The organism is Streptomyces misionensis, assembly GCF_007896895.1.
Taxonomy (GTDB): Bacteria; Actinomycetota; Actinomycetes; order Streptomycetales; family Streptomycetaceae; genus Streptomyces; species Streptomyces misionensis_A.
Window position 1 is genome coordinate 1 of sequence record NZ_VOGW01000188.1, and the last position, 44,464, is coordinate 44,464.

At 72.1% G+C, this 44,464-nt stretch carries 40 protein-coding genes and 2 pseudogenes; 27 read left to right on the forward strand and 15 right to left on the reverse strand.

Annotation, left to right across the window (positions count from 1 at the left end; all coding sequences use genetic code 11):
- From FRZ03_RS33665 to FRZ03_RS33680, 4 genes and pseudogenes are all read right to left on the reverse strand, one after another.
- Positions 1–532, reverse strand: a pseudogene (locus FRZ03_RS33665) (hypothetical protein); the annotation flags it as partial.
- Positions 525–1,253, reverse strand: coding sequence for a T4 family baseplate hub assembly chaperone (locus FRZ03_RS33670; protein ID WP_146468863.1), 729 nt, complete (start codon positions 1,251–1,253; stop codon positions 525–527). The pseudogene FRZ03_RS33665 and the gene FRZ03_RS33670, both read right to left, overlap by 8 nt.
- Positions 1,254–1,292: 39 nt before the next feature.
- Entirely contained in the window at positions 1,293–1,817 is a 525-nt protein-coding gene (locus tag FRZ03_RS33675; RefSeq protein ID WP_146468864.1) for a phage tail protein, read from the reverse strand.
- Positions 1,818–1,851: 34 nt separating this feature from the next.
- A complete protein-coding gene (locus FRZ03_RS33680) occupies positions 1,852–3,717 on the reverse strand; it encodes a phage tail sheath family protein (protein ID WP_146468865.1) in 1,866 nt (621 codons plus the stop codon).
- Positions 3,718–4,004: 287 nt separating this feature from the next.
- Here FRZ03_RS33680 and FRZ03_RS33685 point away from each other — a divergent pair, with 287 nt between their 5' ends.
- Positions 4,005–4,454 (forward strand): hypothetical protein, encoded by a 450-nt coding sequence (locus FRZ03_RS33685; RefSeq protein ID WP_146468866.1) that lies wholly within the window; start codon positions 4,005–4,007, stop codon positions 4,452–4,454.
- A 112-nt stretch (positions 4,455–4,566) separates the two neighbouring features.
- Here FRZ03_RS33685 and FRZ03_RS33690 read toward each other — a convergent pair whose 3' ends face one another.
- The 3 genes from FRZ03_RS33690 to FRZ03_RS33700 all read right to left on the reverse strand — a co-directional run bounded on the left by FRZ03_RS33690 (position 4,567) and on the right by FRZ03_RS33700 (position 6,250).
- On the reverse strand, positions 4,567–4,884 hold the full coding sequence (locus FRZ03_RS33690) for a hypothetical protein (RefSeq protein WP_186785769.1): 318 nt from the start codon (positions 4,882–4,884) through the stop codon (positions 4,567–4,569).
- A gap of 216 nt (positions 4,885–5,100) precedes the next feature.
- On the reverse strand, positions 5,101–5,298 hold the full coding sequence (locus tag FRZ03_RS33695) for a hypothetical protein (RefSeq protein WP_146468867.1): 198 nt from the start codon (positions 5,296–5,298) through the stop codon (positions 5,101–5,103).
- Between the two features lie 73 nt (positions 5,299–5,371).
- The gene (locus tag FRZ03_RS33700) at positions 5,372–6,250 is read right to left on the reverse strand and encodes an NADP-dependent oxidoreductase (RefSeq protein ID WP_146468868.1); all 879 of its coding nucleotides are present in this window, start codon (positions 6,248–6,250) and stop codon (positions 5,372–5,374) included.
- 116 nt (positions 6,251–6,366) lie between these two features.
- Between FRZ03_RS33700 and FRZ03_RS33705 the strand changes: the two genes are divergently transcribed.
- Both FRZ03_RS33705 and FRZ03_RS40790 read left to right on the forward strand, forming a co-directional pair.
- A complete protein-coding gene (locus FRZ03_RS33705) occupies positions 6,367–6,768 on the forward strand; it encodes a MerR family transcriptional regulator (protein ID WP_146468869.1) in 402 nt (133 codons plus the stop codon).
- Between the two features lie 113 nt (positions 6,769–6,881).
- Positions 6,882–7,218, forward strand: a pseudogene (locus FRZ03_RS40790) (MarR family winged helix-turn-helix transcriptional regulator); the annotation flags it as partial.
- Between the two features lie 109 nt (positions 7,219–7,327).
- Here the strand turns inward: FRZ03_RS40790 and FRZ03_RS33715 are convergent.
- Positions 7,328–8,545 carry a TetR/AcrR family transcriptional regulator gene (locus FRZ03_RS33715; RefSeq protein WP_146468870.1) on the reverse strand — a complete coding sequence of 406 codons (1,218 nt, stop codon included), beginning with the start codon at positions 8,543–8,545 and terminating at the stop codon, positions 7,328–7,330.
- A 208-nt stretch (positions 8,546–8,753) separates the two neighbouring features.
- Positions 8,754–9,902: an acyl-CoA dehydrogenase family protein gene (locus FRZ03_RS33720; RefSeq protein ID WP_146468871.1), complete on the reverse strand. Its 1,149-nt coding sequence runs from the start codon at positions 9,900–9,902 to the stop codon at positions 8,754–8,756.
- A 282-nt stretch (positions 9,903–10,184) separates the two neighbouring features.
- Here FRZ03_RS33720 and icmF point away from each other — a divergent pair, with 282 nt between their 5' ends.
- Positions 10,185–13,415: a fused isobutyryl-CoA mutase/GTPase IcmF gene (gene icmF, locus FRZ03_RS33725; protein ID WP_146468872.1), complete on the forward strand. Its 3,231-nt coding sequence runs from the start codon at positions 10,185–10,187 to the stop codon at positions 13,413–13,415.
- A gap of 53 nt (positions 13,416–13,468) precedes the next feature.
- Here icmF and FRZ03_RS33730 read toward each other — a convergent pair whose 3' ends face one another.
- Complete coding sequence (locus FRZ03_RS33730) at positions 13,469–15,088, reverse strand: multicopper oxidase family protein (RefSeq protein ID WP_146468873.1); 1,620 nt, start codon at positions 15,086–15,088, stop codon at positions 13,469–13,471.
- Positions 15,089–15,169: 81 nt separating this feature from the next.
- The gene (locus tag FRZ03_RS33735) at positions 15,170–15,718 is read right to left on the reverse strand and encodes a hypothetical protein (protein ID WP_146468874.1); all 549 of its coding nucleotides are present in this window, start codon (positions 15,716–15,718) and stop codon (positions 15,170–15,172) included.
- 200 nt (positions 15,719–15,918) lie between these two features.
- Here FRZ03_RS33735 and FRZ03_RS33740 point away from each other — a divergent pair, with 200 nt between their 5' ends.
- The 16 genes from FRZ03_RS33740 (at position 15,919) to FRZ03_RS33815 (ending at position 32,988) form a co-directional block, all read left to right on the forward strand.
- Positions 15,919–16,212, forward strand: coding sequence for a heavy-metal-associated domain-containing protein (locus FRZ03_RS33740; RefSeq protein ID WP_146468875.1), 294 nt, complete (start codon positions 15,919–15,921; stop codon positions 16,210–16,212).
- A 197-nt stretch (positions 16,213–16,409) separates the two neighbouring features.
- Positions 16,410–17,846 (forward strand): MFS transporter, encoded by a 1,437-nt coding sequence (locus tag FRZ03_RS33745; protein ID WP_146468876.1) that lies wholly within the window; start codon positions 16,410–16,412, stop codon positions 17,844–17,846.
- 155 nt (positions 17,847–18,001) lie between these two features.
- Positions 18,002–19,174 (forward strand): trans-sulfuration enzyme family protein, encoded by a 1,173-nt coding sequence (locus FRZ03_RS33750; protein WP_146468877.1) that lies wholly within the window; start codon positions 18,002–18,004, stop codon positions 19,172–19,174.
- Positions 19,175–19,256: 82 nt separating this feature from the next.
- Positions 19,257–19,772 carry a MaoC family dehydratase gene (locus FRZ03_RS33755; RefSeq protein ID WP_146468878.1) on the forward strand — a complete coding sequence of 172 codons (516 nt, stop codon included), beginning with the start codon at positions 19,257–19,259 and terminating at the stop codon, positions 19,770–19,772.
- Between the two features lie 62 nt (positions 19,773–19,834).
- Positions 19,835–20,665, forward strand: a complete 831-nt coding sequence (locus tag FRZ03_RS33760) for a class I SAM-dependent methyltransferase (protein WP_146468879.1) — start codon at positions 19,835–19,837, stop codon at positions 20,663–20,665.
- Positions 20,662–21,735 (forward strand): methyltransferase, encoded by a 1,074-nt coding sequence (locus FRZ03_RS33765; protein WP_146468880.1) that lies wholly within the window; start codon positions 20,662–20,664, stop codon positions 21,733–21,735. Before FRZ03_RS33760 ends, FRZ03_RS33765 begins: the two co-directional genes overlap by 4 nt.
- 30 nt (positions 21,736–21,765) lie before the next feature.
- Positions 21,766–22,656 carry a diiron oxygenase gene (locus FRZ03_RS33770; RefSeq protein WP_146468881.1) on the forward strand — a complete coding sequence of 297 codons (891 nt, stop codon included), beginning with the start codon at positions 21,766–21,768 and terminating at the stop codon, positions 22,654–22,656.
- Positions 22,657–22,738: 82 nt separating this feature from the next.
- Positions 22,739–23,617 carry a class-II aminoacyl-tRNA synthetase family protein gene (locus FRZ03_RS33775; RefSeq protein WP_261399462.1) on the forward strand — a complete coding sequence of 293 codons (879 nt, stop codon included), beginning with the start codon at positions 22,739–22,741 and terminating at the stop codon, positions 23,615–23,617.
- Position 23,618: 1 nt separating this feature from the next.
- On the forward strand, positions 23,619–24,053 hold the full coding sequence (acpS, locus tag FRZ03_RS33780) for a holo-ACP synthase (protein WP_070021862.1): 435 nt from the start codon (positions 23,619–23,621) through the stop codon (positions 24,051–24,053).
- A 50-nt stretch (positions 24,054–24,103) separates the two neighbouring features.
- A complete protein-coding gene (locus tag FRZ03_RS33785; protein ID WP_146468882.1) occupies positions 24,104–24,346 on the forward strand; it encodes an acyl carrier protein in 243 nt (80 codons plus the stop codon).
- A gap of 1 nt (position 24,347) precedes the next feature.
- A complete protein-coding gene (metK, locus tag FRZ03_RS33790) occupies positions 24,348–25,556 on the forward strand; it encodes a methionine adenosyltransferase (protein ID WP_146468883.1) in 1,209 nt (402 codons plus the stop codon).
- Between the two features lies 1 nt (position 25,557).
- A complete protein-coding gene (locus FRZ03_RS33795; RefSeq protein WP_146468884.1) occupies positions 25,558–26,553 on the forward strand; it encodes a carbohydrate kinase family protein in 996 nt (331 codons plus the stop codon).
- Positions 26,550–30,014: a methionine synthase gene (gene metH / locus FRZ03_RS33800; RefSeq protein WP_146468885.1), complete on the forward strand. Its 3,465-nt coding sequence runs from the start codon at positions 26,550–26,552 to the stop codon at positions 30,012–30,014. The genes FRZ03_RS33795 and metH overlap by 4 nt, the downstream gene beginning before the upstream one ends.
- Positions 30,011–30,868: a methylenetetrahydrofolate reductase [NAD(P)H] gene (gene metF, locus FRZ03_RS33805; protein WP_146468886.1), complete on the forward strand. Its 858-nt coding sequence runs from the start codon at positions 30,011–30,013 to the stop codon at positions 30,866–30,868. The genes metH and metF overlap by 4 nt, the downstream gene beginning before the upstream one ends.
- Positions 30,858–32,288 (forward strand): adenosylhomocysteinase, encoded by a 1,431-nt coding sequence (gene ahcY / locus FRZ03_RS33810; RefSeq protein ID WP_146468887.1) that lies wholly within the window; start codon positions 30,858–30,860, stop codon positions 32,286–32,288. Before metF ends, ahcY begins: the two co-directional genes overlap by 11 nt.
- A gap of 19 nt (positions 32,289–32,307) precedes the next feature.
- A complete protein-coding gene (locus tag FRZ03_RS33815; RefSeq protein WP_146468888.1) occupies positions 32,308–32,988 on the forward strand; it encodes a maleylpyruvate isomerase family mycothiol-dependent enzyme in 681 nt (226 codons plus the stop codon).
- Between the two features lie 10 nt (positions 32,989–32,998).
- Here FRZ03_RS33815 and FRZ03_RS33820 read toward each other — a convergent pair whose 3' ends face one another.
- Positions 32,999–33,739 carry a PIG-L deacetylase family protein gene (locus FRZ03_RS33820; protein ID WP_146468889.1) on the reverse strand — a complete coding sequence of 247 codons (741 nt, stop codon included), beginning with the start codon at positions 33,737–33,739 and terminating at the stop codon, positions 32,999–33,001.
- A gap of 180 nt (positions 33,740–33,919) precedes the next feature.
- Between FRZ03_RS33820 and asnB the strand changes: the two genes are divergently transcribed.
- The 6 genes from asnB to FRZ03_RS33850 all read left to right on the forward strand — a co-directional run bounded on the left by asnB (position 33,920) and on the right by FRZ03_RS33850 (position 41,247).
- Complete coding sequence (asnB, locus tag FRZ03_RS33825) at positions 33,920–35,710, forward strand: asparagine synthase (glutamine-hydrolyzing) (protein ID WP_146468890.1); 1,791 nt, start codon at positions 33,920–33,922, stop codon at positions 35,708–35,710.
- Positions 35,707–36,672, forward strand: coding sequence for a PrpF domain-containing protein (locus tag FRZ03_RS33830; protein ID WP_186785770.1), 966 nt, complete (start codon positions 35,707–35,709; stop codon positions 36,670–36,672). Before asnB ends, FRZ03_RS33830 begins: the two co-directional genes overlap by 4 nt.
- Before the next feature lie 127 nt (positions 36,673–36,799).
- Positions 36,800–37,537 carry an SDR family oxidoreductase gene (locus tag FRZ03_RS33835; RefSeq protein WP_146468892.1) on the forward strand — a complete coding sequence of 246 codons (738 nt, stop codon included), beginning with the start codon at positions 36,800–36,802 and terminating at the stop codon, positions 37,535–37,537.
- Between the two features lie 46 nt (positions 37,538–37,583).
- On the forward strand, positions 37,584–39,164 hold the full coding sequence (locus FRZ03_RS33840) for a class I tRNA ligase family protein (RefSeq protein WP_146468893.1): 1,581 nt from the start codon (positions 37,584–37,586) through the stop codon (positions 39,162–39,164).
- 105 nt (positions 39,165–39,269) lie between these two features.
- Positions 39,270–40,589 (forward strand): D-inositol-3-phosphate glycosyltransferase, encoded by a 1,320-nt coding sequence (mshA, locus tag FRZ03_RS33845; RefSeq protein WP_398661765.1) that lies wholly within the window; start codon positions 39,270–39,272, stop codon positions 40,587–40,589.
- A 268-nt stretch (positions 40,590–40,857) separates the two neighbouring features.
- On the forward strand, positions 40,858–41,247 hold the full coding sequence (locus FRZ03_RS33850; protein ID WP_146468894.1) for a hypothetical protein: 390 nt from the start codon (positions 40,858–40,860) through the stop codon (positions 41,245–41,247).
- 56 nt (positions 41,248–41,303) lie between these two features.
- Here the strand turns inward: FRZ03_RS33850 and FRZ03_RS33855 are convergent, their stop codons facing one another.
- From FRZ03_RS33855 to FRZ03_RS40795, 3 genes are all read right to left on the reverse strand, one after another.
- On the reverse strand, positions 41,304–41,747 hold the full coding sequence (locus FRZ03_RS33855; protein WP_146468895.1) for a Fur family transcriptional regulator: 444 nt from the start codon (positions 41,745–41,747) through the stop codon (positions 41,304–41,306).
- Positions 41,748–41,852: 105 nt separating this feature from the next.
- The gene (locus FRZ03_RS33860) at positions 41,853–42,794 is read right to left on the reverse strand and encodes a helix-turn-helix transcriptional regulator (protein WP_261399463.1); all 942 of its coding nucleotides are present in this window, start codon (positions 42,792–42,794) and stop codon (positions 41,853–41,855) included.
- A 210-nt stretch (positions 42,795–43,004) separates the two neighbouring features.
- On the reverse strand, positions 43,005–43,865 hold the full coding sequence (locus FRZ03_RS40795; protein ID WP_146468897.1) for a class I SAM-dependent methyltransferase: 861 nt from the start codon (positions 43,863–43,865) through the stop codon (positions 43,005–43,007).
- Positions 43,866–43,875: 10 nt separating this feature from the next.
- Here FRZ03_RS40795 and FRZ03_RS33870 point away from each other — a divergent pair.
- Positions 43,876–44,464 (forward strand): FAD-dependent oxidoreductase (locus FRZ03_RS33870; RefSeq protein ID WP_261399464.1); only part of this gene is annotated, 589 nt, incomplete at its 3' end.

A 44,464-nucleotide genomic window follows, 5' to 3' on the forward strand; every position in this document is an offset into this window, starting at 1 on the left:
CACCGGACACGGTCCGGGTACGGCCGCGGCTGCCCGGCCCGTTCGAACGCGTCGAGGCGGTCAGGGCGCGCGGTGCCGAGCCGGACACCGGCGAGGTCACGGCCCGGCCGCCCGCCGCCACGGCCGCCACCGACCGGGACGCCCCGCGGCGGCCCGCCAAAGAGATCCACCACCACACGCGGCGCGAGCGGACCGTCGTCCGCACCGAACCGCACCTCGCCGGCTCCGCCTCGGCGAGGTGCGGTTCGGTGCGGACGACGGTCCGCTCGCGCCGCGTGTGGTGGTGGATCTCTTTGGCGGGCCGCCGCGGGGCGTCCCGGTCGGTGGCGGCCGTGGCGGCGGGCGGCCGGGCCGTGACCTCGCCGGTGTCCGGCTCGGCACCGCGCGCCCTGACCGCCTCGACGCGTTCGAACGGGCCGGGCAGCCGCGGCCGTACCCGGACCGTGTCCGGTGCGGTGGCGGCGTGCCGGGCGATCAGCCGGTCGAGGAAGTCGGGCGCCCGGGAGGCGTCGGTCACGGAGGGGTCAGACATCCGCACACAGCTCCAGGTAGTAGCGGCGGCGCAGCGGGCTCAGCGCCAGGATCTCCGGCTCGCTCCAGCCGTAGGCGGTGGCGAGCAGATGGACGTCGAGGAGCATGTCCCGTGCCCAGGCGTCGAGTTCGGTCCACAGGTAGGAGGCGATGTCCAGCTCGGCCCGGGTGGCGGCGGCGCACTCGGGGCAGCCGACGTCGAGCGTCACGTCGGCGCCGGGGTCGGCGGCCTCCACGGCCTCGGCGATCCGCCGCCGTACCGGCTCCGGGAGGGAGTCGGCGGTGCGGGGCGTCCCGTCGTGGGCGGCCGAGACCAGGCAGCGGGCGAGCAGCGCGGTGCGCGGGTCGGCGGCGCGGGCCGCGGCCGTGAGGTCGGCCGCGGCGGGCAGCCGGAAGGCGATGTCCCAGCCGTCCTCCGCCAGCCGCACGACCTGCCGCGCGGGCCGGTCGAGGGACCGGGCGAACTCCCCCGCGTCCAGCTCGAACTCCATGTCCGCGCCGCACGTGTGGCAGTCCAGCCGCACCTGCATCCGCTCCCCGAACAGGGCGCGGCGCAGGGCGAGCAGGTCGCCCTCGCGCTCGCCGAGCGGTACGGCGGGCAGGGCCGTGGCGTCGAGGTCCGGGCGCGCCGTACCGTGCAGCAGCAGGGCGCGCCCGGCGGGCGCCTCGGCGAGGCCCGCCTCCCAGGTGGCCAGCAGCGCGGCCGCCCCGGTGTTCGCCATCCGTTCCCTCCGGTTCCTCTCACCTCACCGCGCGTCGTCTCAGGCCGGGTTGAGGAAGGAGGGCTCCTCGGGCTCGGGCACCTCGTAGTCCCGTTCCCAGCCCTCGCATTCGAGCTTCAGCGACTGGATGGCCACCGCGTTGGCGTTGGCGTCGAGTTCGCCGAGGACCTGGTACTCGCTGGGCCAGGTCCGGTACAGCTTGTGCGAGACGGCGACCTGGCCGGCCTCGTTGAGGACCTGGATGACGATGTCCTTGCGGAAGTCCGCGAGGGAGACCTCCGCGCCCAGGCCCGCGCCGACCTGCCAGACCTTGTTGGCCCAGCGGTCGAACTCGGGGTCGTGGGTGACGCCGCGCTCCAGCGTGATCCCGTCGAACTCGGAACGCCCCGGAGACTTACGCGGGGAACTGGGGTCGCCGCCGTGGCGGTGCTTGACGACCTCGGTGGTGCGCTTGAGCGGGCTGATCTTGCTGATGCCGGCGACCGTGCGACCGTCCCACAGGACCAGGAACTTGAAGTTCTTGTAGGGGTCGAAACGACGGGCGTTGACGGTGAACTCTGCCATCGGATTCCTTCGGCTCTCCAGAATGCCCGCGGGACTACAGCTCGAACTGGCCGGACGTCTGCTGGATCTTCACGATCACGAACTCGGCGGGGCGCACCGGTGCGATGCCGACCAGGACGTTCACGATGCCGTTCGCGATGTCCTCGTCGGTGGTGGTGTCGCTGTCGCACTTGACGAAGTACGCCTCGCGCGGGGTGCCGCCCTTGAAGGCGCCCTGCCGGAAGAGGGTGTGCAGGTACGAGGAGGCGGCGAGCCGGATCTGCTGCCACAGGTTCTCGTCGTTGGGCTCGAACACCACCCATTGCAGGCCGCGTCGCAGGCTCTCCTCGACGTGCAGGGCGAGCCGCCGCACGGGTACGTACTTCCACTCGCCGTCCAGCGCGTCGGTGCCTTCCAGGGTGCGGGCGCCCCAGACGGTCGGGCCGGTCAGCGGAAAGGTCCGCAGGCAGTTGACGCCGAGCGGGTTGAGCAGTCCGGTCTCCCGGTCGGTCAGGTCGACGGTGAGGGAGTGCACGCCCGCGAGCCGTGCCTCGGTGCCGGCCGGCGCCTTCCACACGCCGCGTTCGGCGTCGGTGCGCGCGATGACGCCGGCGACCGCGCCGCAGGGCGGGAAGGCGCGCAGCCGTCCGGTGAGCGGGTCGGTGAGCTGGAGGTGCGGGAAGTACAGGCCGGCGTGGTTGCCGCGGACCGCGTCGAAGGCGGCGATGCCGGCGCGTGCCGTGTCGACGCCGACCCAGGTGGCGGGGGCGTCGACGAGCAGGAAGATCCGGCGCTCCTCGCACAGCCGCTGGGCGGTCGAGACGACCGTGACGGCGTCCTCGGTCCTCTCGTACGCGGCGAGTTCGGGCAGTGCGAGGAGGTTGACGTCGGCGACCTGGCGCAGCGCCTGGATGCCCGTCTTGGCGGCCTCGGAGCCGATCAGGTCGCGGGGGCCGGGTGCCGCGCCGTCCTCGCCGCCGGCCAGCGGAAAGACGGGCGGGTTGACGGAGGCCTCCAGGCCGAGGTCGTTGGCGCACTCGCCGACGAAGCGGACGACGTCCTCGGGGTCGGTGGAGCCCGCGACGACCTGGAGGCGGCGGCCGAGGACGGTGACCTCGGTGCCGGCGAAGGCGTGCTTGCCGGGTGCGTCGGGCAGGGCGCGCAGCTTGCGTTCGAGCAGCAGCGCCAGCTCGGCGACCGAGCACGGTGCCTCGCCGTCGCTGTCGGGGTCGTAGAGGGTGAACTCGCGCGCCACGTCGCCGATCTTGACGGTGAGGTCGACGGCGAGGTCGGGCAGCCGGTGGCCGAACGGCTTGGAGACGGTGCCGGACGGGTCGGGGCGGCCCTCGCCGACCGCCTCGACGCGGATCAGCCGGGAGCCGGCGTTGACGACGGTGGGGGCGTGGCGGCCACTGGCCGGGTCCATGGACAGGCCGGTGAAGCTCTCGCGGGCCGCGCCCCGGGCGTCGTGGACGCGCAGGTTGAAGGTGTCGTCGGGGCAGGAGGTGTCGTGGTCGACGGCCACGCGCAGGCCGTTGCCCCATACGCCGGGCTCCTTGGCGTGCACCTCCAGGACGTCGCTGTCGCTGTGTCCCTCGGTGGACTTCAGGGTGACGCAGGCGGCCTTTCCGCTGCCGGCCTTGGTGACACGGACGACGACGGCGACGGTGCCGCCGTTGCCGAAGAACTGGTGGACCGCGTAGCCGACCGCGCTGCGCGCGCCGAGGCCGCCGAAGCGGCGCTCGAACTCCGCGAAGCTGGTGACGCGCACCGGCTCGTTGAGCGGACCGCGCCGGGTGTGGCCGACGAAGGCGGTCACCGACGTGGTCAGGGTCGAGATGGTGCGGGTGCTGCTGGGAAGCTCTTCGACGTAGACGCCGGGATACGTCGGCTTGGCGGCGCTCACCGAGCTCATCGGCATTCCCCCTCCTGTCCCTGTCTCGGGCACCGGGCAAGGGCACCAAGAGGCAGGCGGCAAAGGGACAGGTGCCGGTCACGCGCGGCAGACGACCTCACGCAACCGGCCGGTCGACGCTGGACGTGCGCACGCATCAGTTTCCCCCGCCAGTTCCCGGTCGGCGGTCGGCCGACCGGGGCAAGCAATGCTTGTGACTCCTGATGCTCGTAGACGAATCCACCTTCGGGCATGGGGAGTTGGGGCAACAAGGCGCGTTCCAGCCACCCCAAAGAAAAGTTTTGTGAAGGTAAATGCCTGGCATTATCGCATTCCACCCGCATGTCATCGACAATAGAATCAAAAGATCTTCACAGGGAATGTCGGGGCAATATGAAGATCTTATTCCGACGCCGTTTTTGATCGCACGCGGGGGCACGGAATTCGATCTCCCGCATATTCCGTGGTGGCGGGTTCCGGCGTTCACCGGCAAGGCGAGGCGCCCGGCCGCGGACGTCGAGCAGATCCTCGCCGCCGGGCGCCCTCCCGTCACGCCCGGGCGCGCCGCCCCCACTGCCAGCAGGAGCGGATCAACGAGGTCGCAGGCGAGTTCGATGGCTGCTGCTGCCGTGGGTGAACGGAGCGCTCGCCTTCCGGCTGATGTCCGGCCGGGCGCGCTCGCTCCGGGCGACGTGGCGGGTGCCGCGGTGGTGGCGGTCTGCCGGCCGGCGTTCATCGTGTTCTTCGGCCTGACGACCGGCTGACAGCACGCCCGGCAGTTGCGCGCCACCGGGGAAGCGGCCATGGGCGAACACGGCCCGCGTTCCCTCGCGCAGGCCCCGCGACGTCGTCAACGCCACGTCATTCAGGGGGTGTTCACGCTTCTTCCAGAGCTTCCCCGAACTCGCGCAGCACCTTGCCGTGACGACTGCGGGCCAGTTCGTGCCCGACACCGATGGCGAGCGCGATCGGCCATTCGATGAGTTCGAACGCCGTCAGGACGCCGAGGCCCGCGAGGAAGGCGAGCTGGTCCCCGGGCGGCAGTTCGAGTCGCAGGTCGCCCATGCGGACGGTGATCGAATTGCCCGTGACGACGTGCTCGGCTGCGGCACGGGGCCCCTCGGGCCTGGTGGTCGAGACCGGCGCACCGGACGGCGCCGTCTCGGGGTCTGTCCTGCTTGCGTGGACGGTCATGGCTCATCCCGTTTCCTCGGCCGGTGCCGGGCATCCGCTCGACGTCCCCTTTCCACGCTAACGCGGACACGAGGCCGGGGCGCGGAGCCGCCCGCGATCTCCCCGGAGCCCGCCCTCGACCATCGAGGGCCCTTCCGGGATCTGACACACGCCCCGCCGCACCCCATCTCACCAGCGGAAAGGCGTCCCCGAGGGGTTGTCCTTCCGGCCTCGGGCTCACGGCCGCCGGTACGCCGAGGGGTCGACACCTGCCGCCGGCTCCCTGGCGAACGTCACGTACGCGGGGTGCTCGGCGTCGCCTACCTCCATGAGCGCGAAAAGATCAAGGTCATGGTTCGCGAACCTGTGGAGGTACTGGAGGAACAACTCCATCTCCTCGTCCGACAGCGGCTCGCCGTGCCTCTCGTCGCGCATGCGGTAACGATACGAGCCGAAAGACGCGACCGTGGCGCGTGACGCAGGCCGTTGATCCGGCCACCGGTCCGGCTCAGAAGAGCAGGACGACCTTGCCCGCGAGGCCGCCCGCCTCGAAGCGCTCGTGGGCCGCCCGCACCTCGGTGACCGGGTAGTGCGCCGCCACCCGCACCCGCAGCCGCCCGGCGTCGACCAGAGCCGCCAGTTCCGCCAGGTCCTTCCCGCTCTCCTGGACGTAGCTCTTGGCGGCACCGGGCACGTCCGGCAGCGGCTCGTCGGAGATCGAGACGTACCGCCCGCCGTCGGCGAGCGCACAGGACACGTCGACGCCCGCGGTGTCGAGCACCGCGTCGTACACCCCGCGGGGCAGCTCCGCGGCCGAGCACGCCACCTCGCAGGCGCCGAACTCCCGTACCTGCTCGATGTGTTCGGGGCGGGAGACCAGTCCGTCGACCGTCGCCCCGGCCCGCCGGGCCAGCTGGACCGCCAGTCCGCCCACCGCGCCCGCGGCCCCGGTGACCAGCAGGCGGGCGCGGTCCTGCAGGCGCAGCGCGGCGAGCGCCTGCACCGCCGTGGTCCCGGCGAGCGGCAGTGTCGCGGCCTCGGGCAGGGTGAGCGTCGCGGGGGCGTGGGCCAGCAGCCGCTCCGGCAGCCGGACCAGCTCGGCCCAGGTGCCCAGGCCGGTGGCCAGCTGCGCGGACATGGCGATCACCCGGTCGCCGGCCGCGAACCGCGCCGAGTCGCTCGCGACGACGACGCCGGCCAGGTCCCAGCCCAGGGTCGCCGGCAGCGCGGGGCCCACGTCCCAGGCCCGGGTCTTCCAGTCCACCGGATTGAGACTGCTCGCTACCGTCCGCACCAGCACCTCGCCTCCTCCCGGCGCCGGATCGGCGACCTCCCGTACGGTGAGCACCTCGGGACCGCCGTGGACATCGATCCGCACCGCTCGCATGACGACAACTCCTCGTGTTCGGGCCGGTTTTCCGGCCGCGGGGACCAGGCCGACCCCGCCTCGGAGCTCACGCTAAAGTCTGACACCGGTGTGAGAGTCAAGCCGAGGAGGCCGTCATGCGCATCGGCGAGATGGTGCGGCGCACCGGGGTCGGCGAGCGGCTGCTGCGCTACTACGAGGAGCAGGGCCTGCTGGCGCCCGCACGGCTGCCCAGCGGTTACCGCGTCTACGACGAACAGGACGTCGAGACGGTCCGCCGCATCCGCGCGCTGCTCGCCGCCGGGCTCACCACGGACACCATCGCGCGGGTGCTGCCGTGCGTCCGCGACGAGGGCGAACGGCTGGTGCCGGTCTGCGCGGACCTGGTCGCGGAGCTGCGTCGGGAGCGCGAGCGGATCACCCGCGCCATCGACGACCTCCAGGCGTCGCGCGGCATGCTGGACACCGTCATCGAGGCCGGTCCGCGGCCCGCGCCGGCGGCTGCCCCGGCGGCCCCCGCGAGCGGCCGGCCGGGCTGAACCGACGGCCGGGCCGAGCCGCCGCCGCCCCGGCTGCTCGCCCGCGCGATTCGATCCCGGACGATCACGGGCCGTACCCACCCCGGCCCGGACGACGAGCTGCGGGGGCGCCCGTGCCCGGCCGGCGGTCCATCGGCGAGGCGGAAAAGCTCGCGGAGGCGAAGCTCGGCGGCTTCTCCCTGCGCCGGGAGCAGAGGGCCGCCGTGGCCGACATCTGCCGTGCCGCGTCGGCCGTCCGCCGGCACCTGGAGAACTCGGTGCTGCGCGGCTCGGACCCGACCTGGACTCCTTCGTGGTGCCGCGGGTCGTCCGGGTGCGGGACGAGTCCGAGACCCGGCACGTGGCCGAGGAGGCGGGGTCTCCGAGGGCGGGCTGACCGGGGTGTCCCGGACGCTGGAGTCGCGGGGCCTGCGGCGGCGCACCGGCCGGCCCACCGACGGCCGGCTCGTCCGGCCCTCATCGAGGAGGGCGAGGACTTTCGCGGACATCACGCCGGCCGGGAACGTCCCGCGGGTGCGCTCCGACTTCGTCGACGGCATCAAGAAACTGCCGGTGGAGGTCATTGCGGCCTGAGTTCCAGCAGGTCGCAGCCGAGCCGGTGCAGGGCGCGGGCGATGCCCGGCCGGGTGCCGAGCCGGGGCGTGCGGGCCACGTCGTTGACGACGCTCACGACGGCCTGCACCCGCACGCGGGCCTCGGCCGCCGCCATGGCCGGGTGGACCGCGCCCAGCAGCTCCAGCCACTCCGCGAGGTAGTCGCGCTGGAACTGGTGGGTGCGTCGCCGGTCCGCCTCCTGGAGGTGCTCGGTCTCGGTGGCGATCAGCGTCACCAGGTGCCGGGAGGCGAGCGCGTTGCGGGTGTAGCGCCACACCAGCCGGCGCAGCGCCTGCGCGTGGTCCTCGGCCGAGGCCAGCACCTCCGCCAGGTCCAGCCACAGGCGTTCCACGCAGCGGTGCACCGCCGTGGCGAGGATCTCGTGCTTGCTGGCGAAGTGGTGGTAGATGCTCTGCCCGGCGATCCCGACGGCCGCGCCGGTCTCCTCCAGGCTGACCGAGGCGTAGCCGCGCTCGGCGAACAGCTCGGTCGCCGCGGCGAGCAGTGCCTCGCGGCGCGAACGGTGGGCCAACCGCGCCCGCGCCGCGGGCACGCGGGGCTCGCCGATGGCGGGCAGGTCCGCGGTGGCGACGCGGTGCATGAGGCGCGCGACGAGTTCCGGGCCCTCGGGCGCCGGGAGGTCCACGTGCTGGTAGGCGAGGCTGGCCGCCACGCCGAGGGTGCTCCAGGACAGCAGCTCCGCGTGGCCCGGGTCCAGTCCCGGCCGGCCCGCGGTCAGCCGGTCGTCGAGCGCGTGCCGGGCCGCGTGCAGCCGGCGGGCGAGCTGGGCGTGCTGCTCGGCGGGCAGGTGCCGGGCCTCGCGCTGCCACAGCACGCCCAGCTCCCGCCGGGCCAGCGCGGTCGCGGCGAACTCCCTTGTCAGTACGTCGAGTTCGCCGGCGTTCGGAGCGTGCAGACCGGCCAGGCAGGAATCGAGCGCCTCGGCGACGACGGCGTGCAGCAGCTCCTGCTTGCCGCGGAAGTGCCGGTACAGGGCGGAGGGGCCGATGCCCACGGCCGCCGCGATGTCGCTCATCGCCACGTGGGCGTAGCCGTGGCGGGAGAACAGCTCGCGCGCCGCGGTGATGATCAGCTCCCGTCGGTTGCGCGGACGCGTCCGGGCGAGCGGGACGCCCGCCGCCTTCGGCCCGACCCGCGCCGCCGTCTCCGTCCCGGTCCTCACCGTGTCCTCCCGAGCCCGTGTCCCGTCTGGTCCCGGACAGTCTCCCCAGGGCCTCTCGTGCGGATCAGGCCGGGCTCGCGGGGCCCGGGCGGGCGCATCTGCCGCGTTGCCGTCGGTCGCCGATGCTCCGCATCGGCTCCCTCCTCCGCCTCACGTCCGCACGCACCAGGACTCGCTCCCTGATCCGGCCCGATCCGAACGAAAGACCCTAACCGAGCTCGAGCGAACGCCCGATGATCTCCTTCATGATCTCGGTCGTGCCCGCGTAGATCCGGCTGACCCGGCTGTCCTGCCAGGCACGGGCGATCGGGTACTCCAGCATGTAACCGTACCCTCCGTGCAACTGGACGCAGGCGTCCATGACCCGGCCCTGGAGCTCGGTGCACCACCACTTGGCCTTGGCCGCGTCCACCACCGTCAACTCGCCCGAGTTGAGGGCCAGTACGCAGCGGTCCAGGTAGTGCTGGGCCACCTCGATCTCGGTGGACAGCTCGGCGAGCCGGTGCCGGATCACCTGAAGGGAGCCGATCGGCTTGCCGAAGGCCTTGCGCTCGCGGACGTACTCCACGGTCCAGTCGAAGGCGGCCGACGCCTGCGCCAGACCGGCGATGGCGACCGACATCCGCTCCTGCGCGAGGTTCCGCGTCAGCGCGAAGAAGCCCTCGCCCTCCGCGCCGAGCAGGTTGGCCGCCGGCACCCGGGCGCCGTCGAAGACGAGCTCGGCGGTGTCCTGGGCGTGCAGACCGACCTTCTCCAGCTTGCGGCCGCGCTCGAATCCCGGGGTGCCGCGCTCCACCACGATCAGGCTGAGCCCGCGGTGCGGGTGCTCGCCGGTGCGTACGGCGACGACGACCAGGTCGGCGTTGATGCCGTTGGTGATGAACGTCTTGGCGCCGTCGATGACGTAGTGGTCGCCGTCGCGGACGGCCTTGGTGCGGATGCCGGACAGGTCGGAGCCGGTGCCGGGCTCGGTCATGGCGACCGCCGTGATCAGCTCGCCGGAGGCGATGCCGGGCAGCCAGCGGGCCTTCTGCTCGTCGTCCGTCTGGTCCAGGAAGTAGGGCAGGCAGACGTCCGCGTGCAGGGTGGGTCCGAGGATCGCCGGGATGGCCGCCGCCCGGGCGCCCTCCTCGTGCAGGATCGTGTTGTAGCGGAAGTCGTGGATCCCCCCGCCGCCGAACTCCTCGGGCACGGCGATGCCGAGCGCACCGAGCGCGCCGAGGCCGGTGAACAGCTCACGGGGCACGATGCCCGCCTTGTCCCAGTCCGCGTAGTGCGGCACCACGTGCTTGGCGATGAAGGCCCGCACGCTCTCCCGGTAGTCCTCGTGCTCGGCTTCGAAAAGGGTTCGCTTCATGATCAGCTTTCTCAGAGACGTCGAGATCCGGGGTGCTGCCGCCGTATGGCCGAATGCGACAGCGGAGACTACTCGGGATTCACTTGTCGCGGAAGTGGTGAAGTGACGGCGGGTGAGGCCTGATTGGCGGGCACCGCGCACCCGGTCGCACACTGATCGCGATTCACAAGAGACGGCCATCGCTGTGCCCCTGGTCACACCCCCCGCGCCTTCTGCGCTTTACTAGGACGTCCTAGTATTTCTCTGATCCGCGTCCCGTCGACCTGTCTGGGAAGGCCCCCGATGAGCGATCTGCACCAACCCGTGCACCCCGTCCGCCTCGTCACCGCATCGGCTCTGTTCGACGGGCACGACGCGTCGATCAACATCATGCGGCGGATCTTCCAGTCCCAGGGCGCCGAAGTGATCCACCTCGGGCACAACCGCTCGGTGCAGGAGGTCGTGAACGCGGCGCTGGAGGAGGACGCGCACGGCGTGGCCGTCTCCTCCTACCAGGGCGGCCACGTGGAGTACTTCGAGTACCTGGTCGAATCGCTGCGCGAGCGGGGCGCGGAGCACATCCGCGTGGTGGGCGGCGGGGGCGGCGTGATCGTGCCCGAGGAGATCGCCCGGCTGCGCGGCAGCGGGGTGACCATCTTCTCCCCCGAGGACGGGCAGCGGATGGGCCTCACCGGGATGATCAACTCGGTGGTGCGCGACTGCGACTTCGATCTGTGGGAGGGCAAGCCGGCCGATGCCGCGGCCGTGCTGGCCGGCGACCGGTTCGCGATCGCCCGCGCCATCACGGGCGCGGAACTCGGCGCGCTGCCTCCGGAGTTCCTGGAGCGGCTGCGGTCCGCGGCGGCGTCCCGGGTGGTGCCGGTGCTCGGCATCACCGGCACCGGCGGCTCCGGCAAGTCCTCGCTGACCGACGAGCTGGTGCGCCGCTTCCGGGTGGACCAGCAGGACAAGCTGCGCATCGCGGTGATCGCGGTCGACCCGACCCGCCGGCGCGGCGGCGGCGCGCTGCTCGGCGACCGGATCAGGATGAACTCCCTGGACGGCAACCGGGTGTTCTTCCGCAGCCTGGCCACGCGCGGCAGCCATGAGCTGCCGGAGCACCTCTCGGAGGTGATCGACGTGGTCAAGGCCGCCGGGTTCGACCTGGTGATCGTGGAGACGCCGGGCATCGGCCAGGGCGACGCGGCGATCGTGCCGTTCGTCGACACCTCGCTGTACGTGATGACGCCGGAGTTCGGCGCCGCCTCCCAGCTGGAGAAGATCGACATGCTCGACTTCGCCGACGTGGTCGCGGTCAACAAGTTCGAGCGGCGCGGCGCCAAGGACGCGCTGCGCGACGTGAGCCGCCAACTGGTGCGCAACCGCGAGGCGTTCGACAAGAAGCCCGAGGACATGCCGGTGTACGGCACCTCGGCCGCGACGTTCAACGACGACGGGGTCACCGCGCTCTTCCAGCATCTGAAGGCGGCCCTGGGCGAGAAGGGGCTGTCCCTGGACGAGGGCACCCTGGCGCCCGTCGACGTGCGGCACTCCTCCGGCATCCGCCAGGTGGTGCCCGCGGACCGGGTGCGCTACCTGGCCGAGATCACCGAGACGGTCCGCGCCTACCACGCCCGGACGGAGGAGCTCGCCGAGGCGGCCCGCCGGGTGCAGCGGCTGGACGCGGTCAGGGGCGAACTCGCCGCGGCCGGCTCGGACGCCGGCAATGTGGAAGCGCTGCTCAAGGACGCGGTCAAGCGGCTCCCGCACGAGGTCACCGAGCAGATCGAGAACTGGCCCGCGGTCGTGGCCTCGTACTCCGGCGACGAGCAGGTCGTGAAGATCCGCGACCGGGAGATCCACACCAAGCTGACCCGCGAGTCCCTCTCCGGCAACAAGATCCCCCGGGTGGCGCTGCCCCGCTTCACCGACCACGGCGAGCTGGTGCGGTTCTGGCGGCGGGAGAACCTGCCCGGCCACTTCCCGTTCACCGCCGGTGTGTTCCCCTTCAAGCGGGACGGCGAGGACCCGGCGCGGATGTTCGCCGGCGAGGGCGACCCGTTCCGCACCAACCGGCGCTTCAAGCTGCTCTCGGAGGGCCAGCCGGCCACCCGGCTGTCCACCGCCTTCGACTCGGTCACCCTCTACGGCCGCGACCCCGACGAGCGCCCCGACATCTACGGCAAGGTCGGCACCTCCGGCGTCTCGGTCGCGCACCTGGACGACATGAAGGCGCTGTACGACGGCTTCGACCTGATCGCGCCGACCACCTCCGTCTCCATGACGATCAACGGCCCGGCCCCCACCGTGCTGGCGTTCTTCCTGAACACCGCGATCGACCAGCAGATCGAGCGGTTCCGCGAGGCCGAGGGCCGCGAGCCGTCGGCGCAGGAGGCGGCCGAGCTACGCGCGCACGCGCTGGCGAACGTGCGGGGCACGGTGCAGGCCGACATCCTCAAGGAGGACCAGGGCCAGAACACCTGCCTGTTCTCCACCGAGTTCTCGCTGCGCATGATGGCCGACATCCAGGAGTGGTTCATCGCCCACAAGGTCCGCAACTTCTACTCGGTGTCCATCTCCGGTTACCACATCGCCGAGGCGGGCGCGAACCCGATCAGCCAGCTGGCCTTCACCCTGGCCAACGGCTTCACCTACGTCGAGGCCTACCTGGCGCGCGGCATGGACGTGGACGACTTCGCCCCGAACCTGTCGTTCTTCTTCTCCAACGGCATGGACCCCGAGTACTCGGTGCTCGGCCGGGTCGCCCGCCGTATCTGGGCGGTCGCGATGAAGGAGAAGTACGGCGCCAACGAACGTTCCCAGAAGCTCAAGTACCACGTCCAGACCTCGGGCCGCTCGCTGCACGCCCAGGAGATGGACTTCAACGACATCCGCACCACGTTGCAGGCGCTCATCGCCATCTACGACAACTGCAACAGCCTGCACACCAACGCCTACGACGAGGCGGTCACCACCCCCACCGAGGAGTCCGTCCGCCGGGCGCTGGCCATCCAGCTGATCATCAACCGGGAGTGGGGCCTGGCGATGAACGAGAACCCGCTCCAGGGGTCGTTCATCATCGACGAGCTGACCGACCTGGTCGAGGAGGCGGTGCTCCGGGAGTTCGAGCGGATCAGCGAGCGCGGGGGCGTGCTCGGCGCCATGGAGACCGGCTACCAGCGCGGCCGCATCCAGGACGAGTCGATGCTCTACGAGCAGCGCAAGCACGACGGCACGCTGCCCATCATCGGCGTCAACACCTTCCGCAACCCGCACGCGGACGACGCCGAGCCCGGCGCCATCGAGCTGGCCCGCGCCACCGAGGAGGAGAAGCGCTCCCAGCTGACCCGGGTGCGCGACTTCCAGGGCCACCACCGGCAGGAGGCGCACGCCGCCCTGGCCGCGCTCAAGGCGGCGGCGGTCGACGGCGACAACGTCTTCGCCGTGCTGATGGACGCGGCGCGCGTCTGCACGCTCCAGCAGATCACCGAGGCGTTCTTCGAGGTGGGCGGCCAGTACCGGCGCAACGTCTGACGCCTGACAGCGCGGAGGGGGGAGCGGGCCGGCCCGCTCCCCCCTCCGCGCTGTCAGGCCTCGTAGGCCAGCAGCGTCATCATGCCCGCCTCGCCGTGGTAGGCGTTGTGGCAGTGCAGCATCCAGCGGCCGGGGTTGTCCGCGTCGAAGTACACCGACACGGTGCGCCCGGGCAGCACGATGGTGGTGTCCTTGCGGGGGCCGCCGGTGCCGAGCTGGTAGGTGTGGCCGTGCAGATGCATCGGGTGCCACATGTCCGTCTTGTTGACGAAGTCCAGCCGGACCCGCTGGCCCTGCTCGACCGTGAGCGGGTGGGCGGCGGGGTTCTTCATGTCGTACCGCCTGCCGTTGATGCCCCAGTCGTACTTGGCCATGCCGCCGGTGAGTTCGACGCGGTGGACGCGGTCGGCCTTCTTCGAGTCCAGGCGGACCTCGTCGGCCGCCGTCAGCCGGGCGGCGTTCATGATCATGCCGGTCAGTTCCGCCGGGCGGACGGTGGGCTTGGGCGCGGCCCCGGAACCGGTGCGCACCAGCGCCATGCCGCTCGCGTTCTTGCCCTCGGCGAGGGCGACGAGCGGGAAGACGCCGTCGCCGAGCGTGACCAGGACGTCGTACCGCTCCCCCATGCCCACCAGCAGGGCGTCCACCTGCTGGTGGGCGACCGGGTAGCCGTCGGTGTGGGTGATGGTCAGCCTGTGCCCGCCGAGCGCGACGCGGTACGCCGTGTCGCCGCCCGCGTTGACGATGCGCAGTCGGACCCGCTTGCCGGGCTTGCCGGTGTAGACGTCGGGGTCGGCCGGGACCCGGCCGTTGACCAGGTGGTACGGGTACTTGACGTCCCCGGCGTCGCCGCCGAGCAGCTCGCTGCGCGCGCCCATGAGCATGAACTTCATCGACATGCCGTCGGAGCCGCCCCCGTCCGAGGTACCGCTCATGGCCATGTCGCCCATGTCCATCCCGCCCATGTCACCCATGTCCCCCATGTCGTGGCCGGAGGAGCCGCCGTGGCCGGAGCCGCCCGTGTGCATGCCGCCCATGCCCCGGCTCAGTTCGGCGAGGACCTCGTCGGGGGTGCCGGTGACACCGTCGACCCAGTCGTCCAGGACGACCACCCACTCGTCGTCGTAGGACAGCGGTTCCTTCGGGTCCTCGACGATCAGCGGGGCGTGCAGTCCCCGGTCGAGCTGGACGCCGACGTGCGGGTGGAAGAAGTAGGTGCCGGGGGTGTCGGCGACGAAGCGGTAGGTGAAGTTGCGCCCGGCCCGGACGGCGGCCTGGGTGACCGGGGGCACGCCGTCCATGTCGGCGCGCAGGGCGAGGCCGTGCCAGTGGACGGAGGTGGTGGTGCCGCCCGGCAGCTGGTTGGACAGTTCGGCGGCGAGGGTGTCGCCGGCCGTGATCCGCAGCTCCTTGCCGGGGGTGTGGCCGCCGTAGGCCCAGCTCTTCGCCGTCACCTTGCCGCCGAGGTCGAGCACGGCCGGTGCGGCGGTCAGGGTGACGTCGCGCACCGTGCCGGTGGCCTTGCGCCCGCGTTCGGTGGTGGCGACCACCTTGCTGTCGGGGTTCACCAGGGCCGGGGTGCCGCCGGAGCCGCTGCCGCACGCGGCGAGCGCGCCGCCTCCCGCGACGGCGAGCCCGGCCAGCAGGGCGGAACGACGGTTGATGCTGTTCATGTGGATGCCTTCTCTCGGTCTGCCGTCGGTCTGGCGCGTGCGGCATCCGCTCCGGGAGGGGAGCGGGCCGCCCGGGGCGGCCTAGATCAGCAACCGGGAGAGGACGGAGAGGTCGGGCGGCGCGCGGTGCGGATGGCCCGGCAGGCCGAGTCCGGCGAGCACGCCCCGCGCGGGGGCGCCCGGGACGGCGTGGGGGGCGACGGCCGGGGGCGCGAGCAGCTGCGGTGTGCCGACGGCGCCGGAGGTGCAGTGCTGCATTCCGGCGCCGGAACAGGGCCCGTCGGCGTCGTGCCCCAGACCGGAGGTCACGGCCGGGGCGGACGCGCCGTGCCGGACCGTGCCACGCCCGGTCGCGGTGGCCTCGGGCGCGCCGTGCCCGGTCATGGCGTGTCCGGCCATGGGTGCGCCGGCACCGGTGTGTCCGGACCCGTCGGCCGCCTGGGCGGTTCCGCCGTGCGGCGCGGTGCGGGCCATCGGGGGCATCGCGCTCATGACGGCGGTGGCGGGCATGGCCGGGGCGGTGCCCATGTCGTGGTGGACCAGGACGGCGAGCGCGGCGAGCAGCGTCAGCACGGCGGCCCAGGCGCGGCGCGGTACGCCGCCCCCGGTGATGGTCCGCTGACAGGTCACGGCCGCCCTCTCCTTCCCGCATCCGCTGGGTCCGCCAGGGGGCTCACTATACCCCGGAGGGGTACGGCACCCGTACGGCCCCGACCCGCGGGCGATCAGATGACTTAGTACCCCTGGGGGGTATATCGTTCAGGTGTCGGGAGGGCCGGTGCACCGCCCCTCCCACGGACCGAACCATGCTCTCACCCGAGGAAGTAGCCATGACCGAACAGACGAACTCCGGCTCCTGCTGCGGCTCCTGCGGTACCGGGACGGCGACCGACGTCCAGGTCCACGGCAGCGGTGTCACCACCGTGTACAAGGTCTCCGGCATGACCTGCGGCCACTGCGAGTCCGCCATCTCCAAGGAGATCTCCGTCCTGGACGGCGTCACCGCGGTCACGGCCGTCGCCGACAAGGGCGAGGTGACGGTCACCTCCGCCGCCCCGCTCGACGAGGAAGCCGTCCGCGCCGCCGTGGACGAGGCCGGCTACGAGCTCGTCGGCACCGTCTGAGACCGCGCGGCGCCGGGCGCCGCGCTTCCGGGCGAAAACCCCTCCACCCCCTCGGGGACGGAGGGGTTTTCGCCTTTCCGGGGCCTTCCAACTGCCCTACCGAATACGCGAGTCCACTCTCTTACATACCCCCGGTGGGTATGCTACGGTGCACCGCACAGGTACCCCCCAGGGGTATACGTAAGAAGGGTGGAGTCATGTCAGCCGTCAATCCCAGGCGCTGGTGGGCACTGGTCGTGCTCGCCGCCGCGCAGTTCATGGTCATCATGGACACGTCGATCATCGGGGTGGCGCTTCCCGAGATGCAGAAGGACCTCGGCTTCTCGCAGGGCGAGCTGCAGTGGGTCTTCAACGCGTACGTCATCGCGTTCGGCGGTCTGCTGCTGCTCGGCGGCCGCCTGTCCGACCTGCTCGGCGCCCGCAAGGTGTTCGTCACCGGCTGGACGGTGCTGATCGCGGGCTCGGTCGTGGCCGCCGCGGCGCAGAGCGCGTCCGTGGAGGTCGTCGGCCGCGCGGTCCAGGGCGTGGGCGGCGCGCTGATCGCGCCCTCGGCCATGACCCTGCTGATGATGCTGTTCGCCCACGACCCCAAGGAACTGGGCAAGGCCATGGCGCTCTACGGCGCCGCGGCACCCGCGGGCGGCACCGCCGGCGTCTTCATGGGCGGTGTGTTCACCCAGTGGCTGAGCTGGCCGTGGGTGTTCATCATCTACATCCCGATCGGTCTCGCCACGCTCGCGGCCGCCAAGCTGCTGCCCGCCGTCGGCGGCCGGCGCGGCGGGGTGGACGTGCTCGGCGCCGTCTCCGTCACGGCCGGTCTGGCGCTCGCCGTGTTCGCCGTCGTCCGCGCCCCGGAGGTCGGCTGGTCCTCGACCGGCACCGTGCTGGAGCTGGTCGGCGCCGTCGCGCTGCTCGCCCTGTTCTTCGTGATCCAGAAGACGGTGCGCGAGCCGCTGATGCCGCTCGGCATCTGGCGGGTGCCGCGCCTGGGTTCGGCGAACCTGGCGATGGCGCTGCTCGGCGCCGCGTGGATCCCGATGTGGTACTTCCTCAACCTGTACCTCCAGCAGGTCCTGGGCTACGGGGCGTTCGCCTCCGGTGCCGCGCTGCTGCCGATGACCGTGCTGCTCATGATCTTCATGACGGCGATCACCGCGCGGCTGATGGCCAAGTTCGGGGCCAAGCCGTTGATCGGCGGCGGTCTGCTGGTCCTCGCCGCGGGTCTGGTCTGGCTGTCCCAGGTCCAGCCGACGGGCACCTTCGTGGTCGACGTCCTGCCCGCGTCGCTGGTCGCCGCCCTCGGCATGTCGCTCGCCTACATCCCGGCGATGATGGCCGCGATGTCCGGGGCGCCGCAGGAGCAGGCGGGTCTGGCCTCCGGCATCGTGAACACCACGTACCAGGTGGGCTCCGCGCTCGGGCTCGCGGCGCTGACCGCCGTGGCCACCTCCGCGGGCGCCGGCAAGCTCGGCGACCTCCCCGCCCTCACCGACGGCTTCAGCGCGGCCTTCGTGTGGGCCGCGGCGATCGCCGCCGCGGGCGGACTGATCACCCTCCTGTCCATGCGCGGCGAGAAGGCGGCCGCGGCACAGGCCGGCGCGCAGGAGGCGACCGGCGAACGGGCCGCTGCCTGACGGGCATCCATCCGGCGGACCGGCACGGCGGACGCCGCCGGGACCGCCGTCCGTCCGGACGGCCATCCATCTGGACAAACGAACCCCTCGACGGGCCGTTCGGTTTCGGGCAACCGGAACGGACGGCCCCGTCCCGTATACGGAGGAGCACCGCGATGGACATACAGACCCGCGCCGTACAGGTGCACCACGAGCCCCCGGCGACCGGCGGCCGGCCGCTCAGCGTGCCGATCGTGCAGTCCTCGGCCTTCGCCTTCGAGTCCGCGGCCGAGCTGGCGCGGGCCATGGGCGGACCGGACGGGACCTACGTCTACTCCCGACGGGGCAACCCCACCGTGCGGGCCCTGGAACGGACCCTCGCCGCGCTGGAGGGCGGAGCCGCCGCGATCGCGTTCGCCTCCGGTATGGGCGCGATCAGCGGCGTCCTGCTGGCGCTGCTGCGGCCCGGTGACCATGTGATCGCCGGGCAGTGCCTGTACGGCGGCACCTACTCCGTCCTCACGGATCTCGCCCGGCGCTTCGGCGTCGAGGTGGACCACGTCAGCGGCGACGACCCGGCCGACTTCGCCCGGCTGGTCCGGCCCACCACCCGGCTGCTGCACCTGGAGACCATCGCCAACCCCACCGGCGGGGTGCCCGACCTCGGGGGCCTGATGGCCGAGGCGCGACGGCACGGGGTGACCAGCGTGGTGGACAACTCGCTGGCCTCGCCGGTGCTGTGCCGCCCGATCGAGCACGGCGCGGACGTGGTGGTGCACTCCACGACCAAGTACCTGGCCGGGCACTCCGACGTGCTGGGCGGGGTGGCCGTCTTCGCCGACGAGGCGCTGCGGGACCGGGTGTGGCCCAGGACCGTGGAACTGGGCGCGTGCGCGGACCCGTTCGCGGCCTGGCTGACCCTGCGCGGCCTGCCCACGCTGCCGTTGCGCATGCGCCAGCACTGCGCCGGCGCGGAGCTGCTGGCCCACCGCCTCGCCGGGCACGCCCAAGTGGCCGCCGTGCACTGGCCGTTCCTGCCGGACCACCCCTCGTACGACCGCGCGCGCACGTTCCTGGACGGGGGCGGCGGCATGGTCTCGTTCGAGCTCACCGGCGGGCGCGAGGCGGGTGAGGCGTTCATCGAGCGGGTGCGGATCGCCCGGCTGGCGCTGTCGCTGGGCGGCGTGGAGACGCTGGTCACGCACCCGGCGTCGACCTCGCACCGGGAGCTGGACGAGGCGGCGCTGGCGGCCGCCGGCATCGGCGCGGGCACCGTGCGGATGTCGGTCGGCATCGAGCACCCGGAGGACCTGTGGGCGGACATCGCCGAAGCCTTGAAGGGACAGTAGATTTGGGTTGACAAAATAAACGGCCGATTCGTAGATTGAGTGAAGCCCAGAGAACCGGCTCTTCGGCCCAGAGGGGGGCTTCATGCGTTACTTCGAGGACTTCCGCACCGGTGACATCCACGAGCTCGGCACGGTCACCGTCACCGAGGAGGAGGTGCTCGAGTTCGCCCGGCGTTACGACCCGCAGCCCTTCCACATCGATCCGGAGCGGGCGAAGCAGTCGCCGTTCGGGGGGCTGATCGCCAGCGGATTCCACACCTCGGCGCTCTTCATGCGGCGCTATGTCGACGGTCTGCTCGCCTACAGCGCCTGCGCCGGCTCCCCCGGCATCGACGAGGTCCGCTACCTCCGGCCGGTCCGTCCGGGTGACGTCCTCACCGCGCGGGTCGAGATCCTCGGATCGCGCCCCTCGCTGGGCAACCCCGCCACCGGCATCGTCCAGCCCCGCTGCGAGCTGGTGGCCGCCGACGGGACGGTCGTGTTCAGCATGATCCTGCACAGCATCTTCCGGCGGCGTCCCGCCGACCCCTCCGCCGCGACCCCGTCGTCGATGTCCGCGGCGCAGGACCCGGTCGCCTGCTGTGCCCGACAGCGCTGAGCACGGCCGTCCGCACACCCACCGCCTCGCCGACGAGGCGCTGCCCCGAAGGGAGACCTCCCGTGGAGGCCGTATCCCGCACCGCCCAGTGGACCGCCGCCGCGCGGGCCCTGGAGACCGACCGCGAGGACCGGCTGTTCGCCGATCCCCACGCCCGAACAGTCGCCGGCACCACCGGCTTCGAGCTGCTGGAACGCTACGCGGGCGCGGGCACCGTACCGTTCCTCGCCATCCGCACCACCTACCTGGACCGCGCCATCGAGCGCGCGGTACGCGAACGCGGGCTGCGCCAGGTCGTGTTCCTCGCGGCCGGCATGGACACCCGCTACTACCGCCTCGACTGGCCCGACGGCATCACCCTGTACGAGCTCGACCGGCCCGCGCTGCTGGAGGCCAAGGCCGCCCTGCTCGCCGGCGAGCCCGAACCGGTGGGCCGCGAGCGCCGTACCGTCGCCGTCGATCTGCGCGAGGACTGGACCGGCGCCCTCAAGGAGGCGGGCTGGCAGGCGGAGCGGCCCACGCTGTGGGTGGTCGAGGGACTGCTGTTCTTCCTGCCGGAGACCGCCGTGCGCACCCTGCTCGCCACCCTGTGGCAGCACAGCGCGCCCTCCTCCGTGCTGCTCGGCGACGTCATCAGCGAGGCCGCCCTGCGCAACCCGCTGTCCCGGCCCTTCATGAAGGCCCTCGAAGAGGACGGCAACCCCTGGCTGTTCGGCACCGAGGAGCCGGAGGAGCTGCTCGTCTCCTGCGGCTGGACGGTCCAGGAGGTGCGCCAACCCGGAGAGGAGGGCGCCGACTTCGGCCGCTGGCCGTACCCGGTGCCGCCCCGCGAGACCCCCCGCGTGCCCCGTTCCTTCCTGTTCACCGCGACCCGAGACGAGGTCACGTCATGACCCAGCCGACCGGTCCCGGGGCCACCGAGCCCGCGGCCGTCTTCCACCAGCGCGTCATCGACGACGCGGCGGCCGCCGTACGCGGTCTGACCGTCTCCCTCGGCGAGCGGCTCGGGCTGTATCGCGTGCTCGCCGAGCACGGCCCGCTCACCCCCGCCGAACTGGCCGAGCGCGCCGGCATCGCCCCGCGCTACGCCGAGGAGTGGCTGCACGCACAGCTCAGCGCCGGCTATGTGGAGCGCCACCCGTCCTCCGACAAGTACACCCTGCCCGCGGAGCACGCCGCCGTCCTCGCGCAGCCCGCCTCCCCCGCCTACGCGGCCGGCTTCTTCACCGCGCTCAAGGCGCTCTACGCCACCGAGGACCTGCTCCTCGACGCCTACCGCAGCGGCGAGGGCGTCGGCTGGGCCGAGCACGACCCGGCGCTGGACACCGGCATGGGCAGCTTCTTCCAGCCCACCTACCAGCACCGGCTGCTGACCGACTGGATCCCCGCGCTGCACGAGGTGAGCGACAAGCTGGCGGCCGGCGGCACGGCGGCGGACGTCGGCTGCGGCGTGGGCCACACCACCCGGCTCATCGCCCGCGCCTTCCCCGACGCCCGGGTGTACGGCTTCGACTACTCGGAGGAGGCGATCGCCATCGCCCGGCAGCTCGCCGAGGACGAGGGCCTGGGCGACCGCGTCGTCTTCGAGACCGCGTCCGCCGACGACTACCCCGGCGGCAGATACGACCTGGTCACCTTCTTCAACTGCCTGCACGACATGGGCGACCCGGTGGCCGCGGCCCAGCACGTCCACAAGTCCCTGGACCCGGACGGCACATGGATGCTGGTCGAGTCCAACGTCTCCCCCGCCGACATCCACACCGACACCCCGCCGGCGCGCATGTTCATGGCGCTGTCCGCCGTGATGTGCCTGCCTGTCGCCCTCGCGCAGCGCGGCCCGCACGCACTCGGCAACCACTCCGGCGAGAAGGCGTTCCGCGCCATCGCCGAGGAGGCGGGCTTCACCCGCTGGCGGCGGGCTGCCCACACCCCCGTGAACGCCGTCTACGAGGTCCGTCCCTGACCCGGCTCCCGCACTCGGACAGGAGAAACCATGGCCGCCACGGCCCTGCCCGTCAACGACCGTTTCCTGGAGATCCTCGAGAGGCTCAGTGAGAAGTCCATCGAGGACTACTACAACCCGTACCAGCGGTTCGCCTGGCCGCCCACGCTGGACGAGAACCGCATGTGGACGAGCCCCGACCTGCTCACCGTCTACGGCACCGAGCACTACGACCGGCTGGACGAGGACACCCTCAGGCGGCTGTCCAAGTGGGAGTCCATCAACTTCTACAGCCTGAACGTGCACGGCATCCGCGAACTGCTCATCGAGGTCGTGGGCCGCATCCACATGCCGGGCTTCGAGGTGCCCTCCGACTTCTTCCACCACTTCATCGGCGAGGAGAACGAACACATGTGGTTCTTCTCCGAGTTCTGCCGGCGCTACGGCGGCAAGATCTACTCGTCGATGACCATGAGCGCCGACTCCGCCTGGGAGAGCGAGGTCGAGAACTTCCTCGTCTTCGCCCGCATCCTGTTCTTCGAGGAACTGGTCGACCACTACAACACCCGGATGGCGCAGGACGATTCGCTCTGCGACACCATCCGCCAGGTCAACCGCCTGCACCACCAGGACGAGTCCCGGCACATCGCCTTCGGCCGGGAGCTGGTCTCCCTGCTCTTCACCCGCATGCGCGAGGCGGTGAGCGCCGAGCGGCTGCGCGAGGTGGAGAGCTATCTGAAACGCTATGTCGTCTTCAGCGTCAACTCCCTCTACAACCCGCACGTCTACCGCGACGCCGGCATCGCCGACCCGCTGGGGCTGCGCAACGCCCTGCTCGCCGACGAGCGCAGGCGCGTGCAGGAGCGCAAGGCCATCCGCAAACCGCTGGCCTTCTTCCTCAAGACCGGGATCTTCTCCGACGACACTCTGCCGGTCCTCTGATCCGGGACCGGCCGGTCCTTCCGGCCACGCCCGCCGAGGAGCGGGGCGGCCGGTCCAGCGAACCGAGAGGTGGTCCACCACCGTGCCCGACACCATATCCACCGCGCCCCCGCGCCCACCGGCCGCGAACGGCGGCCTGCCCTCCCTCGGAGCGGAGGAGACGGCCCTGCTCCGGCTCCTCGACGACACCTTCGAGAAATGGGGCGTGAGCGCCGGGGCCCGCCCGATGACCATGCCCCCGCTGCTGCCCACCGCCGACCTCAAGCGGCTCGACTACTACGAGAACTTCCCCCACCAGGCCGTCGTCGCCACCGCGATCGACGTCGACCGCCGCGGCGAGTACTGTTCCGAGACGGGCTGCTTCCCGTGCAGCTCGCTCCAGCCCGCCGAACTCGGTCTGCCCTCCGCCTCCTGTTACGCCGTCTACCTCGACCACGAGGGCCGCGAGGTCGCGGCGGACACCCTGGTGACCGTGGTCGGCTGGTGCTTCCGCAAGGAGGAGCGGTACGAGGGGCTGCGCCGCCAACTCGGCTTCCACATGCGGGAGATCGTCGCCCTCGGCAGCCGCGAACACGCGGACGCGCACCTGCGGGACTTCACCGACCGCATCACCGCCTTCGCCCGGGCGCTCGACCTGCCGCTGCGCCGGGAGGCCGCCACCGATCCCTTCTACGACAAGGGCGGCTCGAAGGCGCTGTTGCAGCGGCTGTCCCCGGTCAAGCACGAGTTCCTCTTCGAGGACCTCGCGATCGCCTCCGTCAACACCCACCGCAACTTCTTCGGCGACCGCTGCTCCATCACCCTCGCCGGCACCGGCGAACCGGCCTCCACCAGCTGCGTCGCCTTCGGTCTCGAACGCTGGCTGTCGGCCCTCACCCGGCGGTACGGCACCTGGGCCGCCGCCACCGAAGCCGTGCTCGCGGCAGGCGACCGACTCCAGCCGGCCGGCCCGGGGGTGTGAGGTGCCGGCCCACCCCACCGCCCAAGGCGGCGGCCCGGGCTGGGCGAACCTCGGCATGGACATCGTGTCCGTCAAGCGCGTCCGCAGGCTCCTCGACGACCACGGCGAGGATTTCTTCCAGCGGATGCTGAACCCCGGCGAACTCGACGACTGCCGTACGTCCAGCGGCCTCGATCTGCTCAGCCTGTGCGGACGGATCGCGGCCAAGGAAGCGGCGTTCAAGACCCTGCGGGTCCGGGGCCGGTTCCTGCCCTGGCGCGACATCGTGGTGCGCCGCTCCGACGGCGGCTGGCCGCTGGTCGAACTGCGCCGCACCGCCGCCGAGATGGCAGCCGAGTCCGGCATCCAGGACATCACGGTGAGCATCAGCCACGACGTGGACTACGCGGTGGCCGTGGCCGCCCCCGTCCTCGGCGATCCCCGGCACCGGCCGTGAGACGCCCGCTTTGCCCACATTCCTCCTCGATCACCGTTAGGAGTACCGCCATGACCGACGGCCTGCAGCAGGTGAAGGACTGGATCCTCAAGCGCCACCCGGAGCGCGACGACATCCCGAACGACCTCGACCTGATCGAGAACCGGCTCATCGACTCGCTGTCCTTCGTGGAGTTCGTCTTCCTCCTGGAGCAGCACAGCGGCCGCACCATCGAGATGGAGACCCTGGAGGTCGACTCGCTGCGCACCCTCGACGCCATCGAGGCCGCCTTCTTCCTCGCGGAGGTGAAGTGAGATGAGCCGACGGCTCTTCACCTCCGAGTCCGTCACCGAAGGCCATCCCGACAAGATCGCCGACCGGATCAGCGACACCGTCCTGGACGCCCTCCTCGGCCAGGACCCGGCCGCCCGGGTGGCCGTCGAGACCCTGATCACCACCGGTCAGGTGCACATCGCCGGCGAGGTCACCACCCACGCGTACGCCCCCATCGCCCAGCTGGTGCGCGACACGATCCTCGACATCGGCTACGACTCCTCCGCCAAGGGCTTCGACGGGGCCTCCTGCGGGGTCTCCGTGTCGATCGGCGCCCAGTCGCCGGACATCGCGCAGGGCGTGGACGCCGCCTACGAAGCGCGCGCCGAGGGCAACGACGACGAGCTGTCCCGGCAGGGCGCGGGCGACCAGGGCCTGATGTTCGGCTACGCCTGCGACGACACCCCCGAGCTGATGCCGCTGCCGATCCATCTCGCGCACCGGCTGGCCGAGCGGCTGACCGAGGTCCGCAAGAACGGCGCCTGCCCCTATCTGCGGCCGGACGGCAAGACGCAGGTCACCATCGAGTACGACGGCGACCGCCCGGCGCGCCTGGACACCGTCGTCGTCTCCTCCCAGCACGCCGGGGACATCAGCCTGGAGGGCCTGCTCGCCCCGGACGTCCGGGAGTCGGTGGTGGAGCCGACGCTCAAGGCGCTGGCCGAGCAGGGGGTGAGCCTGGAGAGCGACGGCTACCGGCTGCTGGTGAACCCCACGGGCCGCTTCGAGATCGGCGGCCCGATGGGCGACGCCGGGCTGACCGGCCGCAAGATCATCATCGACACCTACGGCGGGATGGCCCGGCACGGCGGGGGCGCCTTCTCCGGCAAGGACCCCTCCAAGGTGGACCGCAGCGCGGCGTACGCGATGCGCTGGGTGGCGAAGAACGTGGTCGCCGCCGGTCTCGCCCGCCGCTGCGAGGTACAGGTCGCCTACGCCATCGGCAAGGCGGACCCGGTCGGCCTGTTCGTGGAGACGTTCGGCACCGAGTCCGTGCCGGTGGACCGCATCCAGGCCGCGATCACGGAGGTCTTCGACCTGCGTCCGGCGGCGATCGTACGCGACCTGGACCTGCTGCGGCCCGTCTACGCGCGGACCTCCGCCTATGGCCACTTCGGCCGCGAACTGCCGGAGTTCACCTGGGAGTCGACCGGCCGGGCCGGCGCGCTGCGCGACCACGTGGAGGGCTGAGATGCGTATCGCTGTCACGGGCTCCATCGCCACCGACCATCTGATGTCCTTCCCGGGGAGCTTCACCGACCAGCTCCTGGCCGACCGACTGGACCGCGTCTCCCTGTCCTTCCTCGCCGACCGGCTGGAGATCCGCCGTGGCGGCGTGGCAGCGAACATCTCGTTCGGCCTCGGGCTGCTCGGCCTGCGGCCGGTGCTGGTCGGGGCGGTCGGCGACGACTTCGAGCCCTACCGCGTCTGGCTGAAGCAGCACGGGGTCGACACCGACTCCGTGCTGGTCAGCCAGGAGCACCACACCGCCCGTTTCGTCTGTACGACGGACCGCGCGCAGAACCAGATCGCCACCTTCTACGCCGGTGCGATGACGGAGGCCCGCAGGATCGATCTGCGGGCGATCGCCGAGCGCACCGGCCGGCTCGGGCTGGTCATGGTCTCGCCCGACGACCCCGAGGCCATGCTGCGCCACACCCGGGTCTGCCGGGACCTCGGCATCCCGTTCGCCGCCGATCCGTCCCAGCAGCTGGCGCGACTCAGCGGCAAGGAGGTCCGCGAACTCATCGAGGGGGCCCGCTGGTTGTTCACCAACGAGTACGAGACCGCGCTGCTCCAGGAGCGCACCGGGCTCGGCGTGCCGGACGTGCTGCAGCGGGTCGGCCGCTGGGTCACCACGGAGGGCGCCGCGGGCGTCCGCATCCGCCGCGACGGCCGGCCCGACCTCACCGTGCCCGCGGTCGAGGTCCCGGGTGTGGTGGATCCGACCGGCGTCGGCGACGCGTTCCGCGCGGGCTTCCTCGCCGGCACGGCGTGGGGCGTCCCGGAGCGCTGCGCGGCGCAGCTGGGCTGTGTCGTGGCCGCCACCGCGCTGGACTACGTGGGCACCCAGGAGTACCGGCTGTACCGGGACATCGTGCTCGGGCGGCTGCGCACGACCTACGGCGTGGGCTGCGCGGCCCATCTGGCCACCCATCTGGCGGCGCATCTGCGGGGGCTGACATGACGGCCGCCCGGATCGACGCCCTGCGGACGGCGCTCGCCACCCGGGTGGTGGTCGCCGACGGAGCCATGGGCACCATGCTCCAGGCCCAGGAACCCACCCTGGACGACTTCCAGCAGCTCGAAGGCTGCAACGAGATCCTCAACCTGACCCGCCCGGACATCGTCCGCTCGGTCCACGAGGCCTACTTCGCGGTGGGCGTGGACTGTGTGGAGACCAACACCTTCGGGGCCAACCACGCGGCGATGGCGGAGTACGGCATCGCCGGCCGGGTGCACGAGCTGTCCGAGGCCGGTGCCCGGATCGCCCGGGAGGTGGCGGACGAGTTCACCGCCCGGGAGGGGCGGCAGCGCTGGGTGCTGGGGTCGATGGGCCCGGGCACCAAGCTGCCCACCCTGGGCCACATCGGCTACGGCACGATCCGCGACGGCTTCCAGGCGAACGCGGAGGGCCTGCTGGCGGGCGGCGCGGACGCGCTGCTCGTGGAGACCACCCAGGACCTGCTCCAGACCAAGGCCGCCGTGCTCGGCGCCCGCCGTGCCCTGGACGCCCTCGGCCTGGACGTGCCGTTGCTGGTGTCGATGGCCTTCGAGACCACGGGCACCATGCTGCTGGGCTCGGAGATCGGCGCGGCGCTGACGGCCCTGGAGCCGCTGGGCATCGATCTCATCGGCCTCAACTGCTCGACCGGGCCTGCCGAGATGGGCGAACACCTGCGCCATCTCGCGCGCCACGCGCGCATCCCGCTGCTGTGCATGCCCAACGCCGGCCTGCCGGTGCTGACCAAGGACGGCGCGTACTTCCCGCTCGGTCCGGCTGAACTGGCGGATGCGCAGGAGACGTTCGTGCGGGAGTACGGGTTGTCGCTGGTGGGCGGGTGCTGCGGGACGACTCCGGAGCATCTGCGGCAGGTGGTGGAGCGGGTGCGGGATCTGACGCCGCCGGTGCGCAGTCCGCAGCCGGAGCCTGGTGCGGCGTCTTTGTATCAGTCGGTGCCGTTCCGGCAGGACACGGCGTATCTGGCGATCGGTGAGCGGACGAACGCGAACGGGTCGAAGAAGTTCCGTGAGGCGATGCTGGCGGGCCGCTGGGACGACTGTGTGGAGATCGCCCGCGAGCAGATCCGCGAGGGCGCGCACATGCTCGATCTGTGTGTGGACTACGTCGGCCGTGACGGTGTGGCGGACATGGAGGAGCTGGCCGGGCGGCTGGCGACGGCGTCGACGCTGCCGATCGTGCTGGACTCCACCGAGGTGGAGGTGATCCGGGCCGGTCTGGAGAAGCTGGGCGGGCGTGCGGTGATCAACTCGGTGAACTACGAGGACGGGGACGGCCCGGATTCGCGGTTCGCGCGGGTGACGGCGCTGGCGCGGGAGCACGGTGCGGCGCTGATCGCGCTGACCATCGACGAGGAGGGCCAGGCCCGCACCCCGCGGAAGAAGGTGGAGATCGCCGAGCGGCTGATCGCGGATCTGACGGGGAACTGGGGCATCCGTGAGGAGGACATCCTCATCGATGCCCTGACGTTCACGATCTGCACGGGTCAGGAGGAGTCCCGCAAGGACGGTGTGGCGACGATCGAGGCGATCCGGGAGCTGAAGCGGCGTCACCCGGCGGTGCAGACCACGCTCGGGTTGTCGAACATCTCCTTCGGTCTGAACCCGGCCGCGCGGATCCTGCTCAACAGCGTGTTCCTGGACGAGTGTGTGAAGGCGGGTCTGGACTCGGCGATCGTGCACGCCTCGAAGATCCTGCCCATCGCGCGTTTCAGCGAGGAGGAGGTCACCACCGCGCTGGACCTGATCTACGACCGCCGCGTCGAGGGCTATGACCCGCTGCAGAAGCTGATGCGGCTGTTCGAGGGGGCGACGGCGAGGTCGCTGAAGGCGGGCAAGGCCGAGGAACTGGCCGCGCTGCCCCTTGAGGAGCGGCTGAAGCGGCGGATCATCGACGGGGAACGCAACGGCCTGGAGGCGGACCTGGACGCGGCGCTGCTGGAGCGGCCGGCGCTGGACATCGTCAACGAGACGCTGCTGGACGGCATGAAGGTCGTCGGTGAGCTGTTCGGGTCCGGGCAGATGCAGCTGCCGTTCGTGCTGCAGTCCGCCGAGGTGATGAAGGCCGCGGTCGCCCATCTGGAACCGCACATGGAGAAGTCGGACGCCGAGGGCAAGGGCACCATCGTGCTGGCCACCGTGCGCGGGGACGTGCACGACATCGGCAAGAACCTGGTCGACATCATCCTGTCGAACAACGGCTACCACGTGGTCAACCTCGGTATCAAGCAGCCCGTCTCCGCGATCCTGGAAGCCGCCGAGGAACACCGCGCCGACGTGATCGGCATGTCCGGACTCCTCGTCAAATCCACCGTGATCATGAAGGAGAACCTGGAGGAGCTGAACCAGCGCGCCCTGGCGTCGAAGTACCCGGTGATCCTCGGCGGGGCCGCCCTCACCCGCGCCTACGTCGAACAGGACCTCCACGAGCTCTACGAGGGCGAGGTCCGCTACGCCCGCGACGCCTTCGAGGGCCTGCGCCTGATGGACGCCCTCATCGGCGTCAAACGCGGCGTGCCCGGCGCGAAGCTGCCCGAGCTGCGCCCGCGCAGGGTCCGGGCCACGGCCGCCGCGGAGGTGACCGAGCGGCCCGAGGAAGGACACGTCCGCTCCGACGTCGCCACCGACAACCCCGTGCCCACCCCGCCGTTCTGGGGCACCCGCGTCAGCAAGGGCATCCAGCTCAAGGAGTACGCCTCCTGGCTCGACGAAGGCGCCCTCTTCAAGGGCCAATGGGGCCTGACCAAGGAGCTGTTCGAGACCGAGGGAAGGCCCCGGCTGCGCGGCTGGCTCGATCTGCTGCGCACCCGCAACCTGCTGGAAGCGGCCGTGGTCCACGGCTACTTCCCCTGCGTGTCCAAGGACGACGACCTGATCGTCCTCGACGAGCACGGCGCGGAACTCACCCGGTTCACCTTCCCCCGGCAGGACCGCGGCCGACGCCTCTGTCTGGCCGACTTCTTCCGCCCGGAGGAGTCGGGGGAGACCGACGTGGTCGGCTTCCAGGTCGTCACCGTCGGCTCCCGCGTCGGCGAGGAGACCGCCAAGCTCTTCGAGGCGAACGCCTACCGCGACTACCTCGAACTGCACGGCCTGTCCGTCCAGTTGGCCGAAGCCCTCGCCGAGTACTGGCACGCCCGCGTCCGCGCCGAACTCGGCATCGCCGGCGCCGATCCGGACTCGCTGGACGGCATGTTCCGCACCGACTACCAGGGCTGCCGCTACTCCCTCGGCTATCCGGCCTGCCCCGATCTCGCGGACCGCGCCAAGATCGCGGCCCTGCTGGAGCCCGAGCGGATCGGGGTCCGGCTGTCCGAGGAGTTCCAGCTGCACCCCGAGCAGTCCACGGACGCGATCGTCGTCCACCACCCGCAGGCGGGGTACTTCAGTGCCGGGCGGCGCTCATGACCACCTTCTCGTTCGAGTTCTTCCCGCCCTCGACCGCCGCCGGCGAGCGGGCCCTGTGGAACGCGGTGCGCAAAGTGGAGGCGCTGCGGCCGGACTTCGTGTCGGTCACCTACGGGGCGGGAGGGTCCTCCCGCGACCGTACGGTGGCGCTCACCCGGCGCATCGCCGCCGAGACCACCCTGCGTCCGGCCGCCCATCTGACGGCCGTCGGGCACTCGGTGGCCGAGCTGCGCCACATCATCGGCAGCTACGCGGACGCGGGCATCCGCGACGTCCTCGCGCTGCGCGGCGACCCGCCCGGCGACCCGCAAGGGCCCTGGGTGCCGCATCCCGACGGGTTCACCCACGCCTACCAGCTGGTCGAACTGCTCCGTTCGCTGGGCGACTTCACCATCGGCGTGGCGGCCTTCCCGGAGGGGCATCCGCGCTCGCCCGACGCCCGGACCGATCTGCGCCACTTCGTGGCCAAGTGCAAGGCCGGCGCGGACTACGCCATCACGCAGATGTTCTTCCGCGCGGAGGACTACCTCCGGCTGCGGGACCGGGTCGCCGCGGCCGGCTGCGAGACCCCGATCATCCCGGAGATCATGCCGGCCACCGACGTCCGTCAGATCCGCCGGTTCGCCGAGCTGAGCGCGGCGACCTTCCCGGAGGACCTGGCGCACCGGCTGGAGGCGGCCCGGCACGATCCCGCCGTCGCGCACCGCATCGGCGTCGACCACGCCGTCGCCATGGCCGACCGGCTCCTCGCCGAGGGCGCCCCCGGCCTGCACTACATCACCCTGAACCGCTCGACGGCGGCCCTGGACATCCATCGCACCATCCACGCCTCAAGGAGCCTCAGTGTCCGCTGACACCCCCGCCTTCAAGGTCGCCGATCTCTCGCTGGCCGAGTTCGGCCGCAAGGAGATCACCCTCGCCGAGCACGAGATGCCCGGCCTGATGGCGATCCGCAAGGAGTACGCCGAGGCCCAGCCCCTCGCCGGCGCCCGTATCACCGGTTCGCTGCACATGACGGTGCAGACGGCGGTGCTGATCGAGACCCTGGTCGCCCTGGGCGCCAGGGTCCGCTGGGCCTCCTGCAACATCTTCTCCACCCAGGACCACGCGGCCGCCGCCATCGCCGTCGGCCCCGACGGCACGCCGGACAACCCGCGGGGCGTCCCGGTGTTCGCCTGGAAGGGCGAGACCCTGGAGGAGTACTGGTGGTGCACCGAGCAGGCGCTGACCTGGCCGGACAGCCCGACCGGCGGCCCGAACATGATCCTGGACGACGGCGGTGACGCCACCCTCCTCGTCCATCAGGGCGTGGCCCACCAGAAGACCGGCGACCTCCCACCCGCCGACAACGAGGAACTCGCCGTCGTCCGTGCCCTGTTGGAACGCAGCACCCTCGACTGGACCGCCGTGGCCTCCGAGATCCGTGGTGTGACGGAGGAGACCACGACGGGTGTGCACCGTTTGTACGAGATGCAGCGTGACGGTGTGCTGCTGTTCCCCGCGATCAATGTGAACGACGCGGTGACGAAGTCGAAGTTCGACAACAAGTACGGCTGCCGGCATTCGCTGGTGGACGGCATCAACCGGGCGACCGATGTGCTGATCGGTGGCAAGACCGCGGTGGTGTGCGGGTACGGCGATGTCGGCAAGGGCTGTGCGGAGTCGCTGCGGGGCCAGGGTGCGCGGGTGATCGTGACGGAGATCGACCCGATCTGCGCGTTGCAGGCGGCGATGGACGGTTACCAGGTCACGACGCTGGACGAGGTCGTGGACAAGGCCGACATCTTCGTGACGACGACGGGCAACAAGGACATCATCATGGCCTCGGACATGGCCCGGATGAAGCACCAGGCGATCGTCGGGAACATCGGTCACTTCGACAACGAGATCGACATGGCCGGTCTGGCGAGGATCCCGGGCATCGTCAAGGACGAGGTGAAGCCGCAGGTCCACACGTGGACGTTCCCGGACGGCAAGGTGATCATCGTGCTGTCCGAGGGCCGGCTGCTGAACCTGGGCAATGCCACGGGTCATCCGTCGTTCGTGATGTCGAACTCGTTCGCGGACCAGACGCTGGCCCAGATCGAGCTGTTCACCAAGCCCGACGCGTACCCGACCGGTGTGTACGTGCTGCCCAAGCACCTGGACGAGAAGGTCGCCCGGCTCCACCTGGACGCGCTCGGCGTCAAGCTGACCACGCTGCGTCCGGAGCAGGCCGCCTACATCGGTGTCGAGGTCGAGGGCCCGTACAAGCCGGACCACTACCGCTACTGAGAGCGCGGAGCAGACGCAGATGTCCGAGCACAACCCGTACGCGGCGGCGGGCCGGGACCCCGGCCTTCCCGGCCGCCTGCTCCGCACGGAGCGAGACGCGCTGATGCCGTTGCTGCGCGCCGCCCCCCGGGAGCTGTTCGAACTGCGCACCGCCTGTCCCGGATGGACGGTGCGCCAGGTCCTCGCCCACTGCGGGGCGGCGCTGATCCGCATCGTCGAGGGCCGGCTGGAGGAGGGCGCGTTCCTGCCGGAGGCGAACGCCGCGGATGTGGCGGAGCGCGCGGACTGGCCGCTGGAACGCGTGCTGGACGAGCTGGAACGGGGGCTCACGGAGGCCGGGGAGGTCATCGCCCGGCGCTGCGACGACCGGCTGGACGCCGTGGCGCTGGGCGAGTGGGTGCACGCCGGTGATGTGCGCGAGGCGTTCGGCGAACGGGGGGCGTACGCCGGGGAGAGCGTGGAGCACGCTCTCCCCCTGCTGACGGCGACCAGCCGGCAGCGCGGAACGCCGGGCCTGCACGCCCATCTGCCGGATCTGGAGGCGCCCTTGTCCCTGGGGAACCCCTGCGCGGAACGTCCCCTGGCACAGTTCCGCGGGGACCTGCCGACGCTGATCCGGATCTACACCGGACGTCCGCTCGTCGGCACGCGCTACCACCTGTCGGGTGCCACGGAGAAGGAGCTGTGCATCTACCGGTGAGACGGGCGGCTCACTCGGTGCTGACGATCTGGAAGGCCTCGGCGAGCCGCCCCGGGGGCAGGCCGCCCGCCCGGGCGTGCTCGGCGAGCCAGTCGCGCAGCAGTCCGGCGAGGTCCTCGAAGTGGGCCGTCTGCGAGGTGTGGATGCGCAGCGCCTCCACCTTGCGGTCGAAGACCGTGGTGACGTCGACGTACTGGTTGGGCGTCGGCCCGGTCATCAGCCACAGCTCGGGGACGATCCAGGGTTCGAGCCCCTCGCTCTTGAGGAGTTCGGGGTGCGCGAAGGGGTTGCGCGCCTCCGGGTAGATCGCCCGCAGGGCCGCGTCGCCGACCGCCCGGTGGTCCGGGTGCAGGTCCGCGACGCGTTTCCAGTTGATCTCGGGGCTGGGGATGATCGCGCGCCGCGGCCGGACCTGCCGGATGACCCGGCACAGGTCGCGGCGCAGCTCGGCGGTCGGCTCCACGAAGCTGTCGGGGTAGCCGAGGAAGCGCACGTCGTGCACCCCGCTGAGCTTGGCCGAGTGGACCTGTTCGGCGCGGCGCAGATCGGCCATCGCCTGGCGGGGCAGCCGTTCGTCGTAACCGCCGGCGTCGCCGTCGGTGACGATGCAGTAGGTCACGCGGGTGCCGTCGGCGATCCAGCGCATCACCGTGCCGCTGACGCAGAATTCGATGTCGTCCGGGTGCGCGGCCACGACGAGAAGACTCTCCGGCGCGCCGCGGTCGGGGGGGTCGGCCCTGAACTCTTCCATGTGTCAACCCTGTTGGCCGGGCGTTGGCCGGACAAGGCGGTTCCGGTGGCGCGTCGACGCCATGACACTTACGCGCCAGACAATTAATTGGTAGCTTCAAAACATTGTCGAGACCAAGTCTCGCTTGGCAGCCCACGTCTCGACCGATCTGTCGGATCCACAGTCTCGGAGGCCACCAGCATGTGCAGGATCTTCGGCTCCTTCGCGGTCGCGGCCACCGGCGCCGAACTCGCCACGGTGTCGGCCCGGCAACGGCACGGGGGGCCGGACGAGCGCGGTGTCATGACCGGCCGCGGCTGGGCGCTCGGCTGCGACCGGCTCGCCGTGACCGACCCGGCGGGCGGCACCCAGCCCTTCACCCTGCCGACCGCGCCGGGCGTCGTGGCCGTGCTCAACGGCGAGATCTACAACCACCGGGAGCTGCGCCGCCGCCTGGAGGCACGCGGGCACCGCTTCCCGGACCGCTGCGACGGCAGCCTGCTGCCCGCCCTGTACACCGAGTTCGGCCCGGCCTTCGCCGACGAGCTGGACGGCATGTTCGCGGTCGCCGTCGTCGATCTGCGCGGACAGCTGCCCCGGCTGGTCCTCGCGGTCGACGGCATGGGCATGAAACCGCTGCACTACCACCAGGGTGAACGCGGCGCGGTGCGGTTCGCCTCCGAGATCCCCGCGCTGCTCGCCTTCGACGGGGTGCCCGCCGTGCCGCGCGAGGAGGCCCTCGACACCGTGCTGGCCACCAAGACGGCGTTCGGCACGGAGACCGCCCTGGAGGGCATCCGCGTCCTGCCGCCCGGGAGCGTCGCGGTGGCCCATGGCGCCGAGGGACTGCGCATGCTGCGCTGCGGTCCCCGCGCGGCGGACCCGGACGCCGGGCCCGCCCCGTCGGCCGCGGACGCGCTGGAGGCCCTGCGCGGGGAGGTGCACCGGCTGGCCGAGACCGACGTGCCGCTGTGCGCGCTGACCAGCGGCGGTCTGGACTCCGGGCTGGTGACCGCGCTCGCCGCGGAGCACGTGCGGCCGCTGCACACCTTCCACCTCGGGTACCGGGGCCGCTGGCCGCAGGCCGAGCACACCTACGCCAGGGCCGTCGCCCGGCGCGTGCGCACCTGCCACCACGAGGTCTGCGTCGATCCCGCCGAACTCCCCTCACTGCTGACCCGCACGGTGCGCCACCTGGGCCAGCCCAACGCCGACCCCATCGCCGTCAGCACCTACGCGCTCTTCCGGGCCGTGCGCGAGGCCGGCTTCACCGCGGCGCTCACCGGGGACGGGGCCGACGAGCTCTTCGGCGGCTACGACCGGGTACGCACGGCGCTGGCCGCACCCGCCGGGGCCGACTGGACGGCGGCCTACGTGGACGCGCTGGCGGCGGCTCCCCGGCTGGTGCGGGAGTGGCTCTACACCGCCGAGTACCGGGCGTTCATCGCCGAGCGGGGCTCCGCGGCCGACCGGATCGCGGCCGAGCTGCGCGGCTCCGGCGCCGACCGGGCCGGCACCCTCCAGGCGTTCGAGACGCGCCGGCGGCTGCCGGCCTACCACCTGCGGCGGGTGGACCATCTGAGCATGGCATGGGCGGTCGAGGCCCGGATGCCGTTCTGCCAGCCGGGCGTGGCCGGCCTCGCCCGCCGGCTGCCCGCCGGACCGCGCACCGGGAAGAAGGCGCTGTACGAGGCCGGGCGGGGCCTGCTGCCGGCCCCCGTGCTGCGCCGGCCCAAACAGCCCTTCACTCTGCCGCTGTCGGCGATGCTCGCCGCCGACGGGCCGTTGCTGTGGTCCCTGCGCGAGCTGCTCGCGCCCGCGCGGCTGCGGCGGGGCGGGCAGCTGCGCGCCGACCGGGTGCAGGCGCTGTTCGCCCGGCACGCCGAACGGCCCTCGCAGCAGGACGCCCTGACCCTGTGGGCGCTCGCCGTCCACGAGCTGTGGACCGACGTCGTCCAGGGGCTGCGGGTCTCGGCCGACCTCGCGGCGTGATCGCGGACGTCGTCCGGGCCGAGGGCGCGCCCGGCCCGACGCTCGTCCTCGACCAGGGCCGGTTGCCCCGGGGGGCGCTGGCCCTGCGCGGCGAACTCATCGCCGTGCGGCGCTGGCTGGAGGAGACGGGACGCGGCCAGGTGCGCAAGATCGCGCTCGTCGGCCCCTCCCCCGTCGCGTCGTACGACGTCGACTACCGTTTCGTGCAGTGCCTGCCGGAGCCGGACGGCTTCGACTTCCGTACCGGGTGCGGTCATTCACTGCTCGCGGCCGTCGTCGCCTCCGGACGGCGGGGACCGGTGCGGGTGCGCGCGGTGACCACCGGCGATCCGGTGCTCTGCCTGCCCCGGCCGGACGGCTCGTACACGGTACGCGTCGAACGGCCCGTGTCCGTCGCGGAGTTGCTGCCCACCGGGCGTCCCGTCCAGCGGCTGTGCGGGCTTCCGGTCTCGCTGGTGCGCTACGGCAACCCCTATGTGTTCGTGGCCGCCCGCGACCTCGGCCTGACCTCGCGCGACGCGCTGTTCGGCGCCGGAGCCGAGGTGCTGGGCCGGCTGCTCGCCGTACGGGCGGCGGCGGCCCGGCTGCTCGGGCTGCCGGTGACGGGTGCCCTGCCGAAGGTCGCCGCGGTGGGCGCCTGCCTCCCCGGCCGGCTCTCGGTGCGCGCGGCCACCGTGACCGGCTGGCACCCGGGGCTCGCGCTGACCGGCAGTGTCTGCCTCGCGGCGGCCCGCGGGGTGCCGGGGACGGTGCCCTGGCTGCTGTCCGAGGGCCCGGACCGGCGGCCGTGGGCGGCCGTGGAACGGGTGCGCCCGCTGCGGCTCGACACCCCCTCGGGTCCGGTCCTGGTGTCGGCCGCGGGGACCGGGCAGCGCCTCGCGCACGTCGCCGTGCACGGCAAGCGGGCCCGGGTCCTGGAACGCTCCCTGAGCCTCCCCTGGCGTATCCACGTCACGGCGTGAACGCGCACCGTCCCAGGCCAGAAGGATGCCGGAGCTTTCTGCCACTGTGGAGGCAGCCCCCAGGAATCCCGCCGAGGGCAACGGGGACGAGTCCCTGTCGCGTTCCGAACCGGGGAGTGTCTCCGCCATGAAATTCCAGAATCTGCGCGTCGTGGTGACCGGTGCGTCCCGTTATTTCGGCCGGGCGATCGCCATCGGGTTCGCGCATCTCGGCGCCGAGGTCTTCGTCTCGGCGCGCACGGTCGAGGCCGCGGAACGCACCCGGGCCGAGGTGCTGGGCGAGGCCCGCTCACGCATCCACGCCTTCGGGTGCGACCTGAGCAAGCCCTCCGAGATCCAGGCGTTCGCGCGGCAGGTCGGTGAGCACACCGACCGGGTGGACCTGCTGGTCAACAACGGCGCCCGCTGGCTCGACGGGTTCGACCTCGAAGGCGCCTCCGACGAGTCGATCGTGGAGACCATCGAGTCCACGGCCGCGGGGACCGTGCTCATGGTCAAGCACTTCCTGCCGCTGCTGCGGGTCTCCCAGCGGCCCGACATCGTGAACATGGTCGCCGTCTGCGCCCCCGGCGAGGCGGCCGACTCCCCGGCCCACGAGGCGTTCTACGCCGCCAAGGGCGCGCAGGCCGGGTTCGCCGACATCCTCGCCCGCCGGCTGCGCCCTTCCGGGGTCCGGGTGTTCTCGCTCTATCCCCCCGACTTCTCCACCGCCGACCCCCGGTCCACCGAATGGCAGGGGGCCGGCCGGGACCCCCGGTACGCCGACGAGAAGCTCACCACCCAGGCCCTGTTCGAATGCATCGTCTACGCGGTCGAGCAGCCTCGCGACTGCTTCATCCGTTCGTTCCACTTCGAGCCCCGCTGACGCTCGCGGCTCAGCAGCGCTCCCTCACCGCCAAGGAGCCCCGTCCATGAGCAGCCCACTCTGGATCACCGCCACCCCCCTTGCCAGTGACGGCGAACTGCACCTCGGGCATCTCGCCGGACCGTATGTCGCCGCCGACGTCCTCAGCCGCTCCCTGCGCGCCGCCGGGCGGCCCGTGCTGTTCACCACCGGCACCGCCGATCACGCCGCGTCCGTCGAGCTGCGCGCGGTGCGCGGCGGACGCAAGCCGGCCGAGGTGGCGGAGGGTTACCGGGCGGCGATCACCGCCGACTGGCTGCGCTCCGGCGTGGAGTTCGACCGCGTCGTCCACCCGGGGCGCGACCGCGGCTACCGGCACTGGCTCCAGGAACTCTTCCTCGACCTGTACGCGCAGGGCGTCATCGTGCCCCGCACCCGGCTGGCGCACTACTGCGAGTCCTGCCGGCACTGGCTGCACGGCGCGTACGTCACCGGCGCCTGCGGGCACTGCGGGGCCCGCGGCGAGGGCGGCCCGTGCCAGGAGTGCGCCCGGCCCAACGAGGGCGAACTGACCGATCCCGTCTGCGCGTTGTGCGGCGCGCCGGGCCGGCAGCGGCGCTGCCGACGCCTGTACCTGCCCCTGGAGCCGATGCGGGAGCTGCTCGCCGACCACTGGCGCACGGCCGGGCTGCCGCCGCGGCTCGCCGTGCTGTGCGAGAGCCTGCTGGAGGACGGGCTGCCCGACGTGCCCGTGAGCCACCCCGGCGACTGGGGCGTCCCGGTGCCCCTCGACGGCTTCGCCGGGCACCGCGTGGACGCCTGCTTCGAGGCGGCCGCGATGCATCTGTTCGGCTACGGCCACGACAAGCGGCCGCTGCCCGAACGCGCCGTCCACTTCTGCGGTTTCGGCCACGCGTTCTGCCATGTGGCGCTGCTGCCCGCGATCCTGGTCGCCCTCGGGCTGAAGCTGCCGCAGGAGTTCCACGTCAACGAGACGTTCCACCCCGGCGCCGGGGAATCGCGCGAGGAAGGCGGCGCGTCCGCCCTGTGGGCGCTCGACCTGCTCACCGAGTTCGGGTCCGACACCGTGCGCCGCCATGTCCTGACGGCCAGGCCGCCGGCCCCGGGCAGCGGTGCGGGCCGGGAGGAGCTGGGCCGTACGCGGGAGTTCCTGGACGGCACCTGGAACAGCTGGCTGAGCCGGCTGTTCGCGTCCGTGCGCGAGGACAGCGCGGGCCGGGTCCCGGACGCGGAGCCCGGCGGCGAGGGCTGGGAGGCGCTGCGGCACCGGCTGCACCGGGCCGCGGACGACGTGCGCGAGGCGTACGGCCCCGAGGCCTTCGACCCCCGGCGCGCGGTCGCCGTCCTGGACGAAGTGGTGCGTTGCACCGCCGACTTCGGCTACGTCAACCAGTTCGAACGGCACCGGCCGTCCGGGGCGGAACGCCATTTACCCGCGTTGGCCGCGCAGTTGGCGGTCGCGTCCGCGCTCGCCTCCTGGGCCTGGCCGGTGATGCCGGAAGGTGCGACGCGGCTGGCCCAGGCCCTGTACGTGCCGACCGGCGGGCCGGTGACCCCGGACGCGCTCGCCCCGCTGCCCCCGGGGACGCGGCTGGCCCCGCCGTCCGGCCCGGTGTTCGGCTTCTGACCCCACTGCTCCCGCACCTCGCGGGAGACCACGTGCCCACCCACTCCACCCCCGGAGCAGGTGGGCACACCGGTTTGCGGATCCGTCAGCGAAGGAGTCCCTCTCGTGTCCCTGCGCATCGCCATGCTCAGCGTCCACACGTCGCCGCTGCACCAGCCCGGCACGGGTGACGCGGGCGGCATGAACGTCTACATGGTCGAGCTGTCCCGCGCCCTCGCCCGGGAGGGCGCGCGGGTGGACCTGTTCACCCGCTGCCTCGGCGAGGACCGTCCGGCCCGTGTCGAGCTCGCCTCCGGGGTGCGCGTCCTGCACCTGGCGGCCGGACCCCGGCGGCCGCTGCCGAAGGAGGCCATGCCGGGTCTGGTCCCGGATTTCGCCCGCTCCCTGCTGGCGGCGACCGCCCACAGCCGCTACGACGTCGTCCACTCCCACTACTGGCTCGCGGGACAGGCGGGCGCCCGGGTCGCCGGGCGGCGGCACATCCCGCTGGTGCACACGATGCACACGCTCGCCCGGGTGAAGAACGCCTCGCTCGCCCCGGGCGACCGGCCCGAACCCGAGCTGCGGGTGCGCGGCGAGGCGGCACTGGCCAGGGCCGCTGACCGTCTCATCGCCAACACAGTCGAGGAGCAAGTGGCGTTGCGGGAGCTGTACGGCGCCGACGCCGACCGCACCGATGTGGTGACGCCCGGGGTCGACGTGCGGATCTTCCGTCCGGCGGACGGACGGCGGGCGGCGCGTGCCCGGCTCGGCCTGCCGCAGGACGGCTTCATCCCGTTGTTCGCCGGGCGCATCCAGCCGCTGAAGGGTCCGGACGTCCTGCTGCACTCCGTCGCCGCGCTGCTGCGCGACTCACCGGGGCTGCGCGGGCGGCTGCTGGTGCCCGTGGTCGGCGGGCTCAGCGGGGCGGGCACCCGGTTGCCGGACGAGCTGCGGGACCTGGGCGCGCGACTCGGCCTCGGGGACGTGGTGCGCTTCCAGGCGGCCGCCCCCCAGCGCGAGTTGGCGGACTGGTACCGGGCCGCGGACGTACTGGTGATGCCGTCGCGCAGCGAGTCGTTCGGGCTGGTGGCGCTGGAGTCCCAGGCGTGCGGCACACCGGTGCTCGCGGCGGCCGTCGGCGGACTGCCCGCCGCCGTGCGGGACGAGGTGACGGGACTGCTCGTACCGGGGCACGACCCGGACGACTACGCGCGCCGGCTGCGCTGGTTCGCGGAGCACCCGGCGCGGGCGGCGGCCATGGGGCGCGCCGCCGCCGGCCACGCGCGCCGGCTGGACTGGCGGTCGACGGCCCGCGGGACGCTGGGCAGTTACGCGCGTGCGCTGCGGGACCGGTCGTCGAAGGCGGGGCAGGAACGGCGGCACGTCCCTGCCCCTGCGGCCGCTTCCTCCCGGAGGTGCAAAAGGGCCGCGGTGCCAGCCTAGCATTTTGATTTGGGCGGACCAAAGGTGCTGGCACACCCAAAAAGGAAGTCCGGCCTGATTTCTTCGGTTGGCCGGATAAAGCCACCCGCGGGGAATCCGTTCGGCATCATCGGTCCCAGCCGCTGTCATATCCGCGCCATGGCAGGTCCACGACTTGAGGAATCGTGGACTCGCAGTCCAAGGAGGGCGATTATAGAAATGTCTTCGGAAGAAGCCCGGCGGCACGGGCCCCGAAGACTAAATCATCGATCACTTCCTGGAGGAAATCGTGTCCGCGTCTTCCCGTCCCGCCGGCTTCCGCACCGTCGCCCGCCGGTTCGCCCTGGCCGCCCTCGTCTGTACCGCCGTGACGGGCGGGGCGGTCGCGGCCACCACCGCGGGCACGGGTGCCGCGCACCACTCGGTCGCCGACAACAACTGGCCGGCCACGCCCACCCCCACCGCCACCCCGGCCGACAACAACTGGCCGAACGTCGCCACCCCGGCGGACAACAACTGGCCCAGCACGCCCGCTCCGGCGGACAACAACTGGCCCAGCACCCCCGCTCCGGCGGACAACAACTGGCCCACCAGCGTCACCCCGGCCGACAACAACTGGCCCGCCACTCCCGCGCCGGCGGACGACAACAACTGGCCGACGCCGCCCGCGGCGGTCTGACGCGGTTCGCCCACCGGGCCGGGAGAGGTGCTCACCACCTCCCCGGCCCCGCCCTGTCACCGCCCCACGGACACAGCGGCACGACAGTCCGGGCACAACCCCTTGAAAACAATGTCGGCGTCGTTCACGTCCCAGTCCGGGAGATCTTTTCGAGGCAGCACCGGAGCCTGGTGGGCGACATTTTCCACGCGCCCGCATTGCACACACAGCGCATGCTGGTGGCGCGGTCCCGAAATTTCGAACACGGCCGGCCAGCCGGGCCGCTCGAATTTCGTCACCAAGCCCGCTTCCAGAAAATGCCGCAGCATTTCGTAGACGGCCTGGGAAGTGAGTGTGCCCAGCCGTTCGCGCGCCGCGGCCGTCAGACCCTCGACATCGAGATGATCGCCCGACCCGAGCACGTGCAGCACCTCGAGACGCGGGCTGGTGACCCGCAGCCCTGCATCGCGGAGTTGCCGGATCGCCGTCTCGCGCCCCTGTGCCACCGCTTCGCGTGCCATCTTCCCGCCATATGGTGAGACCAAAAGTTTGGATGCATCGTACCTCTTGGTTCACCCAGGACGCGGGGGCGACGGGGACGGTGGCCGAGAACGCCCCCGGGCGGATCAGTCGAGCCAGCCGAGCCGGGCGGCCCGCACTCCCAGTTCGAAACGGCTGGACGCGCCGAGTTCCTGCATCAGCTCGGAGATCATCCGGCTCACCGTACGCAGTGAGACCCCGAGGCTGCGCGCGACCTTCTCGTCCTTCATCCCCGAGGCCAGCATGCGCAGCGCGGCCCGCTGCTGTTCGGACAGCCCGTCCCCACCCCGCGCGGGCAGCACCTGCTCACCGTAGGGCGTGGCGGTGTGCCAGCAGTGCTCGAACAGGGTCTGGTAGGAGCGCACCAGCGCGGAGCCGCGGGCGAGGATGGCGCCGGCCGAGCCGTCCTCCGGATCGACCGGCAGGAGGGCGAACTGCTCGTCCGCGATGATCATGTTCATGGGGACGACGGGCGACAGGCGCACCTGGACACCCAGCTTCGCCTTCATCCGCAGGTGCTCCGCGTCCTCGGGGACCGAGGTCAGACGCTGGCTGAAAATGGAACGGACCTGGACGCCCTTCTCGATCTGCCGCCGGTCCCGGTCCAGCGCCCGCTCGGGGATCTCCCGGCCGCGCGCGATGGGGTGCATGGAGGCGAGGTTGCCCTGGACGGTCACCGTGATGTCCTCCAGCACCTGCTGGATCCTGCGGTAGTCGCGCAGGATCTCGATCTCCACGCCGACCGCCTGGGCCAGGGTCTCGGTCCGCAGGAAATTGCCGGCGAGCGTCTTGAGCGTGTGATGGGCGCGGTCCGCCTGCTCCAGGTGGTTGCGCAGCCGGGTGCGCTCGCGCTCCAGCAGCCTGAGCAGGGCGATCTCGGGTGCGATGACGGTGACGACATCGGTCTCCGCCGTCTCCCCCGGCTCCGGCTCCAGGCGGCTCGCGTGCAGTTGGCCGGTCCGTACGACCAGGCCGAGGCCGATCAGTTCCTCACGACATCGCGCGAGGTCGTCCTCCGATAAGTCCATGTCGGACGCGACCTGACGCATGCTCGACGCCCCCCGCGCGCGTAGCTGCCGGTAAAGGGTGAGAGCCAGATCAGTGGATTGCGTCCCTGCACCGCCACTGCCCTTGATCACCGTGAAGTGGCCCCCTTGTGATTGTGCGAAGCTCTCCGATCACACCATGTCACAAAGGTGGCCAAGGATCTCCGATGCTGCTTAGTAATGTGACGCTCGTCACGAACACACCCGGCACACCAGCAGCACGCTCCGGGTCCGCTCGTCGAGCCAGTGCTGCCGCTCGTCGGCGACGCACAGGCCCGCGGCCCCCAACTCCCGGTGCAGATCGGCCCGGTCGACGACCCATTTGTCGGTCGTCGCGAGCGCGGCGCGGCGGCGGCCCCGCTCCGACCGCTCGATGGCGTAGGTGACGTGCTCGCGCATGGCCACCGGGTCGAAGTCCTGCCGCGCCACGACCCATTCGGCGACCCCGTCGAACCGGGGCACCTCGAACGACCAGGCGCGGTGCGGCTGTTCGATCAGTCCGGCGGTGTCGTGGGCGGTGTAGTCGAAGGCGAGCGCGCCGTCCGGCTCCAGGTGCCCGGCGATCTCCCGCAGCACCCGTGGGCGGGACCACGGCGGGACCGCGGCGATCATCGCCCCGGCCATCAGGGCGAGTCGGTAGGACCGCCGCAGGCGCAGGCGGAGCAGGTCGGCGCGGGTGGTGGTGATCCGCTCGCGCACACCGGGGCCGACGCGCCGGGCCCAGTCGAGCAGCCGGTGCAGACTGCGCCGGTCCCGGTCGACCGCCTCCACCGTGAAGCCGTGGCGCGCGAGGGGCACGGCGAGCCGGCCCGCGCCCGAGCCCAGGTCGAGCACCGGTCCGCCGGTGGCCCTGGCCAGCGCCAGATACTCCAGGATGTCCCCGCTGAACGGGCCGAGCAGGACGTCCTGGAGCCAGACGTCCTCCGCCGTGAGCGGCGCGAGGCATTCGAGACCGGGGAGCGGGCCGGGCGGGACCGGGGAGACGGGGGCCGAGCCGGGCGCGTCGGGCGGCTGCGGCGCAACCTGGCGACGGCGGCGCCGGCTCGGCGTCACCGCGGCGGACGTGCCCCGGGTCGGCGGCGGCGTGGCCGTCTGGCGCGGCGGGCGCGCCCATCCCGGCGTCGGAGAGGGCACGGCCGTGCTCACCGGCGCCGGCCTGTCCGCCCGTGCCCGGCTCGATCTGGCCGCCTTCTCCGCCTGGGCCGCCCGCCGCCGCGCCGGGTTCGACGGCGACCGCCCCGAACGCGCCCCGCTGGGCGCCGCCACCGTCCGGGAGGCGGCCGCGCGCTACCACCGGGACCTGCACGACTACCTCTTCCAGCCGGTCGCCGGCTGCTTCTTCGGCTGGGACACCGCACGCTCCGCCGCCGCCCCCCTGATCAGTCTGCTGCTGGAGGCCGGGGCGCCGTCCGCCTGGCGCACCTACCGCGGCGGCATGGACCTCCTGGCCCGCCGGCTCGCCGCCGACACCGAGGTGGTGACCGGCCGCGCCGTGCGCGAGGTCGTCGACGCGGGCGGGCACGCCGTGCTGCGGTTCGACGACGGCGAGACCACCGCGCGGGCCGCGGTGCTCGCCGTACCCGCCCCGGTCGCGGCGGCCCTGCGCCCCGAAGCCCCCGCCGACGAACGGCCGTTCCTCACCGCCTGCACCT

Bases quoted from the DNA above. Each gene is read 5' to 3' on its own strand.
- FRZ03_RS33670 (WP_146468863.1), bottom strand. From the start codon at position 1,253: ATGGCGAACACCGGGGCGGCCGCGCTGCTGGCCACCTGGGAGGCGGGC.
- FRZ03_RS33675 (WP_146468864.1), bottom strand. From the start codon at position 1,817: ATGGCAGAGTTCACCGTCAACGCCCGTCGTTTCGACCCCTACAAGAAC.
- FRZ03_RS33680 (WP_146468865.1), bottom strand. From the start codon at position 3,717: ATGCCGATGAGCTCGGTGAGCGCCGCCAAGCCGACGTATCCCGGCGTC.
- FRZ03_RS33685 (WP_146468866.1), top strand. From the start codon at position 4,005: ATGCCTGGCATTATCGCATTCCACCCGCATGTCATCGACAATAGAATC.
- FRZ03_RS33690 (WP_186785769.1), bottom strand. From the start codon at position 4,884: ATGACCGTCCACGCAAGCAGGACAGACCCCGAGACGGCGCCGTCCGGT.
- FRZ03_RS33695 (WP_146468867.1), bottom strand. From the start codon at position 5,298: ATGCGCGACGAGAGGCACGGCGAGCCGCTGTCGGACGAGGAGATGGAG.
- FRZ03_RS33700 (WP_146468868.1), bottom strand. From the start codon at position 6,250: ATGCGAGCGGTGCGGATCGATGTCCACGGCGGTCCCGAGGTGCTCACC.
- FRZ03_RS33705 (WP_146468869.1), top strand. From the start codon at position 6,367: ATGCGCATCGGCGAGATGGTGCGGCGCACCGGGGTCGGCGAGCGGCTG.
- FRZ03_RS33720 (WP_146468871.1), bottom strand. From the start codon at position 9,902: ATGAAGCGAACCCTTTTCGAAGCCGAGCACGAGGACTACCGGGAGAGC.
- icmF (WP_146468872.1), top strand. From the start codon at position 10,185: ATGAGCGATCTGCACCAACCCGTGCACCCCGTCCGCCTCGTCACCGCA.
- FRZ03_RS33730 (WP_146468873.1), bottom strand. From the start codon at position 15,088: ATGAACAGCATCAACCGTCGTTCCGCCCTGCTGGCCGGGCTCGCCGTC.
- FRZ03_RS33740 (WP_146468875.1), top strand. From the start codon at position 15,919: ATGACCGAACAGACGAACTCCGGCTCCTGCTGCGGCTCCTGCGGTACC.
- FRZ03_RS33745 (WP_146468876.1), top strand. From the start codon at position 16,410: ATGTCAGCCGTCAATCCCAGGCGCTGGTGGGCACTGGTCGTGCTCGCC.
- FRZ03_RS33750 (WP_146468877.1), top strand. From the start codon at position 18,002: ATGGACATACAGACCCGCGCCGTACAGGTGCACCACGAGCCCCCGGCG.
- FRZ03_RS33755 (WP_146468878.1), top strand. From the start codon at position 19,257: ATGCGTTACTTCGAGGACTTCCGCACCGGTGACATCCACGAGCTCGGC.
- FRZ03_RS33765 (WP_146468880.1), top strand. From the start codon at position 20,662: ATGACCCAGCCGACCGGTCCCGGGGCCACCGAGCCCGCGGCCGTCTTC.
- FRZ03_RS33770 (WP_146468881.1), top strand. From the start codon at position 21,766: ATGGCCGCCACGGCCCTGCCCGTCAACGACCGTTTCCTGGAGATCCTC.
- FRZ03_RS33785 (WP_146468882.1), top strand. From the start codon at position 24,104: ATGACCGACGGCCTGCAGCAGGTGAAGGACTGGATCCTCAAGCGCCAC.
- metK (WP_146468883.1), top strand. From the start codon at position 24,348: ATGAGCCGACGGCTCTTCACCTCCGAGTCCGTCACCGAAGGCCATCCC.
- FRZ03_RS33795 (WP_146468884.1), top strand. From the start codon at position 25,558: ATGCGTATCGCTGTCACGGGCTCCATCGCCACCGACCATCTGATGTCC.
- metH (WP_146468885.1), top strand. From the start codon at position 26,550: ATGACGGCCGCCCGGATCGACGCCCTGCGGACGGCGCTCGCCACCCGG.
- metF (WP_146468886.1), top strand. From the start codon at position 30,011: ATGACCACCTTCTCGTTCGAGTTCTTCCCGCCCTCGACCGCCGCCGGC.
- FRZ03_RS33815 (WP_146468888.1), top strand. From the start codon at position 32,308: ATGTCCGAGCACAACCCGTACGCGGCGGCGGGCCGGGACCCCGGCCTT.
- FRZ03_RS33820 (WP_146468889.1), bottom strand. From the start codon at position 33,739: ATGGAAGAGTTCAGGGCCGACCCCCCCGACCGCGGCGCGCCGGAGAGT.
- asnB (WP_146468890.1), top strand. From the start codon at position 33,920: ATGTGCAGGATCTTCGGCTCCTTCGCGGTCGCGGCCACCGGCGCCGAA.
- FRZ03_RS33835 (WP_146468892.1), top strand. From the start codon at position 36,800: ATGAAATTCCAGAATCTGCGCGTCGTGGTGACCGGTGCGTCCCGTTAT.
- FRZ03_RS33840 (WP_146468893.1), top strand. From the start codon at position 37,584: ATGAGCAGCCCACTCTGGATCACCGCCACCCCCCTTGCCAGTGACGGC.
- FRZ03_RS33855 (WP_146468895.1), bottom strand. From the start codon at position 41,747: ATGGCACGCGAAGCGGTGGCACAGGGGCGCGAGACGGCGATCCGGCAA.
- FRZ03_RS33860 (WP_261399463.1), bottom strand. From the start codon at position 42,794: ATGGACTTATCGGAGGACGACCTCGCGCGATGTCGTGAGGAACTGATC.